At 63.0% G+C, this 57671-nt stretch carries 50 protein-coding genes and 2 pseudogenes; 26 read left to right on the plus strand and 26 right to left on the minus strand.

The genetic code is table 11. From position 1 onward, the window contains the following. Positions 1 to 145 precede the first annotated feature (145 nt). The 3 genes from V1290_RS31280 to V1290_RS31290 all read left to right on the plus strand — a co-directional run bounded on the left by V1290_RS31280 (position 146) and on the right by V1290_RS31290 (position 3858). Positions 146 to 817: a response regulator transcription factor gene (locus tag V1290_RS31280; protein ID WP_028348898.1), complete on the plus strand. Its 672-nt coding sequence runs from the start codon at positions 146 to 148 to the stop codon at positions 815 to 817. A 98-nt stretch (positions 818 to 915) separates the two neighbouring features. Further along, positions 916 to 2289 (plus strand): ATP-binding protein, encoded by a 1374-nt coding sequence (locus V1290_RS31285; RefSeq protein ID WP_334367929.1) that lies wholly within the window; start codon positions 916 to 918, stop codon positions 2287 to 2289. 162 nt (positions 2290 to 2451) lie between these two features. Then, on the plus strand, positions 2452 to 3858 hold the full coding sequence (locus tag V1290_RS31290) for a hypothetical protein (RefSeq protein WP_334367930.1): 1407 nt from the start codon (positions 2452 to 2454) through the stop codon (positions 3856 to 3858). 21 nt (positions 3859 to 3879) lie between these two features. Here V1290_RS31290 and mntR read toward each other — a convergent pair whose 3' ends face one another. Next, positions 3880 to 4368, minus strand: coding sequence for a manganese-binding transcriptional regulator MntR (gene mntR / locus V1290_RS31295; protein ID WP_442893818.1), 489 nt, complete (start codon positions 4366 to 4368; stop codon positions 3880 to 3882). 221 nt (positions 4369 to 4589) lie between these two features. Here mntR and V1290_RS31300 point away from each other — a divergent pair, with 221 nt between their 5' ends. Next, positions 4590 to 7757 (plus strand): TonB-dependent receptor domain-containing protein, encoded by a 3168-nt coding sequence (locus tag V1290_RS31300; protein ID WP_334367932.1) that lies wholly within the window; start codon positions 4590 to 4592, stop codon positions 7755 to 7757. 47 nt (positions 7758 to 7804) lie between these two features. On the opposite strand, the gene V1290_RS31305 is transcribed toward V1290_RS31300, so the two are convergent. The 3 genes from V1290_RS31305 to exbB are packed head-to-tail and all read right to left on the minus strand — an operon-like array spanning position 7805 to position 9854. Next, entirely contained in the window at positions 7805 to 8515 is a 711-nt protein-coding gene (locus V1290_RS31305) for an energy transducer TonB (RefSeq protein WP_334367933.1), read from the minus strand. A 41-nt stretch (positions 8516 to 8556) separates the two neighbouring features. Next, a complete protein-coding gene (gene exbD, locus V1290_RS31310) occupies positions 8557 to 8982 on the minus strand; it encodes a TonB system transport protein ExbD (RefSeq protein WP_334367934.1) in 426 nt (141 codons plus the stop codon). Between the two features lie 5 nt (positions 8983 to 8987). Next, positions 8988 to 9854 (minus strand): tonB-system energizer ExbB, encoded by an 867-nt coding sequence (gene exbB / locus V1290_RS31315; RefSeq protein ID WP_442895028.1) that lies wholly within the window; start codon positions 9852 to 9854, stop codon positions 8988 to 8990. A gap of 325 nt (positions 9855 to 10179) precedes the next feature. Here exbB and ccmI point away from each other — a divergent pair, with 325 nt between their 5' ends. The 5 genes from ccmI to V1290_RS31340 all read left to right on the plus strand — a co-directional run bounded on the left by ccmI (position 10180) and on the right by V1290_RS31340 (position 14896). Beyond that, a complete protein-coding gene (gene ccmI / locus V1290_RS31320; protein ID WP_334367935.1) occupies positions 10180 to 11283 on the plus strand; it encodes a c-type cytochrome biogenesis protein CcmI in 1104 nt (367 codons plus the stop codon). 41 nt (positions 11284 to 11324) lie between these two features. Continuing rightward, entirely contained in the window at positions 11325 to 11816 is a 492-nt protein-coding gene (gene ccmE / locus V1290_RS31325) for a cytochrome c maturation protein CcmE (RefSeq protein ID WP_057848143.1), read from the plus strand. Next, positions 11813 to 13795 (plus strand): heme lyase CcmF/NrfE family subunit, encoded by a 1983-nt coding sequence (locus V1290_RS31330; protein ID WP_334367936.1) that lies wholly within the window; start codon positions 11813 to 11815, stop codon positions 13793 to 13795. Before ccmE ends, V1290_RS31330 begins: the two co-directional genes overlap by 4 nt. Before the next feature lie 4 nt (positions 13796 to 13799). Further along, positions 13800 to 14300 (plus strand): cytochrome c-type biogenesis protein, encoded by a 501-nt coding sequence (locus V1290_RS31335; RefSeq protein WP_334367937.1) that lies wholly within the window; start codon positions 13800 to 13802, stop codon positions 14298 to 14300. A gap of 74 nt (positions 14301 to 14374) precedes the next feature. After that, positions 14375 to 14896 (plus strand): DUF1993 domain-containing protein, encoded by a 522-nt coding sequence (locus V1290_RS31340; protein ID WP_334367938.1) that lies wholly within the window; start codon positions 14375 to 14377, stop codon positions 14894 to 14896. A 41-nt stretch (positions 14897 to 14937) separates the two neighbouring features. Here V1290_RS31340 and V1290_RS31345 read toward each other — a convergent pair whose 3' ends face one another. The 3 genes from V1290_RS31345 to V1290_RS31355 form a co-directional block, all read right to left on the minus strand. After that, the gene (locus tag V1290_RS31345) at positions 14938 to 15453 is read right to left on the minus strand and encodes an MAPEG family protein (protein WP_334367939.1); all 516 of its coding nucleotides are present in this window, start codon (positions 15451 to 15453) and stop codon (positions 14938 to 14940) included. Between the two features lie 12 nt (positions 15454 to 15465). After that, positions 15466 to 15906 carry a hypothetical protein gene (locus V1290_RS31350; RefSeq protein WP_334367940.1) on the minus strand — a complete coding sequence of 147 codons (441 nt, stop codon included), beginning with the start codon at positions 15904 to 15906 and terminating at the stop codon, positions 15466 to 15468. A gap of 94 nt (positions 15907 to 16000) precedes the next feature. Then, the gene (locus V1290_RS31355; RefSeq protein ID WP_334367941.1) at positions 16001 to 16738 is read right to left on the minus strand and encodes a TSUP family transporter; all 738 of its coding nucleotides are present in this window, start codon (positions 16736 to 16738) and stop codon (positions 16001 to 16003) included. Positions 16739 to 16851: 113 nt separating this feature from the next. Between V1290_RS31355 and V1290_RS31360 the strand changes: the two genes are divergently transcribed. The 6 genes from V1290_RS31360 to V1290_RS31385 all read left to right on the plus strand — a co-directional run bounded on the left by V1290_RS31360 (position 16852) and on the right by V1290_RS31385 (position 25180). Beyond that, on the plus strand, positions 16852 to 17730 hold the full coding sequence (locus V1290_RS31360) for a LysR substrate-binding domain-containing protein (protein ID WP_334367942.1): 879 nt from the start codon (positions 16852 to 16854) through the stop codon (positions 17728 to 17730). 171 nt (positions 17731 to 17901) lie between these two features. Further along, the gene (locus tag V1290_RS31365) at positions 17902 to 19497 is read left to right on the plus strand and encodes a Do family serine endopeptidase (protein ID WP_334367943.1); all 1596 of its coding nucleotides are present in this window, start codon (positions 17902 to 17904) and stop codon (positions 19495 to 19497) included. A gap of 291 nt (positions 19498 to 19788) precedes the next feature. Further along, complete coding sequence (locus V1290_RS31370) at positions 19789 to 20469, plus strand: response regulator transcription factor (protein WP_028348885.1); 681 nt, start codon at positions 19789 to 19791, stop codon at positions 20467 to 20469. After that, on the plus strand, positions 20453 to 21919 hold the full coding sequence (locus V1290_RS31375; protein WP_334367944.1) for a sensor histidine kinase: 1467 nt from the start codon (positions 20453 to 20455) through the stop codon (positions 21917 to 21919). The genes V1290_RS31370 and V1290_RS31375 overlap by 17 nt, the downstream gene beginning before the upstream one ends. Next, positions 21916 to 24852: a bifunctional [glutamine synthetase] adenylyltransferase/[glutamine synthetase]-adenylyl-L-tyrosine phosphorylase gene (locus V1290_RS31380; protein WP_334367945.1), complete on the plus strand. Its 2937-nt coding sequence runs from the start codon at positions 21916 to 21918 to the stop codon at positions 24850 to 24852. Before V1290_RS31375 ends, V1290_RS31380 begins: the two co-directional genes overlap by 4 nt. Before the next feature lie 133 nt (positions 24853 to 24985). Further along, positions 24986 to 25180 carry a hypothetical protein gene (locus tag V1290_RS31385; RefSeq protein WP_334367946.1) on the plus strand — a complete coding sequence of 65 codons (195 nt, stop codon included), beginning with the start codon at positions 24986 to 24988 and terminating at the stop codon, positions 25178 to 25180. 34 nt (positions 25181 to 25214) lie between these two features. Here V1290_RS31385 and V1290_RS31390 read toward each other — a convergent pair whose 3' ends face one another. From V1290_RS31390 to V1290_RS31400, 3 genes are all read right to left on the minus strand, one after another. Further along, positions 25215 to 25436: a hypothetical protein gene (locus tag V1290_RS31390; protein WP_334367947.1), complete on the minus strand. Its 222-nt coding sequence runs from the start codon at positions 25434 to 25436 to the stop codon at positions 25215 to 25217. A gap of 608 nt (positions 25437 to 26044) precedes the next feature. Beyond that, complete coding sequence (locus tag V1290_RS31395) at positions 26045 to 26797, minus strand: anti-sigma factor (RefSeq protein WP_334367948.1); 753 nt, start codon at positions 26795 to 26797, stop codon at positions 26045 to 26047. Beyond that, entirely contained in the window at positions 26794 to 27414 is a 621-nt protein-coding gene (locus tag V1290_RS31400; RefSeq protein WP_334367949.1) for a sigma-70 family RNA polymerase sigma factor, read from the minus strand. Before V1290_RS31400 ends, V1290_RS31395 begins: the two co-directional genes overlap by 4 nt. Positions 27415 to 27525: 111 nt before the next feature. Between V1290_RS31400 and V1290_RS31405 the strand changes: the two genes are divergently transcribed. After that, a complete protein-coding gene (locus V1290_RS31405) occupies positions 27526 to 28302 on the plus strand; it encodes a DUF4394 domain-containing protein (RefSeq protein WP_334367950.1) in 777 nt (258 codons plus the stop codon). A gap of 90 nt (positions 28303 to 28392) precedes the next feature. Here the strand turns inward: V1290_RS31405 and V1290_RS31410 are convergent. Further along, positions 28393 to 28606: pseudogene (locus V1290_RS31410) on the minus strand (formate dehydrogenase subunit delta). Continuing rightward, a pseudogene (locus V1290_RS31415) lies at positions 28596 to 29009 on the minus strand (formate dehydrogenase accessory sulfurtransferase FdhD); the annotation flags it as partial. The pseudogenes V1290_RS31415 and V1290_RS31410, both read right to left, overlap by 11 nt. A 120-nt stretch (positions 29010 to 29129) precedes the next feature. Here V1290_RS31415 and V1290_RS31420 point away from each other — a divergent pair. Beyond that, positions 29130 to 30020, plus strand: coding sequence for a LysR family transcriptional regulator (locus V1290_RS31420; protein WP_057847652.1), 891 nt, complete (start codon positions 29130 to 29132; stop codon positions 30018 to 30020). Between the two features lies 1 nt (position 30021). On the opposite strand, the gene V1290_RS31425 is transcribed toward V1290_RS31420, so the two are convergent. The 3 genes from V1290_RS31425 to V1290_RS31435 all read right to left on the minus strand — a co-directional run bounded on the left by V1290_RS31425 (position 30022) and on the right by V1290_RS31435 (position 35634). Then, positions 30022 to 32331 (minus strand): sensor histidine kinase, encoded by a 2310-nt coding sequence (locus V1290_RS31425; protein ID WP_334367951.1) that lies wholly within the window; start codon positions 32329 to 32331, stop codon positions 30022 to 30024. A gap of 189 nt (positions 32332 to 32520) precedes the next feature. Further along, on the minus strand, positions 32521 to 33900 hold the full coding sequence (locus V1290_RS31430) for a cation-efflux pump (protein ID WP_334367952.1): 1380 nt from the start codon (positions 33898 to 33900) through the stop codon (positions 32521 to 32523). A 1050-nt stretch (positions 33901 to 34950) separates the two neighbouring features. After that, on the minus strand, positions 34951 to 35634 hold the full coding sequence (locus tag V1290_RS31435) for an alpha/beta fold hydrolase (RefSeq protein WP_334369232.1): 684 nt from the start codon (positions 35632 to 35634) through the stop codon (positions 34951 to 34953). Positions 35635 to 36438: 804 nt separating this feature from the next. Here V1290_RS31435 and V1290_RS31440 point away from each other — a divergent pair. Then, complete coding sequence (locus V1290_RS31440) at positions 36439 to 36684, plus strand: hypothetical protein (RefSeq protein ID WP_334367953.1); 246 nt, start codon at positions 36439 to 36441, stop codon at positions 36682 to 36684. 232 nt (positions 36685 to 36916) lie between these two features. Here V1290_RS31440 and V1290_RS31445 read toward each other — a convergent pair whose 3' ends face one another. Then, entirely contained in the window at positions 36917 to 37705 is a 789-nt protein-coding gene (locus V1290_RS31445) for a class I SAM-dependent methyltransferase (protein ID WP_334367954.1), read from the minus strand. Between the two features lie 564 nt (positions 37706 to 38269). On the opposite strand from V1290_RS31445, the gene V1290_RS31450 reads away from it, so the two are divergent. Beyond that, positions 38270 to 38806, plus strand: coding sequence for a hypothetical protein (locus V1290_RS31450; protein WP_334367955.1), 537 nt, complete (start codon positions 38270 to 38272; stop codon positions 38804 to 38806). A 196-nt stretch (positions 38807 to 39002) separates the two neighbouring features. Here V1290_RS31450 and V1290_RS31455 read toward each other — a convergent pair whose 3' ends face one another. The 4 genes from V1290_RS31455 to V1290_RS31470 all read right to left on the minus strand — a co-directional run bounded on the left by V1290_RS31455 (position 39003) and on the right by V1290_RS31470 (position 42653). Beyond that, entirely contained in the window at positions 39003 to 39650 is a 648-nt protein-coding gene (locus tag V1290_RS31455) for a hypothetical protein (protein WP_334367956.1), read from the minus strand. Next, positions 39650 to 40186: a c-type cytochrome gene (locus V1290_RS31460; RefSeq protein ID WP_334369233.1), complete on the minus strand. Its 537-nt coding sequence runs from the start codon at positions 40184 to 40186 to the stop codon at positions 39650 to 39652. The genes V1290_RS31455 and V1290_RS31460 overlap by 1 nt, the downstream gene beginning before the upstream one ends. 88 nt (positions 40187 to 40274) lie before the next feature. Continuing rightward, entirely contained in the window at positions 40275 to 42062 is a 1788-nt protein-coding gene (locus V1290_RS31465; protein ID WP_334367957.1) for a PQQ-dependent dehydrogenase, methanol/ethanol family, read from the minus strand. Between the two features lie 105 nt (positions 42063 to 42167). Then, a complete protein-coding gene (locus V1290_RS31470) occupies positions 42168 to 42653 on the minus strand; it encodes a copper chaperone PCu(A)C (RefSeq protein ID WP_334367958.1) in 486 nt (161 codons plus the stop codon). 442 nt (positions 42654 to 43095) lie between these two features. Between V1290_RS31470 and V1290_RS31475 the strand changes: the two genes are divergently transcribed. From V1290_RS31475 to V1290_RS31485, 3 genes are all read left to right on the plus strand, one after another. Further along, positions 43096 to 43938 (plus strand): amidohydrolase family protein, encoded by an 843-nt coding sequence (locus tag V1290_RS31475; protein WP_334367959.1) that lies wholly within the window; start codon positions 43096 to 43098, stop codon positions 43936 to 43938. Between the two features lie 32 nt (positions 43939 to 43970). Next, on the plus strand, positions 43971 to 44969 hold the full coding sequence (locus V1290_RS31480; protein WP_334367960.1) for an aldo/keto reductase: 999 nt from the start codon (positions 43971 to 43973) through the stop codon (positions 44967 to 44969). A 126-nt stretch (positions 44970 to 45095) separates the two neighbouring features. Beyond that, the gene (locus V1290_RS31485) at positions 45096 to 45503 is read left to right on the plus strand and encodes a hypothetical protein (protein WP_334367961.1); all 408 of its coding nucleotides are present in this window, start codon (positions 45096 to 45098) and stop codon (positions 45501 to 45503) included. Between the two features lie 617 nt (positions 45504 to 46120). Here the strand turns inward: V1290_RS31485 and V1290_RS31490 are convergent. Together V1290_RS31490 and V1290_RS31495 are read right to left on the minus strand one after the other, a co-directional pair. Then, the gene (locus V1290_RS31490; RefSeq protein WP_334367962.1) at positions 46121 to 47089 is read right to left on the minus strand and encodes a zinc-binding dehydrogenase; all 969 of its coding nucleotides are present in this window, start codon (positions 47087 to 47089) and stop codon (positions 46121 to 46123) included. Positions 47090 to 47120: 31 nt separating this feature from the next. Next, entirely contained in the window at positions 47121 to 48116 is a 996-nt protein-coding gene (locus tag V1290_RS31495) for an NAD(P)H-dependent flavin oxidoreductase (protein WP_334367963.1), read from the minus strand. A gap of 748 nt (positions 48117 to 48864) precedes the next feature. On the opposite strand from V1290_RS31495, the gene V1290_RS31500 reads away from it, so the two are divergent. From V1290_RS31500 to V1290_RS31515, 4 genes are all read left to right on the plus strand, one after another. Then, complete coding sequence (locus tag V1290_RS31500) at positions 48865 to 49677, plus strand: hypothetical protein (RefSeq protein WP_334367964.1); 813 nt, start codon at positions 48865 to 48867, stop codon at positions 49675 to 49677. A gap of 270 nt (positions 49678 to 49947) precedes the next feature. Further along, on the plus strand, positions 49948 to 50469 hold the full coding sequence (locus V1290_RS31505; RefSeq protein WP_334367965.1) for a hypothetical protein: 522 nt from the start codon (positions 49948 to 49950) through the stop codon (positions 50467 to 50469). Between the two features lie 142 nt (positions 50470 to 50611). Beyond that, positions 50612 to 52315: a type I secretion system permease/ATPase gene (locus V1290_RS31510; RefSeq protein WP_334369234.1), complete on the plus strand. Its 1704-nt coding sequence runs from the start codon at positions 50612 to 50614 to the stop codon at positions 52313 to 52315. Positions 52316 to 52461: 146 nt separating this feature from the next. Continuing rightward, complete coding sequence (locus tag V1290_RS31515) at positions 52462 to 53793, plus strand: HlyD family type I secretion periplasmic adaptor subunit (RefSeq protein ID WP_442895090.1); 1332 nt, start codon at positions 52462 to 52464, stop codon at positions 53791 to 53793. A gap of 183 nt (positions 53794 to 53976) precedes the next feature. On the opposite strand, the gene V1290_RS31520 is transcribed toward V1290_RS31515, so the two are convergent. The 4 genes from V1290_RS31520 to V1290_RS31535 form a co-directional block, all read right to left on the minus strand. Next, positions 53977 to 54789 (minus strand): response regulator transcription factor, encoded by an 813-nt coding sequence (locus V1290_RS31520; RefSeq protein WP_334367967.1) that lies wholly within the window; start codon positions 54787 to 54789, stop codon positions 53977 to 53979. A 141-nt stretch (positions 54790 to 54930) separates the two neighbouring features. Beyond that, entirely contained in the window at positions 54931 to 55536 is a 606-nt protein-coding gene (locus tag V1290_RS31525; RefSeq protein WP_334367968.1) for a hypothetical protein, read from the minus strand. A gap of 286 nt (positions 55537 to 55822) precedes the next feature. Beyond that, positions 55823 to 56911 (minus strand): ketopantoate reductase family protein, encoded by a 1089-nt coding sequence (locus V1290_RS31530; protein ID WP_334367969.1) that lies wholly within the window; start codon positions 56909 to 56911, stop codon positions 55823 to 55825. A gap of 160 nt (positions 56912 to 57071) precedes the next feature. Beyond that, positions 57072 to 57503, minus strand: a complete 432-nt coding sequence (locus V1290_RS31535; RefSeq protein ID WP_065748322.1) for a CBS domain-containing protein — start codon at positions 57501 to 57503, stop codon at positions 57072 to 57074. Positions 57504 to 57671: the final 168 nt, after the last annotated feature.

A 57671-nucleotide genomic window follows, 5' to 3' on the forward strand; every position in this document is an offset into this window, starting at 1 on the left:
TGCGGTTTGCGGGCGTACCCCGGGCCCGCGGAAAGCGTCATGACGAAAAAGTCGCACTGCCCGGTGTACGTCGTTCATGGCCCGTTCACCCCGCTGAGCCTCATCATGAGAACTGATATTGTAGGGCTCACTATTGGAGGCCAGCTTGCGCCTGCTTGTTGTTGAGGACGATCCGGATCTCAACCGTCAGCTTACGACGGCTTTGACTGATGCCGGTTATGTGGTTGATCGCGCGTTCGACGGCGAGGAGGGGCACTATCTGGGCGACAGCGAGCCCTATGACGCCGTCGTGCTCGACATCGGGTTGCCGAAGATGGATGGCATCTCGGTCCTGGAGGCGTGGCGCCGCAACGGCCGCGCCATGCCAGTCCTGATCCTCACCGCGCGCGATCGCTGGAGCGACAAGGTGCAGGGTTTTGATGCTGGCGCCGACGACTATGTCGCAAAGCCGTTTCACCTTGAAGAAGTGCTGGCGCGCATTCGCGCGCTGCTGCGCCGCTCCACCGGCCATGCCCAGTCGGAACTGACCTGCGGCCCGGTCTCGCTGGATACCCGCACCGGGCGGGTCAGCGTCTCGGGCAATCCGGTCAAGATGACCTCGCACGAATACCGGCTGCTGGCCTATCTGATGCATCACACCGGGCGCGTGGTGTCGCGCACCGAACTGGTCGAGCATCTCTACGACCAGGACTTCGACCGCGACTCCAACACCATCGAGGTGTTCGTCGGCCGCATCCGCAAGAAGCTCGACGTCGACATCATCCAGACCGTGCGTGGGCTCGGCTATCTCTTGACGCCGCCGTCGCCGGGCGCCTGATGAGCCTTGCTCTTTTATTCGAGCGTGATCTTATCCGAAGGCCGGTCTCCATCCGCAGGATTGGAGGCTGGGGATACGCTTTTCGGGATCTTGTTCTGATGCGCGGAAGTTCGCTCGCCACGCGGTTGTTCCTGTCGGCGACCGCGTGGGTGGTCGTGATCCTGGTCATCACCGGCGTGATCCTGTCGTCGGTCTACCGGAACGCGACCGAGCGCGCCTTCGATCGCCGCCTCAACCTCTACCTCCGCACCCTGATCGCCGAAGTCGCAACGCCGGACGAGCCGCCTGAGCAACAGTTCCAGTCGCTCGGCGAACCGCTGTTCGAACTGCCCTTGTCCGGCTGGTACTGGCAGATCGTCCGGACCGACGAGAAGGCCGAAATAAAGGCCTCGCGTTCGCTGTGGGACAAGAAGCTGCCGAAGCTCGAGGATATCGGCGCGGAACTGACCCCGGCCGGGATCCGTCTCGGCTACGTCGACGGTCCGGAGGGCCAGGATCTGAGGGTGGTCGAACGGCCGGTCGACCTCGGCGCCGACGGCAAGTTTCTGGTCAGCGTGGCTGGCGACGCATCCGAGATTTTCGACGAAATCCGCGCCTTCGATTATTACCTCGGCGGCACTTTTGCAGCGCTCGGCATCGTGCTGCTCCTGACCACGATCTTCCAGGTCCGCTTCGGGTTGGCCCCGCTCAAGCGCATTTCGGAATCGATCGCCGACATCCGCTCCGGACGCGCCGAACGGCTTGAGGGCCAATTTCCGGTCGAGATCGCGCCGCTGGCGCGCGAGACCAACGCCCTGATCGACGCCAACCGCGAGATCGTCGAGCGCGCCCGCACCCATGTCGGCAACCTTGCCCATGCCATCAAGACGCCGCTGTCCGTGATCGTCAACGAGGCCTCCGCCCACACAGTGGATCCCTTTGCGAACAAGGTTTTGGAGCAGGCTTTTGTGATGCGGGATCAGGTCGCGCATCACCTCGAGCGCGCACGCATCGCCGCGCGCGTCACCATCGTCGGCACTGTCACCGAGGTCGCGCCCGCCATCGAGGCGCTGCGGCGGACCATGGAAAAGATCCACCGGGATCGTGGTGTCACGATCGCGGTCAAGGCGGACCCGCAGGCAAAGTTCCGCGGCGAGCGCCAGGATCTTGAGGAGATGGCCGGCAATCTGGTCGACAATGCCTGCAAATGGGCGGCCTCGCAGGTATTCATCGAGGTGCGCGCGGAATTACCGGTCGTATCAGGCACCGGGCCACGGCTGCGGATCATCGTCGATGACGATGGCCGCGGATTGTCCGCTGCCGAGCGCGCACAGGTGTCCCGGCGCGGCCAGCGCCTGGACGAATCCAAGCCGGGCTCCGGGCTCGGGCTTTCGATCGTGATCGATCTCGCCAGCCTCTATGGCGGTAGCCTCGTCCTGGGCGACGCCCCGATCGGCGGGCTGCGGGCAGAACTGGTGTTGCCGGGGATATGAACGTCCTATCGGGCTGAATTGCCTGGGATTGAAGGGGCGCTATCCGGCACGGCCCAGGGCGATTTCGTTATTCCTAAACGGCTTCTTAACGCGCACACTTCTAAAATCGGCGGTGGACGCGCTTTGCCGTCCGCGTGACACAAATATATCCACACCAGGCGAATGAGCCAGACATCGACAGAGCGGCTGAGGGACTATCTCGCCCAGCTCCCGCCTCAATCGCAGGCGCTGCTGATGCGGGAGTTCGAGCGCGCCATCGAGCGCGGGGAAGACCTCGCCGTCGCCAATTTCGTGCTCGAGCAATTGCGCAAGGTCGTGCGCGGGACCGAGGAAGACGACGAGGCGCGTCCGCGCACCGACGATCCGGCGCGGCTGTTGTACGGTCCACTCGAGCCATTTCTCGTCGAGGGCAATTTTCCGGTGCGCGCCGGGCAGATCCGGCGCGCGTCGCTGCTGGCGGTTTGGCAATGGCTGGGCCGCGACGGCGCGCCCGAGGCCGTGCGCGCATTCGAAACGACACTCGGCGAGATCAGGCTGAGCGGCTCCACCGCAGGTCTCGAAGCCGCGACCCGTAAATTCCAGCTCGCTGCAGCCGAGGCGATCGTCAAGATCGCCACTCCGGTGCAGGGAGACGACAGGCATCGCGCGCTCTCGCGCATCGGCCCGCCGAACGTTGTCGAGGATTTATTGTCGATCGGCGCGGTGCTGCGGGCTCGTGAGGCGATGGAGACGCTCGGCAGTCGGCTTCCCGGCCAGATTCGGGCGCTGACGCCCTCCCAGCTCGAGACGGCGACGTCCGCGCTCAACGTGCCCTCGTTGCAGACGCCGCAATTGCTGCCGTTCGCGCTGTCGCTGATCATGCAGCGGCTGGTGGCGCCGTGGCAGATCATCCGTCTCGCGGTCAGGATGGCGGCCTCCGACGACGAGATTCGCGTGGCGGCCACGCCCTACGGCATCGCCGTTACGATCGCGCTGCACGATCTCTCGTTTCTCACGGCCTGCCTGCGCACGGACATCAGGCGCGGCCATTTCGACAATGTCGGCGATCAACTGAAAATCCTGCACGATGGCGTGCGGGGCTTGCGCACCGAGCTCGATCTGCGCAACGATTCCGCGTGGGGCCGCCAGCTCACGTCGATCCGCGCCGATATTTCCAATTCGCTGCAGTCGGAGATCGAGAGCGTGCCCGGCCGGGTCCGCCGCATCCTGCGTCAGCGCGCCGACAAGGATATCGCTTCGGCGCCGAAGATCGACGCCGCGGAGGTCGAAGAGATCGCCGCCCTGATCGACTTCGTGGCGGTGTGCCGCACCTATGCCAGCGAACTCGCCATCAACGAGGTCACTCTGCGGACCTATTCCGACCTGCAGCATTACGTCGAGCATTCAACCGAGAGCCTGGTGCAGGCGCTGCGCGGCGCCGACACCAGAGCGCGCGCCTACCGGCAGATGCAGGCCAAGGCGGCGATCCGCTTCTGCGAAATCCTGTTCGGCCATGACTATGCGTCGCTGATGAGCCGGGCGGCCGAAAATGCCATGACCGGCGAGCGTAAGACGACCAAGGCCGGCTAGCGCCGCCTCTGATCTATCGCGTCATGCCTTGCGTCGATCCTTGGCGCCGCGAAGAAATTCGGCGAAGGCCTTCAGCGTCACATCGGAAACATGATGTTCGATGCCCTCGGCATCAGCCTCCGCGGCTTCCTGCGGAACGCCGAGCGCCAGCAAGACGTCGACCACCAGACGGTGACGGGCGCGGACGCGCTTGGCGAGGGTCTCACCCTTTTCGGTCAGGAACACCCCGCGATAGGGGCGGGCCGTAACCAGGTCTTCGCGCTTCAACCGCGCAATGGTGTCGATCGCCGTCGGGTGCGATACGCCCAGCCTGCGCGCGATGTCGGTCGGGCGCGCCTCGCCGGTCGTGCCAAGCAGATCGGAGATCAATTCGACATAGTCTTCCAGAACCGCGGTCGATCGCGCCGATCGTGCCTTTCCGAACCGGCGCGCCTGCGTTTGTTCCGCGGGCAGCGGCGTCATCGGTTTGGCCCGATTTGTCGAGGGCTTGCGCACCACTGCACCTTCCAGGCGAATCCATACAGACGAGGCGCGACCATGGCGTGCTGCCGACCACATTGCAAGTTGGCGGCTTGTCGCCGATCTGCAACAGGCCGGCGCCTGGCATTTGCGACTCGTTCGCAGCATCTTGACAGTTAACGGCTCAGCATTAACATGTAGCCTTACCTACGTTTTGGTGTTGCGGCTTATCAAACAGGCTGTTGCTGAAGCGCGATCGGTTGGGGATGAATATGCGCGCGACGCGAATGGCCCTTGCGGGCACATCGGCACTGGCCGTGGTTTGGTTGAGCCACGCCGCGGCGCTCGCGCAAACCGCAGCGCCCGCGTCACCGACGCCCCAGGCCGCGCCGTCTGCCGAACCAGCCGCTCCGGCGCCGCTGGCAGCGGGGCAAGCCCCGGCGGAGCAGGCTCCGTCGCAGACCGCGCCGGCCCCGGCGGCCGGACCGCAAGCCACGCCGAGCGCGCCGGCGGAAATCGACATGCCGCAAGTGACCGTCGAGGGGCGTCAGCCTAAACCCGCGCGGCGGGCCGCGCGCAGCGAGTCCGGTCGGCGTTCGACGACCGTGGCGGCACCGCTGCCGGGCCCAACGCCCGCGCCCGTGCCCACGTCGCCCTTCAATCCGCCATTCGCGCCGCTGTCGACGATCGGGAGCAACCAGATCCAGACCGGCAGCAGCAACGGTGGGTTCGGCAGCCTGTTCACCAATATGCCCGGCGCAACATCGGCGGGGCTTGCCACCGAATCGTCGCGCCCGATCTTGCGTGGCCTGTCGGACGCAAAGGTCCGCATTCAGGAGAACGGCGTCGGTGCGGTCGACGTGTCGGACATCGCGCAGGACCACGCGGTGCCGATCGACCCTCTCGCCATCCAGAAGGTCGACGTCATTCGCGGACCGGGTGCGCTCCGCTTCGGCTCGCAAGCCGTTGGCGGCGTCGTCGATGTCAACAACAACCGGATTCCGACCGCTGCGCCGCTCGGGGGAGTGGCTGCGGAACTGAGGTCGGGTGTGACGAGCGTCAACAAGGGATGGGAGAGCGGCCTGTTGCTGGATGCCGGCGGCCGCAACGCCGCCGTTCATGCCGACATCTACGGGCGCTCCTCCGGCGATTACAGCGTCCCGAGTTACCCGTATCTGGTCCCGCCAATCCCTGCGCCTGCCTTTAACGGCAAGCAGCCGAATTCCGCTTCGCAAAGCGCAGGCGCGGCGGTCGGCGGCTCCTGGCTTTTCGACGGCGGTTATGCCGGCATCGCCGTCTCCCGTTTCACCAGCGACTACTACGTCCCCGGTATTGCGACCGCGGAAGCCCGCCAGCACAACGACCTCGAGCAAACCAAGATCAGCTCCAAGGGCGAGTATCGCCCGGACGCAAGCGCGCTTGCCGCGATCAGGTACTGGACCGGTTATTCGGAGTACCGGCACGACGAGACCGTGCTAGCCACAACCGGCTTCCAGGAGATTACCGCCACCTTCAAGAACCGGCAGACCGAAGGCAAGCTCGAGTTCGAACTTGCGCCGTTCGCCACGCCAATCGGTGCGCTGACCAGCATTTTTGGCGCGCAAGGCGCCTACCAGCAACTCGATACGGCAGGGCAGGCGATCTTGCTTCCGGCCCAGACCAGAACAGCGGCGGCGTACTTTCTCAATGAGGTCAGGCACACGGACACGCTGCGCACGCAACTGGCGGGTCGCATCGAGGGGGTCAATGTCGCGGGAACGGCATTCACTTTCCCGCCGAATTTTCTCCCACCACCGGATGAGCCGGGCAGGGCCGCCGCCAAGCTCGACTTCATGCCGAAGAGCGTCAGCTTCGGCATCATCAAGGATCTTCCATCTTCGCTGGTCGCCAGCCTGACGCTGCAACGGATCGAACGTGCGCCGCGCGCTCTCGAACTGTTCGCCCAAGGTCCCGACGGTTCGGAGAAGACGTTCAAGATCGGCAACCCGAACCTCGGAATCGAAACCGCGCAGACCGCGGAAATCGGCTTGAAACGTACGGATGGCGATTTCAGATTCGCCGCGAATGCCTACTACACGTCGTACGACAAGTTCATTTTCTCGCGCGCCACCGGCATCTTTTGTCAGGAAACGTTTGCTTCATGCGGCGCCGGCACCGATTACATCCAGGTCAACTACGATCAGCGTGACGCGACTTTCCGCGGCGGCGAACTGGCGTGGCAGTGGGACGCCGCGCAACTTGGCAATGGCACCCTTGGCCTCGATGGCCAATATGATGTGGTGCGGGCGACCTTCACTGACGGCAGCAACGTGCCGCGCATTCCTCCGATGCGACTTGGCGGCGGCGTCTACTGGCGCAACGACAATTGGTTCGCGCGCGTCGGCGTGTTGCACGCGTTTGCGCAGAACGACATTCCGCAATTCGACACGCCGACCGCCGGATATGATTTGGTGAAAGTACAACTCGAGCACCGGAAATTCTGGAAGGATTCGCCGTGGGGCGCGGTTGAGGTCGCGACCGGGGTAGTTGGCGACAATCTGCTCAACGCCAACATTCGCAACTCCGTTCAATTCCACAAGGACGAGATCCTGCAGCCGGGTCGTGGCTTCAAGCTGTTTCTCAACGTCAAATACGGTGTCGACCGGCCAAGCGGCCCGCCCGGCACCTGGATTGGCACGGCGAGACGGCCGGCCGGCAACGGCTACTACAAGAGCCCCGCGCTCGAAGCGGCGGCCTGGAACTGGGCGGGCATCTATGCCGGCGGCAATGTTGGATATTTGAGGGGTGAGGGCGTTACCAACGCTGCGTTCAACGACGTTGCAACCGGTGCCTCGCTTGCCGGAGCCCGCCTGTCGTCCACGCACGACAGCGCCAGTATTGGCGGACAGGCTGGCTATAACTGGACGTCGGGCCGGATGCTGGCAGGCATTGAAGGCGATTTTGAATACCGCAATCAGCGCGGAAGCAGCGCCACCGCTTGCCCCGGCAACATCTGCAACCCGGCGCTCGCTCCGCTCGATGCCACCGTGACGGCGAGTCTGGACTATCGCTTGGGGTGGGTGGCTTCGGTTCGCGGCCGCGTCGGAACGCTTGTGACGCCGGACCTGCTTGCCTACGCCACCGCGGGCGTTCCGTTCGGCAAGATAACGACGTCAACGGCTATTGCAGGTTTCGACGACGCGGGCGTCGCAACCACCGCGTCTCTGGATCGGCACTTGTATCGGTTCGGCTGGACTGTCGGCGCCGGTTTCGAGACGCGGCTGACAGGCAACTGGACCGCAAAGCTCGAATATCTCCACATGGATTTCGGCTCGGTGCGTTCGACGCCACCTGTGGCGGTCAATACGGCGGTTGCGTTTGACGCCAACACGCGGGTGACCAGTGATGGTGTGAGGATCGGGGCGAACTACAAGTTCGGCGGCGCGATCGTCGCGGACTAACGAACTGATGTTGTGATCAGACGGTCGGATGCCGCTTGCTATCTGCCCTATTTGACCGTGAAGCGGATCGGCTGCCTCACGACAACGAATTCGCCGGGAAACATTGCGGGCGGCGAAGGGAAGGGCTGCGCGCGCTTGAGGAGCGCGAGCGCTTCCTCGTCAAGGGCGCCGGATCCCGAACTTTGAGTTACACGCGCGCTGACAACCATTCCCTTGCGATCAAGCGTAAACGACACCTGCGCCGTCCCTTGCTCGCGCCGCGACCGCGCTGCTTCCGGATACCGCTTGTTCTTTTCAACCAAAGCAAGGACCTGGGTTCGCCATGTCACGACGGCCTCCGAATTCTTGTCATTCGGCGCACCCTGGGTCGGCGCAACGGCGACCGGTGCGATCCGTTCGTTGATCGCGGGTGGTGCTGATGTCGTGGCGGCCGCCGCCTGCTGCTGCGGCGTCACGTCAGGCTGCGGCTTGCTCTGCAAAGCCACAGCCGCGTCCGGATTGGGAGCGGGCGGCAACTCGGGCGTTTCATCGGGCGGCGTCTCCTCGGGCTTCGCCACCGGCTGCGCCTCCGACATCGCCTGCTCCGGGCCGGGCGCAATGTCGGTCGGCGTCGTCGCTGGTGCTGCGGCCAACGGTGCCAGGTCGACCACGATCGCGCCCGAAGGTTCGGCAGCCACCGTGTCATCCACATCGCGCCAGATGGCGAGCGTGGCAGTCAATCCGGCATAGACGCACAGCACCGCGAGGCTGCTGAACATCCATCGTCGAAGGTCAGAACGATCTTCGGCCGCAAGCTGCATCATGGCGATGAGGCTTGCTCCATTCCGACCAGGGCTACCTTGAGGTAGCCGGCGGCCCGCAACATGTTCATGACCTGCATCACCTCGCCATAGGGGACGAGCTTGTCGGCGCGCAGGAAAATGCGGGTGTCCTTCTGGCCGCTGGTGCTCGCATCGAGCGCGCCGGGCAGTGCGCTCCTCTCCACGGTATCGTTCCCGACGGAAAGCGACAGGTCCGGCTTCACCGTCAGATAGACCGGCTTGTCCGGCCGCGGCTGCGGCTGCGCGTTCGACGCCGGAAGATCGACGGCGATATCGACGGTCGCAAGCGGGGCAGCAACCATGAAGATGATAAGCAGAACGAGGATGACGTCGATGAACGGCGTCACGTTGATCTCATGGACTTCGGCAAGATCGCCGTTGCCTTGGTTCAGGCTGGCGGCCATGGCTGCTACTCCGCCGCTGCGAGGTGCCGCCGCACCAGCATGGTGCCGCTATCGAGGTCGCGGCCGACCAGTCGCGTAATCTCTGCGGATCCGTCCCCGAGCAGCGCCCGGTAGGAAGCGATCTGGCGTGCAAAGAGATTGTAGATCATGACGGCGGGAATCGCCGCCACCAGCCCGAGCGCCGTCGCCAGCAGTGCCTCGGCAATTCCAGGCGCGACCACGGCGAGGTTGGTGGTTTGCGACTTCGATATTCCGATGAAGCTGTTCATAATTCCCCAGACCGTGCCGAACAGTCCGACGAAGGGGCCGGTCGATCCGATGGTCGCAAGCACGCCGGTGCCTAGTCCGATGCGCCGGCTTGCCGCCGCCTCGATCTGCTGCAGCCGGGAGGCGATCCTTGCCTTGATCCCCTCCTTGTCCATTCGATCGGTGCTCAATCTCAATTCTGCCAGGGCACCCTCGAGCAGCTGGGCAACTGCGCCCTCGGGGACCTGCCGCACGGCGTCTTCCACGTTCCGGACGTCGGCGAGCTCGCGCAGGGCGTGCCGGGCGTTCCGTCGCGCCTTGATCAGCTCGATCGTCTTTGCGAGCCATACCGTCCAGGTGACCGCGGTCGCAAAGGCCAGACCGATCATCACCGCTTTGACGACGACGTCGGCCTGCATGAACATGCCCCAGGGGCTGAGATCGCGAGGCAGCGCTGCAGCCGCGATCACTGTCCTTTCCGTTGCGTCCTGGGCGGCGGTCGGAAATGACAGCAACAGCAGCGGAAGTGACAGAAGCGGAACGCTGCGGCGAAGTTTCGGGTCAACTGGAGTTTTGACAGGGGTGGAGGGAACAGCGCCACGTCGAAATGCTTTCCAGGATCGCATCAATCTGCCTCTGCACGCAATTAATGTCTCAGCCCCATTGTGTAGCATCGCCTACGTCTTGGTGCAAACGCTATAGGCCGAGGTATGAGGTCTCGACGGTGCATGCAGGATCCGCTGCAATTTCCCATTGATGGATTTGCGAGCCGCGGTCCGGCGGAGAAGCCAGGGCGAACTGTGCCGAGGAACTCCGGATCGCTGGCTGTGGCAAGCCGGTCTCCCGGCTTTTCTGCCGCAATTGTCAATTGCCGGGCTTGCCGCCGGTGGTGTAAAGCGGCGCATCGGCGCTGGCTTGGGAAGGCGCCGTTCCGCCCCCGGGAACTACTTGATGACGCTGTGGTTTGTGTTCGCGCTGATGACGGTCGCGGCGATTTTTGCCGTGCTCTGGCCATTGAGCCGCGGCTCGTCTGTGCAGGCCGGCGGCAGCGAGGCGGTCGTCTACAAGGATCAGCTCGCCGAGATCGACCGCGATGTCGCAGCCGGGTTGATCGGCTTGTCCGAAGCCGAGGCGGCGCGTGTCGAAATCGGCCGCCGCCTGCTCGCCGCCGCGGACGCGGAGCGCAACCTGCCGGCGCGCGCCAATCTTGGCCTGCGCCGTGCCTCGGCTGTCGTGGCGCTGGTGGGTTTGCCGATCGCGGCAGTGACGTTCTACCTCGCGCTTGGATCGCCGCGTCTCGGTGATTTCCCGCTCGCCTCGCGCAGCCGTATGGCGGACGCCAGCCAGCCGCTCGAAAACATGGTGGCGCAGGTCGAAGCGCATCTGGAGAAGAATCCGACCGATGGTCGCGGCTGGACCGTGCTGGCGCCCGTGCTGGCGCGGCTCGGTCGGTTCGATGACTCGATCCGGGCCTACCGCAACGCGATTCAACACGCCGGCGACAGCGCCGAACGCCGCTCCGATCTCGGTGAGGCGCTGGTTGGCAGCGCGGGCGGCGTCGTCACGGCGGAGGCCAAGGGCGAATTCGAGCGCGCGGTCGCGCAAGACGCCGACGATCCCAAGGCCAGCTATTTCCTCGGGCTCGCTGCCGAACAGGACGGCCGGAAGGCCGATGCTGCGGCGATCTGGCGGGCGATGCTGTCAAAGGCGCCGGCCGACGCGCCGTGGCGGGCGTTGATCGAGGCGGCGCTGACCCGGGTCGGCGCCCCCGCCGCGCCGGCGCTCTCCGATGATGCGATGGCCGCGGCCAGGGACATGAACGAGGCGGACCGCGGGACGATGGTCCGCGGCATGGTCGATCGGCTGGCGGCGCGGCTGAAGCAGGACGGCAGCGATGTCGAGGGTTGGTTGCGGCTGGTGCGGGCCTATATGGTGATGGGCGAACGCGACAAGGCGACGAGCGCGCGCACCGAAGCGCGTCAGGCGGTCGCGGGCGATGCCGAACGCTTGCGCCAGCTCAATGAAGGCCTGAAAAATCTCGGGCTTGATGGATAGAGCCGGATGGCGGAACCCAAAGACGAAGGCAGGGGATATTGATGACGCGCAAGCAGCGGCGTTTGACCATGATCGGCGGTTCGCTCGCGGTGCTTGCGGTTGCGGCGGCGCTGGTGCTGAACGCGATGCGCGATTCCATCGTGTTCTTTTCCACGCCGACCATGGCGGCGGAAAAGCATATCCCGCCCGGCAAGCGGTTCCGCCTCGGCGGCCTGGTGCAGCCGGGCTCGCTGGTGCGCGGCGACAACCTTGCCGTGAACTTCAGCATCGCCGACGGCAGCGCCACGCTGCCCGTCGCCTATAAGGGAATGTTGCCGGACCTGTTCCGCGAAGGGCAGGGCGTCGTCGCCGAGGGCGCGCTCGATGCGTCAGGCGTGTTCAAGGCCGATACCGTGCTGGCCAAGCATGACGAGACCTATATGCCCAGGGACGTCGCCGACGCCCTGAAGAAGCAGGGGCACTGGAAGGACGACTACGGCGCGAAGCCCGGCGCCACGGCCGCATCTGCGCCGGTGCAGGGGACCGCGAAGTGATCGCGGAAGCGGGGCATTACGCGCTGGTGCTGGCGCTCGCACTTGCGCTGATCCAGTCCACGGTTCCGATGCTGGGCGCGCGCTGGGGCGATCCTGCGCTGATGAACGTCGGTCGCTCCACGGCGCTGGCGCAATTGCTGTTCGTGGCGGCCTCGTTCACGGCCCTGGTGATGCTGCACGTCAACTCGGATTTTTCCGTCGTCAACGTGTTCGAGAATTCGCACTCGATGAAGCCGTTGCTCTACAAGATCACCGGCGTGTGGGGCAATCACGAAGGATCGATGCTGCTGTGGGTGTCGATCCTGGCGCTGTTCGGCGGCCTGGTTGCCGCCTTCGGCAGCAATTTGCCGCTGTCGCTGCGCGCCCATGTGCTGGCCGTGCAGGGCTGGATCGCGGCTGCGTTCTATCTGTTCATCCTGGTCACGTCGAACCCGTTCCTGCGCATCGCGAGCCCGCCGATCGAGGGCCGTGACCTCAATCCGGTGCTGCAGGACATTGGGCTGGCCGTGCATCCGCCGATGCTCTATCTCGGCTATGTCGGATTTTCGATCTCGTTCTCGTTCGCGATCGCCGCCTTGATCGAAGGCCGGATCGACGCGGCCTGGGCGCGCTGGGTGCGACCGTGGACGCTCGTGGCGTGGATATTCCTCACGCTCGGCATCGCCATGGGTTCGTACTGGGCCTATTACGAGCTGGGCTGGGGCGGCTGGTGGTTCTGGGACCCGGTCGAGAATGCTTCCCTGATGCCCTGGCTCGCCGGCACCGCGCTGCTGCATTCCGCCGTCGTGATGGAAAAGCGCAACGCGCTGAAGGTCTGGACGATCCTGCTGTCGATCCTGACGTTTTCGCTGTCGCTGCTTGGCACCTTCCTGGTGCGCTCGGGCGTGCTGACCTCGGTGCACGCGTTCGCGACCGATCCCTCGCGCGGCGTGTTCATCCTGCTGATCCTGTGCCTGTTCATCGGCGGCAGTCTTACGCTGTATGCCTGGCGCGCCTCGGCACTGAAGCAGGGCGGGCTGTTCGCGCCGGTCTCGCGCGAGGGCGCGCTGGTGCTCAACAATCTCTTTCTCACCTCCGCCTGCGCCACCGTGTTCATCGGAACGCTGTATCCGCTGGCGCTGGAAGTGCTGACCGGCGACAAGATTTCGGTCGGCGCACCGTTTTTCAACCTGACCTTTGGGCCGCTGTTTGTGCCGCTCCTTGTCGCCATGCCGTTTGCGCCGCTGCTGGCCTGGAAGCGCGGCGATCTCCTCGGCGCAGCGCAGCGGCTGACCGCGGCCGGCATCGCGGCGCTGGTCGCGATTGCGGTGCTGTTTGCATGGACCCATGGCGGAGCCACGCTCGCCCCGCTGGCGATTGGGCTCGCGATATTCGTGATTGGCGGCGCCTTGAGTGATCTTGCCGAACGCATGGCGCTGTTCCGCGTCCCCTTGGCCACCGCGATGGCCCGTGCGCGTGGGCTACCGCGCGCGACCTGGGGCACGGCGTTCGCGCATGCCGGCATTGGCGTCGCGCTGATCGGCATCGTCTGCGAGACCACCTGGAATAGCGAATATATCGGCACGATGAAGCCGCGCGATGTCGCAAGCGTCGCCGGCTATCAGTTGAAGCTCGACGAGATCACGCAACGGCAGGGACCGAACTTCCGTGAGATGATCGCGCAGTTCACGGTTGCACTCGACGGCGAAACGCTCCAGGTGATGATGCCGTCGAAGCGCAACTTCACCACGCGGAGCTCGTCGACGACCGAGGCCGCGCTGCTGACCCGCGGCGCCAGCCAGCTCTACGTATCGCTCGGCGACACCAATGCGGAGGGCGCCATCGCGGTGCGCATCTATCACAAGCCGCTGGTGCTCCTGATCTGGTGGGGCCCTGTCCTGATGGCGTTCGGCGGTCTGCTGTCGCTCTCGGACCGCCGCCTGCGCGTCGGCGCGCCCAAGCCGGCCAAGGCCGCCCGCGCGCTGCAGCCGGCGGAGTAGGGCCTTGAAGCGCCTCATTGCAGCATGTGTGCTGGTTGTCGCCGCGACGCTCTGCGGGCCGGCTCACGCCGTGCAGCCCGACGAGATCATGGCCGATCCGGCAAAGGAGGCGCGAGCTCGCGACCTGTCGCGCGAGCTGCGCTGCATGGTGTGCCAGAACCAGTCGATCGACGATTCCGACGCCCCGCTGGCGCGCGACCTGCGCCTGTTGGTGCGCGAGCGGATCGCCTCCGGCGACAGCGACAGCCAGGTGATCGATTTTCTGGTCGCGCGCTATGGCGAGTTCGTGCTGCTGAAGCCGCGCTTCACGCCGCATACGCTGCTGCTCTGGCTGCTGCCGCCGCTCGCGTTGGCCGGAGGCGGGCTGGCGCTCTGGTTCTACAGCCGCCGCCGTTCGAATACCGGCAGCGCGACCGATCCTTCGCTGTTGCATCTGACGGAAGAGGAAGAGGCGAGGCTGGAGCGCTTGCTCGCAGCCGATGCGCCGGACAACAAGAAGCCTTAAGCCCACCGTTGCAAGCGGGCAGGCTTCAGCTATGACTTCCCTGTCAAAATAAACATAACGAGGGGAAACCGGACATGGCCTTTTCACTCTACGACGCCAGCGTGGCGAACTATCTGCAGACCCTTGGCGCGGTCAGCGGTTTCCTCGACCGCGGCCTCGTTCATTTCCGCGAAAAGAACATCGATCCGGATAGCATGGTCGAGGCGCGTCTGACACCCGACATGCTGCCGCTGCGTTTCCAGATCATCTCCGTCGCGCAGCATTCGCGTGGCGCTATCGAGGGCGTGCAAAGCGGAGAGTTTCGTCCGCCCGCGTCCAGCAAGCCGTACGATTATGCGGGATTGCGGGGATTGGTCGCGCAAACCCGCGAGGCTCTGGAGGGCTGGACTCCGGAGGCAGTCAACGCGCTCGGCGGCCGCGACGTCGTCTTTCACATCGGTGATCACAAGCTGCCCTTCACCGCAGAGGGCTTCCTGATGTCGTTCTCGCTGCCGAATTTCTATTTCCACGCCACCACCGCCTACGACATCCTGCGCACCAACGGCGTGCCGCTCGGCAAAAGGGATTTCATGGGGCGGCTGAAGATGAAGAAGTGAGCGCGGCACCCGCCGGCTGCGGAAAATTCAGTTGATGCAATTCAGCTCCGCAGGATGTTCCAGCCCGCCCAGGCGAGAATGCCGATATTGAGATACATCGTGGCCGCCATGCCGAACGCCCGATAGAGCGGGTGGATCCGGTAGCCGATCCAGAATGCAAATCGGGCAACGATGAAGACAATTGTGGCCGCTGCAATGACCTTGATCTGGCTCGGCGGTAGACTGACGCTCAGAGCCAATGTGCCGATCACGAACAGCACATATTGCTGCAGCGTGTTGTCGAGCACACGTCCGTTGACCAGCGTCGCCTGATCCTCCTTGTGCAGTGTCGGATCGATCGCTTCGCTGAGGAAGCGGTTGTTGGCAACTGTGATAGTGCCGACCATCAGCGGAATCGCGGCAAGGGCGTTTGCCTTCAGGGCGTAGGCAAGCCGACTGGCGACATCGGCCAGGGCCGAGGTATCCGCCCAGATCAGCGAGATACCGGCGATTGCAGCCACCATGGTCAGCGCGCCGCTGGCGGCGCCGATCGCAACGGTTTTCTGTTCATGGGTCATGGGGCGTCTCCACTATCGATAGCCGCACGAAATCGGACCGGCGTGAAGCGCAGCGCTGTCCGGCATCCGGGCCGAGATCGCGGCAGACATCTGCAGCACGACGAACAGGCCATGCAGCGCCGTGGTGACGTAACCGACCAGCAGCATGTCGGACACAATGAAGAGCTGCCAGAATATCAGATTGGCGGTCCCCAGCAGAACATGAATGGCTGCAGCCGCGAGGTGCCAGCCGCGCGCTGGCTGAGCGCGCCACATCAGGATGCCCAGGATGAAGGCTAGGCCGTGCGCCTCGATAAAGCCAAGTCCGGCATAGGGCGCCTCGGCCACAACACGCGCGACCGGCCCAAGGCCGAAGAAGATTCCGCGCACGTCGCTTGCAAAGCCGCCCGCGGACGCTGCGAGGAGAAACGTTGCATTGGCGCTCAGGATGATGTGTCGGATGGCGATAGTCATTGGAGACCTCCATTGTGACGGTGCGTATGACATGAAGACCTGAGGTGAATTGGCAGGGAGGACACCGGTTTTCTGTCAATCTGCACAGCGCAGGTCACAGCAGCACCACGCCTTGAATCAGATAGACGGTGGATACCGCGCCGATCACGTAGCGCGACCAGGTCCGGAATCGTGTCTCGCTGATCGCCTCGATCACGAACCGGGAAAGGTATCCTCCGGTGATCGCAAGCGGAATCGCCACGATGACGGCGAACGGCGACAGGGTCTCGCCGCCGGCAAGCAGGTGGCCGAAATAGGCGGCCTTCAGGAAGTGCCCGATCACTTGCGCGGCGGCCTTGGTGGCGATCAGTTGCCGGCTGTTGAGCGGCGAGCGCACGAAGAACACGTCGAGGATGGGACCGGAAACCCCGGCCAGGAGCTGCAGCACGGTGCACAGGGCGCCGCAGCCGTGACCATGGCTGGGCTTTCCAATGTCGGGCGCGAGCCGGCCGGGAAGCAGAAGTCCCAGGAAGGGGCTCACGCCAACGATAATTAGGGCTATCGCCTTGCTCGCCTCAAGCGCCATGGCGCCGACCGCGGCTGCTGCGACGACGGCGCCGGCGGCATAATGGGCAACGATCCGCCAATCGATATGCGCGCGCCATTGCCAGGCCCGCCAGCCATTCGAGGCCACCTGCACCAGGCCGTGCAAAATCATGGCCGGCGCAAGAGGCATGAAAATCAGCAAAATTCCCATCAGTATCATACCACCGGCCATCCCGAAGATGCCGGAGATGAAGGAGGTCGATACGATGGCTGCGGCGAATCCCGCCGCGAGCGGGAGGCTGAGCATGGGCGTCGTCCGGTTGAATCCGATGCCGTTCAATGCGCGTTTGACAGGAGCTTCGCAAACGCGTTTAGTTCAGCCATAGGCTAAGGAAAAGTTAGTCTAAGGATTGGCTTCCCATGCGCCGTCTGCCTTCGCTGAATGGTTTGCGTGCCTTCGAGGCCGCGGCGCGCCATGGAAGCTTCGTGGGTGCGAGCCAGGAACTGAATGTCACCCAAGCGGCGGTGAGCCGCATGGTGCGGTTGCTCGAGGCCCGGCTCGGTCTCGAGCTGTTCCAGCGGCTTCCCAACGGCCTTGCGCTCACCGCGCAAGCAAAGGCGCTGCAGCCGAGCCTCACTGCGGCGTTCGATTCGATCGCTGCCAGCGTCGAGCAGGTTGCAGCGATGCGGACCACGCCGGTCTTGACGATCGGCGTCGGACCTTCCTTCGCGGTGCGCTGGATGATTCCGCGCCTTGCGAGCTTTTACGGCACGCATCCCGACATCGAGGTGCGGCTCGCGACCGGTGGCGCGATCAATCCCTTCAAGGACGACTGGACCTGCGGAATCCTGCTCGGCAATGGCGATTGGCCCGGACTGGCGGCCGAGCCGTTGTTTTCGGCTGACCTCTTTCCCGTATGCACCGCCGCGACGGCACGGCGGCTTGGCAAGCCGTCGGATCTGGCCAACGAGAACTTGCTGCAGGTCGTGCATTCGCCGGAAGACTGGCCGTTATGGCTGGCCGCAGCGGGTGTCAAACTGCGCCGCAAAGCGCTCGGCCCAAGCTTTGCCAATTACGGAATGGCCTTGCAGGCTGCGCTCGATGGCGTCGGGGTTGCCATCGGCTTGCGACCGTATGTGGAAGATGACCTCGCCATGAGGCGCCTGGTTGCGCCATTTGCGATTTCTGTTCCCAAGGGACAGGCTTGGTACCTGGTGTATCGTCCGTTCCGCGAAACCGATCCGGGTCTCATCGCCTTTCGCGACTGGTTGCGAAGAAGCTTCCAGGCGTCGTCTTAACCGGCTGATTTACCTGCGATATTCTGCCGCATCCACAAGTCCCCGCATTACCAAAGTTTAATTCCCTAGCCAGCGCGCGGTAAGGCGGCAGGCCCCATCTTCCGATGTGACAGGTGCCAACCCCCGCACCGTAGAAGAATGAAGAATTCACGCTCTGGAGATTTTACAGACATGACCGAACGTCCCGTCGATCTTTCCTCGCTACCGTCAAACGGCGCAGCCCGCCGTTCGCTGTTCTCCGCCCGCAAATTCGCGCTGATGGCCTCCGTCGTCGCCGGCCTTGGCGCTGCCGTGTATGGCTTCTCGCCGCAGCAGGGCCCGGCTGATATCTTTGCCAGCGCGGCGCAAGCGCAGGTCAATACAGAGGTTCGCAAGGTCGAGCGGCCGATCGGTTTCGCCGACATTGTTGAGCGCGTGAAGCCGTCGGTGATTTCGGTCAAGATCAACATCGCCGACAAGAGTTCCAAGGACGACAGCGCCAACAAGGACGAGGACTCGCCGTTCCCGCCGGGCTCGCCGATGGAGCGCTTCTTCCGCCGCTTCGGCGGTCCGGATGGCTTGCCGCCCGGCCTGCGTGGCGGACCACGTGGCCCCCGTGGCCCGGTCACGGGTCAGGGTTCCGGCTTCTTCATCTCGCCTGACGGCTATGCCGTGACCAACAACCACGTGGTTGACGGCGCCGACAAGGTCGAAATCACGATGGAAGACGGCAAGACCTACACCGCGAAGGTGATCGGCACCGATCAGCGCACTGATCTGGCGCTGATCAAGGTCGAGGGCCGCTCCGATTTCCCGTTCGCCAAGCTGTCCGATAGCAAGCCGCGGATCGGCGACTGGGTGCTCGCGGTCGGCAACCCGTTCGGCCTCGGCGGCACCGTGACCGCCGGCATCGTCTCGGCCTCCGGCCGCGACATCGGCAACGGTCCGTATGACGACTTCATCCAGATCGATGCGCCCGTGAACAAGGGTAATTCCGGCGGTCCGGCGTTCGACACCAATGGCGAGGTGATGGGCGTCAACACCGCGATCTACTCGCCGTCCGGCGGCAGCGTCGGCATCGCGTTCTCGATCCCTGCCTCGACGGTGAAGTCGGTAGTCGCCCAGCTCAAGGACAAGGGCTCGGTCAGCCGCGGGTGGATCGGCGTCCAGATCCAGCCGGTGACCTCCGAAATCGCCGACAGTCTCGGCATGAAGAAGGCCCAAGGCGCGCTGGTGGCGGAACCGCAGCAGAATGGCCCGGCGGCCAAGGCCGGCATCCAGTCCGGTGACGTTATCACCGCCGTCAATGGCGAACCGGTCAAGGATGCCAGGGAACTCGCCCGCACCATCGGCGGTCTCGCACCCGGCACCGCGGTCAAGCTCAACGTGCTGCAAAAGGGCCAGGACAAGGTCGTCAACCTCACGCTCGGCCAGTTGCCGAACACGGTCGAGACCAAGGCCGACATCGGCAAGGAAGACAAGGGCGGCGCGACCAAGGGAACTGACGTGCCGAAGCTCGGCCTGACGGTGGCACCCGCCAACAGCGTGGCCGGCGCCGGCAGGGAGGGCGTCGTGGTTACCGAGGTGGACCCGAAGAGTGCGGCGGCCGAGCGCGGCTTCAAGGAAGGCGACGTCATTCTTGAGGTCGCCGGCAAGACCGTCGGCAGCCCGAGCGAAGTCCGTGAGGCAATCGACGCCGCGCGTACCGAGAACAAGAACAGCGTTCTCATGCGCGTGAAGAGCGGCGGTTCGTCGCGCTTCGTCGCGGTGCCGCTGGCGAAGGGCTAAACGAGGACTAGATACGAGATGGAGGGTCACGCCGGCATTCGTCGCCCCCGCCGACGTCTCCTTCCGGGGAGCGGGTCCAAAACTCGCTCCCTCTGGCAACCTTCCTTCGGAATACGCCCCCCTCCGTCGGAAGGGCCTAAGGGCGGTGAGGTCCCCCAGCCTCATCGCCCGCTCTTTTCACTTGATTGCGATACTGCGCGGTCGCCTTGCATGTGCAGGGCGGCCGCGCCATGGTGAGAGGAACCAAATCCTGTGAGCGCCCCCGCAGCAATCCCCACACCCGTCACTCAGATGCGCCTATTGATCATCGAAGACGACCGCGAGTCCGCCGACTATCTGGTCAAGGCGTTCCGTGAAGTCGGCTATGTCGCCGATCTCGCCAGCGATGGCGAGGAGGGACTATCGATGGCCGAGAGCGGCGATTACGACGTGCTGGTGGTCGACCGCATGTTGCCCAAGCGCGACGGACTGTCGGTGATCGGGAGCTTGCGCGATAAGGGCATTCGCACGCCGGTTCTGATCCTCTCCGCGCTCGGCCAGGTCGACGACCGCATCAAGGGTCTGCGCGCCGGCGGCGACGACTATCTGCCAAAGCCCTATTCATTCGCCGAATTGCAGGCCCGCGTCGAAGTGCTGTCGCGCCGCAATGTCGGCCCGGCCGAGGAGACCACCTACCGCGTCGGCGATCTCGAGCTCGACCGTCTTTCTCATCGTGTCGCCCGCGGCAAGGACGAACTGACGCTGCAGCCGCGCGAGTTTCGCCTGCTCGAATATCTGATGAAGCATGCCGGCCAGGTGGTGACCCGCACCATGCTTCTGGAAAACGTCTGGGATTATCATTTCGATCCGCAGACCAATGTCATCGACGTGCACATTTCGCGGCTGCGCTCCAAGATCGACAAGGGCTTTGATCGGCCCTTGCTGCACACGATCCGCGGCGCCGGATACATGATCCGTGACGGCCTTCGGTAAACTGGTCCGCACGACGGCGTTTCGGCTGACGCTGGTCTATCTGTTTTTGTTCGCGCTGTTTGCGGCGTCGCTGCTCGGCTATTTCGCCTGGAATACGCGACGGCTGATCAACGAGCAGATCACCGCTACGGTGAATGCCGAAACCGCGGAGATTACCGACATCTACACGCGTCGCGGCCTGCGCGGCCTCGTCTTCACGCTCGGCAATCGGGCGCTGCGGCCGGGCGCCAACCTCTATCTCGTCACCACGCCGGAGGGAAAAGCGATCGGCGGCAATGTCGGCGCGCTGGCGCCGGGTGTGATGGCCTCAACCGGCTGGTCGGAGACCGGCTATCGCCGGCTCGACGAGCAGGACACCGCGGATCACCGCGCGCTGGTGCGCGTCACCGAACTCACCAACGGTTTTCGTCTCTTGGTCGGCCGCGACCTGGAGGAGCGCCGCCGGCTATTCGGCATCGTCGCCAACGCCGCGCAATGGTCACTGCTGGTCGTCATCGTGCTCGGCATCGGCGGTGGCATCTTCGTGGCGCGGCGGGTGCTGCAGCGGATCGATGCCATGACCGGCACCACAAGGCGCATCATGGCGGGCGATCTCTCGGGGCGGCTGCCAGTCGGGCGCTCCGGAGACGAGCTCGACCGTCTCGCGGAAAACCTCAACGCCATGTTGGAGCGCATCGAGACCCTGATGATGGGGCTGAAGGAAGTCTCCGACAACATTGCCCATGACCTCAAGACGCCGCTAACGCGCTTGCGCAACCGCGCCGAGGAGGCGCTGGCGAGTTCGGGCAGCGAGGCCGAATACCGCGCAGCGCTGGAGCGGACCATCGAGGAATCCGACGGGTTAATCCGCACCTTCAACGCGCTGTTGATGATCGCGCGCGCCGAGTCCGGGCAGGCGCGCGGCAACATGGATGATTTCGACGCGGCCGACGTCGCCAGGGGCATCCACGAATTGTATGAGCCGCTGGCCGAAGACGACGGCATGACGCTCCGCGTCAGAACCACGACCGCGCGGCTGCATGGCAACCGCGAACTGATCAGCCAGGCGCTTGCCAATCTGGTCGAGAACGCCATCAAGTACGGCAAGCCCTCGCCGGTGGTGCAGCCGCTGGACCCTGCCGCCGCGGCGCGCACCCGGGAGATACTGATCGAGGCGCGGCGCGAAGGCGACCACGTGCTGCTCAGCGTCACCGATCATGGACCGGGCATTCCCGAAGGCGATCGCAAGCACGCGGTCGAGCGATTCGTGCGGCTTGAGGCGAGCCGCACGCTGCCGGGTTCCGGCCTCGGGCTCAGCCTGGCGTCCGCAGTGGCGACCTTGCATGGTGGCGAACTCAGGCTCGGCGATTCCCGGCCCGGCCTGACCGCGACGCTGGTAGTCCCGGCGCTATCTGCCGCGGCCAACAGGCTTGCGGCTCAAACGCAGGATGTGCCACAGAAGGTGGCATGAATTCCTCCGCCTTGGCCGCGCGGTTCGTCAGCGGGCCGCATGTCGCAGCCAGCAGTAACGCCGAACAACGCCTGGGAGACTGGCTCGCCGAACTGGAGCCGGAGCAATCGGCTGAGATCATGGCGTGGCTGGATCGCCCGCTCGCCAGGACCATCCTGCTTGGCATCGCCGAGTTCTCGCCATACCTGTTCGACTTGATCCGGGCTGACGCCGCTCGGCTGCTGCGTTTGCTGGCATGCGACCCGGAACCACATCTCAACTCGCTGATCGAGAAAGGCACGCGCGACGTACTCGCTGCCGCGGGCGAGGCCGACGTGATGCATCTGCTTCGCCGCATGAAGTCGGAGGCCGCGTTGTTGATCGCGCTGTGCGATATCGGCGGGGTCTGGCCGGTGATGCGGGTGACGGCGGCGCTGACCGATCTTGCAACCGTGTCCGTGCAGACGGCGCTGCGCTTCCTGCTACGTCAGGAGGTCACGCGCGGTCGCATGACCGCGCTCAATCATGACCGGCCGGAGGAGGACAGCGGATTGATCGTGCTCGCGATGGGCAAGATGGGCGCGGGCGAATTGAACTACTCCAGCGACATCGACCTGATCGTGTTTTTCGATCCCGCCCGCACCTCGCTGGTAGCAGACATCGAGCCGGCGCCGTTCTTCGTGCGGGTGACGCAGGCGCTCGCCCGCCTGCTGCAGCAACGCTCCGGCGAGGGTTACGTGTTTCGCGTCGATCTGCGCCTGCGGCCCGATCCAGCCTCGACGCAGGTGGCGATTTCGACCGAGGCGGCGCTGCACTATTACGAGCGGGAAGGTCGGACCTGGGAACGCGCCGCGATGATCAAGGCGCGTGTTTGCGCCGGCGACGCCAAAGCGGGCGAGGCGCTGATCGCGGAACTGTCGCCGTTCGTCTGGCGCAAGCATCTGGATTTTGCCGCGCTCGCCGACGTCCACGACATGAAGCGGCAGATGCAGACCTATCGCGGCCAGAGCGAGATCGCGGTCGAAGGTCATAACGTCAAGGTCGGCCGCGGCGGCATCCGTGAGATCGAGTTCTTCGCACAAACGCAGCAGCTCATTGCCGGCGGCCGCCATCCGGAACTGCGGGTGCGCCCCACGCTCCATGCGTTGCAGGTGCTGGCGACCAGCAACTGGATCAGCTTTCAGGCCCACGACGAGTTGACCGCGGCCTATGAGTTCCTGCGCCGCGTCGAGCACCGGCTGCAGATGATCTCGGACGAGCAGACCCATGCACTGCCCGAAGATGCCGAGGCTGTGGAGCGTTTTGCGAACTTCTTCGGCTATGAGAGCCGGGCGGCCTTTGCGAAGGACTTGCTCGGCCATCTCAACGTCGTGCAGGGGCATTACGGCAAGCTGTTCGAGGGCGATCCGACCGGCACGGTGAAGCTGCCGCAGCTCAATTATGCCGGCGGGCCTGAGGATGCGCGTCTGCTCGATCACCTGACGATGCTCGGCTTCAAGAAGCCCGTCGCGGTGGCTGGCACCCTGCAGCACTGGATGCAGGGCAACTATCGCGCGCTCCGCAACGAGGCGACCAAGGCTGCCTTCATCGAATTCGTGCCCGGCCTGATCCTCGGTCTCGCGCATGCCGAAGATCCCGACGACGCCGTGACCACGTTCGATCGTTTTCTCGGCGCATTGCAGCGCGGCGGCCGGCTGATTTCACTGTTGAGCCAGAACCGCGACCTGGTCGCGCTGGTGGCCTTGATCCTCGGCGCGGCGCCGAGGCTCGGCGACATGCTGGCGCGCCAGCCGCAGATCATGGACGGCTTGATCGATCCTCGTTTCTTCGGCGCGATGCCGGACCGGAAGGAATTGTCGGCGCGGCTGGCGGCGACGCTGAAGGACGCGGACTCTTACGAAGACTTCCTCGATCGCCTGCGGCTGTTCGGGCAGGAGAGCCTGTTTTTGATCGGCACGCGGATCCTGTCCGGCACGGTTTCCGCCCAGCACGCTGGCGTCGCCTTTGCCGACGTCGCCGAAGGCATTGTGCACACCGTGCATGGCCTGGTGAGAGACCAGTTCGCGACCCAGTACGGCCGCATCAAGGGACAGGAGACCGCGATCCTCGCGATGGGCCGGCTCGGCAGCCGCGAGATGACGGCATCTTCCGATCTCGACCTGATCCTGTTGTATGATTTCGACACGGACAATCCCGATTCCGACGGCGAGCGATCGCTGCACGGCGCGCAATATTTTACGCGGCTGACCCAGCGGCTGATCTCGGCGTTCACGACGCGGACCAATTACGGCGTACTCTATGAAGTCGATATGCGGCTGCGGCCGTCGGGCCGCGCCGGGCCGCTGGCGTCGCGGATCGATTCCTTTTCCGATTATCAGGAACGCGAAGCCTGGACCTGGGAGCACATGGCGCTGACGCGGGCGCGAGTGATCTCGGCTTCGCCGGCGTTTCGGAAGGAGATCGAGGACGCGATCCGCAGTGTGCTGACGCGGCCGCGCGATGCGGCCTCGACCGCCGGCGACGTCGCGGACATGCGCCGGGCGATTGCGCTGGAGAAGGGCGAGGACGACATCTGGAACCTCAAGCAGGCCGCCGGCGGCCTGGTCGACATCGATTTCATCGCGCAGTATTTGCAGCTCGTTCACGCCTCGGAAAAGCCCGAGATCCTCAGCGTTTCCACGCTGCAGGTGCTTGACAACGCCGCACGCCTTGGCGTGCTGCCGCCATCCGACGCCGAGATTTTGCGTTCGGCGGCGCGGCTCTATCACGACCTGACGCAGATCCTCAGGCTTTGCGTCACCGGCAAATTCAAGCCGGAGACGTCGGGAGAGAACCTTTTGCGCGTCATGGCGCGCGCCGGCGACACGCCGGATTTCTCGACGCTGGAAGCGCGCCTGCGCGAGACGCAAGGCGAGGTACGGCGGGTGTTTCAGGCGCTTGTCGGCGGCGGTTGACGTTTCCGTTCGATTTGCGTTGCGATGACATTTGTGTCCGAAGCTTGAAGCCGTTCCCGGTCGCTCCCAAGTGTAGAGGTACGATCGTCGCCGCCGGTGAGATCGCCCGGAACCACCGTCATTCGGAGGCTGGATGCATACCGAGATCAACATTTTCGACAGGCCCATCGAGCGCATCAGGAAAACCTGCGAGTTGACGGGCTTTGGTGCCGATTTCGACCGCAAGCTGCCGGAACTCGAAACCTACCTTGAAAGGCTGGTGGCCGAAGGCGAAACCAGCGAGGAACGGCTGACCGTGAGCGGCCTGGCCTTTGTCAAGCAGGCATAGCAGGGACTTTGCGTGAAGCCCTGGCAAGGCGGCGTCAGGAAATTTCGTCCGGAAGCCTCCAGGCCGGATCCGGCGCGCAATACTCTTCCCTGATTTCTTTCACGTGATAGCGGGTCAACAGAATCGCCCCGCCGGCTTCGTCGGCAACGGAAAGATCGGAAATCAGGGAAGCGTCGAGGGCTTGCTTCCAGACCTCTGCCTCAGTCGGCAGGCCAGGACCGATTTGCCTGTCGTCGGCAAACAGCGCGTAGGGCACGAGCCTCTCCCCAATCAAAACCCCGCCAGCTATCTAAGATAACTGACGGGGCTTTTGAGCTGATAATTCCGGTGGATTTCTCCTTTTCCTGAACTACCTGCTCCCTCCTGCAACGCCGGACGATGGATATCGTTCCCAACCTTTTCGGTTGCGGGTGAAAAATGGCGCCCTGCCGATCGACCGTCGTTCCTGATTTTTCTGATGGGAACGGTGCACCAATGGCGGCTTTCGGACGTTCGCCTCAATCGCGTGGAACTATTGCCGCTTTTTCCTGCTTGAGAGCGGCGTCTTCAACCCTTGGAGCGGGACGGCCCATGCGCAAACTACTATTTGGAATCGCACTCACACTACCAATCGCTTTCATGTCCCCGGCAACGGCGATGCCCCGCGGCTACCCGCTGATCCACGACTCTCTGGTCAAGGGAGATCTGATCGAAGTAAAGGGCGGGCACGGCCGCGGGCATGGTTGGGGCCGCGGCCACGGTTACCGTCCGTTTGGTTGGAGCCGCGGCCGAAAAGTCGGTTGGCGCGGCCGTGGCTGCCCGCCGGGTCACTGGAAGAAGGGCTGGTGCTGAAACCGGACGGCCGGCCACTTCCCTCTAGGGCGGCTACAAGGCCCGTGCCGCGTTGCCCTTGAACAGGATTGGGCCGGTCGGTCGTCCGATGGGTGAGCCGCCTTCGGGCTCCAGCGTGATCTCGAACAGTTGATCTTGCGCGGTTTCCGGCAGCGACTCCAGGTCGAGCTGCAGCGTGCGCGACTGACCGGTGAGGCCGATCGACTTCGGGCCAATCGCGCGATCCCACAAGGTCCAAACCTGCAGCGTTCGGCCGGGAGGAACCTCGATCGGCCGCAACGGTATCAACTCGACCCGGCCGTTCGAAAAGGCGTTGACGATGGCGCCGGCCTCTTTCGTCGTGTCGTTCACCAGCACGGCGACGTAAATCGGCTTGCGCTGGGCGAGCGCGATCATGTCATGACGAAGCTGGCGCGACGTCGCCAACGCACCGATCATGATTGTCGCAAAAAGCAGTGCGGCGAAGGCTCCGCCGATACCGAGGCCGCGCCAGAACCGGATGTTGTCCCACAGTGTGGCGCCGCGCAGCGCGGCGCGTGCGGAGGGCAGGGCGTCGATCGGCGCGATTCTGGTTGCATCCACGATGCGCTGCCAAAGCGCCGGGCTCGGTGGAGTTTCCTCGGCAGTGAGATCGAGGTCCGCAAGCCGTTCCCGCCACGCGCTGACAGCCTGAGCAAACGATTGGTCGGTTGCGATGCGCTGTTCGGCGGCGGCGTGCTCTGCACCGTCAAGGAGGCCCATCACGTAATCGGCGGCCATGGCGTTATCGGCTTCGTGCGGGTTCATCCCATGCACTCCTGCAACGCAAAGAGGCTACGCCGTACCCAGCTCTTGACCGTGCCGAGCGGAACCTTGAGCCGTCCCGCCAATTCGCCGTGGCTCATACCGTGAACATAGGCGAGCACCACGACGTCGCGACGGGGGCGATCGATCTGCTCGAGACACCGGCGCAGCGCGCTGGTCTCCGGCATCCGTGACAGAGTGGTCTCGCAGTCGACATCCGCGATGCTTTCATCGGATGCTTCGTAGCGGTGCTCATCGCGATGAATACTGAGGGCACGGTTGCGCACCACCGCATAGAGCCACCCCCGCGCGCTGCCGCGGCGCGGATCGAAGCCGGCCGCGCCGCGCCAGATCCGGATAAAGGCGTCGTGCACCGCTTCTTCCGCTAGGTCCTGCCGAAACAGGATGCGGCGCGCGATGCCGACCATGCGCGGCGCCTCGCTGTCGTAGATCACGCGCAATGCGGTGCGGTCGCCGGCCGCGCAGCGCGCCAGGGCCGCGGTAAGCTGCGCCTCGCGCTCCCCATCGAACAGGGCAGGAGCCTGCAGGTTGGCGGTGATGGTGCCATTTCCAGTCATGTCTATGCCCTTGCATAGTTGTTCTACCTTGAGATGCGGCATTTGGATGCATGTGTCGAAAATAATTTTCAGTGTGCTGCATCCGTTTCGCCGCGCCGCCGGTACCCGCTGTGTTGGTCCCGAGAGGATCATAGCAACACAGGGAGCTCACCAATGAATTATCGTTCGATTTTCGCCGCTTCGGCCGCACTATTGCTGTCATCCGCAGCCGCCAACGCCGCGCAGGTCGCAGCCCTGATCGGCGGCGACACCATTGCGATGGTCGATACCGCGCAGAAGAAGGCGACCGGGTCGGTCAAGGTCACCGGCATTTCCGGTGCGCTGGTCGGCATCGACGTACGTCCGGCTGACGGCATGCTCTATGGACTGGTCGACGATGGCACCATTGTGACCATTGCGATGGACGGCAAGGCCACGACGAAATCCAAACTTGACACCATGCTCGCCAAGGGCGTAGCCGCGACGGTCGATTTCAACCCGGTGGCGGATCGCCTGCGCGTGATGGGCGCGGACGGGATGAACCTGCGGGCGAATGTCGATGACGGCAAGGTGACCAAGGACGGCGATCACAAGTTTGCCGATAGCGACATGCACAAGGGCGAAAAGCCGAACATCGTCGCCGGCGCCTATATCAATTCGGTGAAGGGCGCAAAGGAAACGGCATTGTTCAACATCGACGGCACCATCGGCGGATTGATCAAGCAGGCGCCGCCGAATGACGGCGTGCTCGGCGCGATCGGCAAGCTCGGGATCAAGGCGGATACCGTCGCGTTTGACATCTGGTCCGACGGTAACGGCAAGAACGAAGCCTGGCTGATGGCGGGCGGCACGCTCTACAGCATCGACCTCGCGACCGGAAAGGCGACCGAGGCTGCAAAGATCGCCGGCGTCAGCGGCACGGTCAAGGACATCGCCATCATGGGAATGTAGCCGACCGCTGCCATCTCCGGACGCCGGGATTCTGCCGGTTGCTTGCGCGACCGGCAGAACTTTCCGGTGAATTCGGGCTCAGCCAGGTGCTTACGCCTTCTTCAACGTCTCGAGCGCGTTGCGGACATTGGGATCGAGCCCGGTCCCGCCATTGTCCAGATGGGCGAAGATCGCCTTGCGCATCCGCGGGTCCCAGAACTTTCTGATGTGCTCGGCTATGCCGGGGCACGGCCTTATCTTGTCCCTGGCTCTGAAAGAATTTGCCGAGTTGATTGGCCATGTAGATCAAACGGTCAGGCGACATGGGCGGCTCCGGCAGCGCCAGTATGTTGTGCAACCGCAATCCGCTGTGGATGCGTGAAGATCTCAAATCCATCCGCATGTGCGATGGCCGCGAGCGTGATACCGGCGGCACCCGCGATGCGAACGGCAAGCGCGGTCGGTGCTGACACCGCGACCATCAGCGGGGCGCCGATCGCGGCGGTCTTCTGCACCATCTCGACTGAGACGCGGCTGGTCAGCAGCACTATGCCGGCGGCGGCCGGAATGGCAGCCTGCGCCAGCGCGCCGGCGATCTTGTCGAGCGCGTTGTGGCGGCCGACGTCCTCCCGCAACGCCACGAGGCCGTGCGCAGGCGTCCAGAATGCCGCCGCATGCACCGCGCGGGTCTGGATGTTGATCTGCTGCAATGGGATAAAAAATTGGACAATATGAATGTCGAATTTCCGTCCCTCGGACGCCGTTTTGAAGTATTGGCGCCTTCGCGCCCGTGCTATTTGTGGCACTTGGGCGACCGCCCATACGGCCAAATTTCGTGGGATTTCTCGGTGATCGACAAGCTTGAACTTCTGCTGGCGCTGGCAAAGGAGCGGCATTTTGGGCGGGCGGCGGAAGCCTGCGGCGTCACCCAGCCGACCATGTCGACCAGCCTCAAGCAGCTTGAGGAAATTCTCGGCGTCATGCTGGTGCAGCGCGGCTCCCGGTTCCAGGGCTTTACGCCGGAGGGCGAGCGCACGCTCGACTGGGCGCGGCGCATCGTCGGCGACGCCCGCGCGATGCGGCAGGAGATCAACAGCCTCAAGGACAAGCTCTCCGGCGAAATCAGGATCGCCGCGATCCCGACCGTGCTCGGCATGGTGGCGCAGCTCACCACGCCGTACCGCGCGCGATACCCGGACGTGCGCTTTCGCATCCAGTCCTGCACGTCGGCCGATGTGCTGGGCCTTCTCGAAAATCTCGAGGTGGATGCCGGGCTGACCTATATCGAGAACGAGCCGATCGGCAAGGTTCGCACCATTCCGCTCTATAACGAAAGCTATCGCCTGCTGACGGCGCCCGACGCCATGTTCGGCGACCGCAAGCAGGTCACCTGGAAGGAGGTCGGGCAGGTGCCGTTGTGCCTGTTAACGCCGGACATGCAGAACCGCCGCATCATCGATCGCGCGCTGGCCTCCGTCGGAGCCGAGGCCACGCCGACGCTGACCTCGAACTCGCTGCTGGTGCTCTACACGCACGTGAAGACCGGGCGCTGGGCGAGCGTGATGCCGGCCAAGCTTGCGGAGACACTGGGGTTGGCTGACTCCGTCCGCAGCATTCCGATCGTCGATCCCGTCGTCGACTACAGCATCGGCATGGTGATCCCGCAGCGCGATCCGATGACGCCGCTGATCGCAGCGCTGGTGCAGGTCGCCCGCGAGGTGGCGCCGACCCTGGCGTAGATCAGGCCGCCTCGGCCTCGGCCCTTGCTTTCGGCTTCGGCTGTTGCGGTTCGCGCGGCAGCACGATGCGGACGACGGTGCCGGTGCCGAGCTTGGAGCGCAGCCGCATCGTGCCGCCATGCAGGCTGGTCAGCGACCGCGCGATAGCTAATCCGAGGCCCGATCCCTGGTAGGTCTTGGTGAGCTGGCTTTCGACCTGCTCGAACGGCTTGCCCAGCCGCCGCAGCGAAGCGGGCGCGATGCCGATGCCGGTATCGGCGATCATCAGCACGATCGAGTTGGGTAGCACATGGCTGCGCACCGTGACCTTGCCGTCGTCGGGGGTGAATTTTACGGCATTGGACAGGAGGTTGACGAAGATCTGCTTGACCGCACGGCGGTCGGCCATCACGGAAATGGTGCTTTCGATATCGGCGTCCAGCGTCAGGTGCTTGTCCTCGGCACGCCCGGACACCACGCGCAGCGACTCTGCCAGGATCTTCGACAGATCGAGCTGCTCCATGTCGAGCTTCATGCGGCCGGCCTCGATCTTCGACATGTCGAGGATGTCGTTGATGACTTCGAGCAGGTATTTGCCGCTGGTGAGGATGTCGTGGCAGTACTCTTGATATTTGTCGGAGCCGAGCACGCCGAACATGCCGCTGCCCATGATCTCGGAGAAGCCGATGATGGCGTTCAGCGGGGTGCGCAGCTCATGGCTCATATTGGCGAGGAATTTCGACTTCGCCTGGTTGGCTTCCTCGGCGCGGTTCTTCTCCTGCGAATATTTTTCCGCCAGATCGGCCAGCTCGGCCTGCGAGCGCTTCAGATCGAGCACGTTGGCGCGCAGGCGGGCGTCGTTTTCGATCAGCTTCTGCTCGTGCTCCTTGATCCGGGTGATGTCGGTGCCGACCGAGACGTAGCCGCCGTCCTTGGTGCGGCGCTCGCTGATATGCAGCCAGCTTCCGTCGTCGAGCTGCGCCTCGAATGTGCGGGCTCCCGGCGCTTGCGCGCCGGTCTCCTGCAGTCTGGTGCGAACCTCCGGCATGCTGCCGACCTCGATTACGGTCTCGTACGACGTGCCGGGGGTCACCGCCGTATCGGGCAATTTGTGCAGGCGCTGAAAATGCGAGTTGCAGAGCACGAGGCGATCTTCCGCGTCCCACAGCACGAAGGCTTCCGGAATGGTTTCGATCGCGTCGCGCAGCCTGAGGTCGGCTTCCACGGTCTTCTCGGCGAGGCTCTTCTGCTCGGTGATGTCGACCGCGATGCCGATCAAATGCAGCCCGCCATCGGCCGAGGTGTGACTGAGCTCGCAGCGCACGCGCAGCCAGATCCAGTGGCCGCCGGTGTGCTGCATGCGGAAGCTCTGGTCGATGTGGGTGATCTTGCCGGCGATCATCTGGTCGGCGATCGCGAACAGGTCGATGTCGTCGGATTTCACCAGCGCGTTGACTTCGCCGAAGGTGAGGAGATCGTTGCGGGAGTCGAGGCCGAGCATCGTGAACATCGATGCCGACCAGAAGATGCGGCCGCGCGAGAGGTCCCAGTCCCACAATCCGCAGCGGCCGCGGTTTAGCGCGGTATCGATCCGGCCGCGCACTGCGTCGTTGATCAGATCGCCCTCGCGGGCGCGGGTCGATTGCCAGTGGAAGGCGAAGCCGAGGATCAGCACGACGAAGCCGGTGGTGGCCGACAGCGTCACCGACAGAGCGGCATCCGAACCCCACAGCGGCTCGTTCCGTTCCTGGATGACGATGACCATGCCCGGCAGTGATTTGACCAACCGCGAGATCGCCATGGCGCCGTTGCCGTTCGGCAGCGTCATGTCGCTGACGACGCCCTGCTGGCCGGGCGTGGCGAGCAGTTGCGCCGTGCTGATGACGTCGAGGATGCGATCGCCGCCAAGGCTGCCTTCGACGGGAACGCGGGCCAGAATCCGGTGGTCCGAGCCGGTGATGATGACGTGGCGGCCGCTCGCAGCGCCCCAGGCCGGGATCAGGTCCGGCAGCAGGCTCTGCAGCCGTTCGATATTGGCGGCGCGATCCTGCCGGACCGACGCGAAGCGGTCGAGCCGTTCGGCTAGGAGCTCGGTGAGCGCGGAGAGATCGCGCTTCATGGCGGCGCGCTTCTGCCGGCTCTGGTCGATCACCTGCACGAAGGCGCCGAGGCAGATCGTGATCAGGAAGGCGATGATGAGCGTGGGCACGGCGCGGCGAAGCGCCGGCTCTGCGGTGAGCAGCCGGTGGTAGGCAGGTTTTGCGATCGATTGCGCCAATCCTTTGATCGAATCGGATTGGACACACGCGTTCGCCGCATGCGCGCGCGCCATGCTTTAGACCCCCGCCGAAGGCTCTTTTGCACATTGTCCGGAAGCACCCCGTAGCTTCCGAATCATGCCGATTTGAATCCACTTTTTTCGGGCTGTCGAGAGTCAACGATTCGTTAATTCGAAATAAATCTTGTCCAACACGAATTAAGGCACGCTCGATGCGAGTCCGAAACGGGAACGGGCGCAAACCTACGCGCGCGGCGGTTCGGCATGGCTGATGACGCGCTTGATCGACGGGAACGCGTGGCGCAGCGCGCGCTCGATCTCGTCGACGTTCTCATGCACCTTGATCACGCTCATCGACGGTGCGGCGCGGCAATGGAAGTTGACGATTTCGCCCGCATCGGTGTCGCGGACCCGCACATTGTGAATGTCATGGATCGCGCCGTTGCCGCCGGCAAAGCGCGACAGCGCGGCCTTGATGGTTTCGACGCGCTCAGGCGCAGCGTCGGTGCCGTGCGGCAATTCCGGCCCGAGCGGCTCGATGTGGGTGTCGACCTCGACGTCCTCGCCAAATTCCTCGCGGATGCTGCGCTCCAGGTCGTGGGCGATGGCGTGCGCGGCGGTGAGTTCCATGTCGCCGTCGACTTCGAGGTCGATGCCGACAATCAGCCGGGCGCCGAGATCGTGCACCGTGACGTGGTGGACGGCGAGGCCGGAATTGCGGGCGATCACCATGATGCGCTCGCGCACGCTCTCATTGTCGCGCGCGACCGGCACCGCGGTGAAGGTGAGGTCGGCGTCGCCGAGCGCTTGCGTGACCGCGACTTGCGCGGTCTTCTTGATCGCCTCGACCCGGTCGATCGGGTAGGTGCGCGGCACTTTGACGATAGCGTCGATGAAATGCGTCGGCCCGACCATGCGCACGCGCACGCGTTCGACACCGACCACGCCGGGCACCGCGCGGATCGCCGCGGTCGCTTTTTCCGACGCGCCCGCCGGCGCGCGGTCGAGCAGGGTTTCGACGGTGGAGCGCCCGAGCCTCAGGCCGAGGATCGATATCATGACGGCAACGGCGATGGCGGCAACCGAGTCGCCCCAGGCATAGCCGAGCCCGGTCAGCGCCAGGCCGGCGATGACGGCGACGGATCCCAGCACGTCGGAAGCGAAATGCAGCGCGTCCGCCGCCAGCGCCTGGCTCCGCGTCTGCCGCGCCGTGCGATGCAGCGCCCGCGCGCGCCAGAAATTGACCGCGATATCGATCACCAGCACGACGAAGGGGACAGCCGATATCGTCGGCGGCGGCGCACCTTCGCGCAGCCGGCTCCAGGATTCGACCAGGATGCCGCCGGCCAGCACGTAGAGCAGTGCGATGACGAACAGCGCCGACAGGCTCTCGAACTTGCCGTGGCCGTAATGATGTTCCTCGTCGGCTGGCTGGTCGGATACCCGCACCACGAGCCACGTGATGACGGTCGCGATCACGTCGACGGAGGAATGCAGCGCCTCCGAGATCAGCGCGAGCGAGCCGATCGCGATACCCACCGCGAACTTCGCCGCAGCCATGCCGGCGCTGGCGAAGATCGAGATCGCCGCGACGTTGGTTTTTATGGTGGGGATAGTGGTCATGGCCAGCGGTTTAGCAGGGCGCTGTGTGGGATTAAAGCTGACAGTTGGATGCGCAATCGCCACTCACTTGCAGGAGCGATTTGTTGCGAATTGTTCCGAGTTGATTTTCGCGTCGTCCCTGCGAAAGCAGGGACCCATAGCCACCGATGCCTGTTGTAGGCGAAGCTGTAGCTCCAGCGTCGCGCAACATGGACATCTGTGGTTGACGATAGGCTTGCGCGCATTGGACACGCCTCCGCATTCTCGCGGCGCGATCCGCCCGAGCTTTGCAAATTCATCCGCCCTACTGGAAGAGGGCGCAGGGAATGCCGGGTGCTTGCTGCACCCGCGGTCTCGTGTGCAAGTAGCGCAAAAGAAACGCACACGAGCATACAGGTACAGCCGAGGCACTCCGGCATTCCCTGCGCAGTGGTTTTACGGCTTATACCGCGCTCTCCCTGGAGACGAATTCCTCTTGCCTCCATCGCTGCCGGATTAAAGGCTTGTCGAACCCGGTTGGGCTCGACGCACCTCCGTCAGCTTGACACCAGCCACGGGTGCCAGGACCACACGGTTTTGCTGTACGCTTCAGCGCCGTACGTCCTGCGCGCCGTGTCCGCTCACGGCCGAAGAGCCGCCCTGCGAACAACTTCTCGCGCCGACGCTGCCGCGTCCACCGCATCCCGCCCCACGTTCGTGACGATGGCCAACGCCCCTCTTGTCGGGACGGGACGGCGGGATTTGTAAGCGTGATTTGGGTCTGCGGCGAAGCTGAATATTTTTGATGCGACGACTGGACGGGGCAAATCACGTTGAAAATTGATTATTCGAGAAAAATCGATTTTTCGTGCACGCCGGTTATTTGCCCAACCAGCAGGACAGAGCCGCACTGCCATTGCTAGCTTCTGAACCGATAGAACCAAGGCGGCGCACTGAAAAACATCGGCCAAGCAGGGGACTAATGCCGACTAAAACCTGTGCTGCATGAGTCGGTAGCTGGGCTATAGCAGACACCACATTGGTCTTGCCTGTGTCGGCTTTTGAGCCGACGGCTTGTCGAGCTCGCATGCCCTATTTCACGAGGTAGGCAAGCAGGAGTTCGGCGAGCTCGCGTGGATGGGAGAGCGCAACCAAGTGGCCGCCTGGGATTTCGTCGACGGTCTTGCCGAGCCGCTCGTGCGCCACGCGTGCCTGAAAGTCGCGCGGAAAGAACCGATCGTCTTGACCGGCCACGACGTGAATCGGAACGTCAGGCCACGCTTGGAAGTTCGCGGGCTCGCTAAAGGCGATCTCGGACTCCCGGCGCTCGTGCGCGGCTCCTTCTTCGGCGATATCCTTTGGCACATCATGAAGGAAATACGTAGCGAGATCGAACTCGACGCTGTAGCCACCACGCTTGGCTGCAGCCTGCCGCGCTTCGAGCCACCCAGTATGGCCCCACCACTCACCGGCCGTTTCGCCGGGAAGAGGGATCATCGCGTTCACGAAGGTGAGCATGCGAATCGGCGTCCGAGCGCGAGCGCACACGAGCGCTGCCGTGAATGCGCCCATCGATTGAGCAACGATCACCACGTCTTTTCGCTTTCCGATCAAGGCGACGACGAGGTCGGCGTAGGCGTGTAGCCCTGCGTGAGCGTCGTCACCGGGTAGATCGACGGCGAGCGCCTCGTGACCGGCTTGCCGGAGCAATGGTAGGACGCGATGCCAATACCATGCGGCACCGCCAGCTCCAGGGATTAGAACGAAGGTGGTCATCAATGCCAAGCGAGTTTGCTGCGAAATAAGTAGGGCTTCGGCACGTCCCGCCGGACACTATGGTACTGCACGGTCGCGGGGCGCGGAAGGGGTGCATGTCGCCTTCGGTACATCCGTATCCATCCGGTGAAGGCCCCCGGGCCTCCAACCGCACTATCATTCCCATCTCGAACACCAGAGCTGCTGACATGACGTTGTCAGCAGCCGGCGACTACAGTGCCGACCGCGGGGGATCGATGAATGGCTTATCGGCTGCAGTGCGTCGGCGCTTCGGGCAATTCGTTCAAGGTCGCATTATTCCTCAATTGTGCCTACGGGCTTCGCGACAGGTATCGTCCGCTTGTTTGGCCCCAGCGGACATGCCAACCCTCCGATTGGTGTGTCTGCTTCCGGGGGAGGCCGGACATGGCGAAGTAAACCGCCACGTCCGCCAACTGACCACAGCCTGAAATTTTCGATCCCAGCCGGCTCCGCTGACGTTCGAAAAATTACTAGCGCGCAACAAATCCCGCACCTCGTGCGCATAAAACATTGACGGGCTGAATTTTCTCTGCGTTTAGATCATGACATTCGTCGCGGGTGAAATTGCCTGCACTCTTAGAGGACCGTAATGCGCAACGCACGCACACACATCGCAGAGACTGCCGCCCGCGTCCGGCCGCTTATTCGGCTGGCCGATTGGTCGTGCATGTCCGTGATGGCGTGGGGCCCGAACTTTCAGCTCGAAGCGGGGCTGATCCGCAAAGCAAGAGTGTAACTCTCGGCGCAGGGCCGCTCCCTCCGCCGAACCGGCAGGAGGGCAAGATGAACGCCCGCAACGACGTCAAGAGACCATCCGATCAGAGCTTGGGCGCGAGGCCTTTGCTGGCAGCGGCTCGACGGCGATTTGCCGCGCGGGTTGATTTTCTCGTGGCTCGCTGGCTCGAGCGCTGCGCCACGAACGCCGAGGCCGCACAATGGTTGTTCAAGACCGATCGGAAGCCCACACGTGAGTTCGGGATGGGCGTGAGCCTTGTCGTTTCATCTCCACGTTGGGATGAGTCGCCATGACGGGGGCAGGGGGGTGGGGATAGCTTCAAGGTATGGAGAGAGGCTGCCCAGATGGCAGCCTCCCTTAATCTGTTGCAGATCACCAGTGGTGACCTGATGCGTCCTCAAAGCAAGGCTCTCCCTGTTCAATGTCGACTCTTCACGAACCGGATCTGACGATGTCTGCTTACGCGGGCAAGGCAGATCTCCCGGTTGCATCTCCGGACTTCCGAGTTTGACCGAGGCTGCTCAGCTACTTGGGCCGGCGCCCCCTTATCGCATGCGCGCGTGCATCACATGTTATGTGGTCATCGGCGCCTGCTGGTAGGCGAGCACGCACCCGTAACCTGAGCGTATCAACGTCCCTCGATTGCATAGCGGCAACCGTAGGCCCAAGCGAAGGGGACTTGAGATTTGTCATCCAGAAATCGTCAAAATTTGCAAAGGTCCGGCTTACGGTGATCTCCCGCGTTTGCACGTCCTCGAGGCCTGCACCGATCCACAAGTCGCGTAACGCTTCCATTCGAGACGCGTCCATCCGTGGTGGGCGCGGAGGCGCAATGCCCATTGCCTGTATCTCAAGGAGGATTGGATCTAGCGGAAACCCGCCACCCAGCATGTCCCACATGTAGGTCGCGACTGCACCGCCCGGGCGAACTACTCGAACCATCTCGCTAACGCCCTTCGCGGGGTCCGGAACGAACACAAGTACCAAGGCCATCACGCCTGCATCGAAACTGCCATCGCCGAAGGGAAGCGCCATAGCATCGCCCTTACAATACTGTGCCAGGCGCGACGCAGTTCGTGTGCGTGCAAAAGCGAGCTGCGCGTCAGATGGATCAATACCTTGGACCTCCACGGGGCTACATCGCTCGACCAATAGCTCAGTGAAGGCCCCGTTGCCGCAGCCGACGTCGATCCACCGCAAACCCGGGGATGGCGCCAACCAATCAAGGAAGATTTGACCAGCGAGTCGGCTCCAGACTCCCATCATCTGCTCATAGGCGGCACCGTCATCGAATCGAATTTCTTGTTCGACCATTGCTGAAGCTCCTGCCGCGGCCCCCAATTGCACCGCTCAACGGTACCATTACCCTAGTCGTGTTGCCACAGCCGCGCGGACGCGCGCTTGGCCTGAAATTGGCTTATTGCAGACGTGGCTGGCGGCGCGGCCCATGTCAGCGCGCAGCGCGCAGGGCGGATTAGCCGCAGGCGTAATCCGCCGCTGCATCTGCAGCAAGATGGCGGGTTACGCTGCGCTAATCCGCCTACGACTGTTGTTACGCGTCAATCAAGAATCAGGGCGACCAACACGTCGCTCCTGCTCCCGCTTCCTGCGTGTAACGCAGTCCACACTCCTCGTCCGGATTGCTGGTATGCCGGTAAGCCACGAGCCAGTCGGCAAAGACAGCTTGCGGGGCTTGGTGGTCGACGGTCGGGTCGTTGAGGAGGCCGAGCGGTTCGCATGTGATTGCCAATCAACAAACGAAGGGGTTTGTTCAAGTAGATGGGCAACCAAAGGGGCGAGGTAAGAGTTCTGAGAGGGCAATCATGGAGGTATTGGCTCCGACAAAATCGTAACCTGCAACCCATCTGGGAGGAAACCATGAGGTATCATCTCAATTCATCGTGGATGTGCGGTTGTGTTGTGCTTGCCTTGGCAGCCCCGGCGGCCTCTGTGTCGGCCGTGGCGGAAGAATCAGGCCAATGGTTCGGTCGAGCCGTTCTGGTCACCCTATCGAGCAAGAGCGTGAAGCTGGAACACCGGGCTGACCATACGGTGTCAGTCACTGAATACGACGGTGCCGTGTTCAATGCCGACGGCAAGCCCTTTCTCGACAAAGCCCGCTATCAGGTGGTTGATCAAACGGATGCTGGCATGTCCAGCGGCGGCTACAAGACCTTCACGGAGGCCGATGGATCCAAGGTCTTTGCCAAGTACGTCCTGAAAGACGCGAAGCCGCGGGAGTTCCGCGGGACATTCCAGTTCACCGGCGGCACGGGTAAGTATGCGGGGATCACAGGCAGCGGCGATTACCATGTCGTCCTGATCAGTGACACGGCCTTGTGGGATGAACTCCGTGGCGAGTACAAGATTCCGGGTGACAAGCCGACCACGGGGAGCGCAGCGCCTCCGCGGTGAACTGCTGAAATTCGGCATTTGATTTCCGCTGCTGGCACATTTGAGACGTGCCACGGAGCCCACGACAATCATTGCCGGTCGACATTCCGCGGATGACGCCTTGTCGAGTACGCCATCCGCACCTGCAATCGGTCTTCTACGAAGAAACGAGCCTTAAGCCTTCAGGTCCGTGATCCGCATGATCGCGACCGAGCTGCTAATTCTTGGCTCGCAGGATGCTGATGCGAGATTCGTCGACAAAATTCTTGCTGTCCTGATCGGACCGGCGGAAGAGGTTGCGTTCGACAACGAGTGAACGGCCACTGATCGTCTTGGTGCAGCGCTCCTTGAGATAGATGCCTCCCACTGGCTGGTCTCCTGCACCCGGCTGGCCCTCGGTACATGCCCAGCCGTCCGAGCCGTAGCGCGACTTGGCCTGCAGCCCCAGGAGAAACGCCTTCTTTCGGATATAGAGACGCGCCTTCGGATCGGTCTCGATCTGCAAGCCGGCAACGTGCGCAGTATCGTCGATCAGCAGGGTGAGGATCGCCGGATGACCCGCCACCATCGTGCCGTCGCGGCTGGTCGACGGATCGTAACCAAATCGGATCGCCCGTGTTCCATTCGCGTCGGCAGGGCAGTCACGCCAGTTTTGCCAGCCAGCCAATGTGCGCTTCGGGTCCGCCGCGCAGTAGAAGTCGACGTAACCGGTCTCCGCCAACTCGGCCGCAGCCATTCCGAGGCGAATGTCACGCAGATCGTTGCCGCTGAATTCTTCCGCACCAGCCGGAGAGCTCGGGAGCACGACGGCCTGCCAGGCAAGCAGGCCCGCAGCAAGAACGCCCGGCAGCTTCAGTCTGCGCATCACTGGCCCTTCCCGGTGCTGGCGGTCGCATCATCTGGCTTCTGAGCTTGGTTCTTGTAGACGTCGCATACCCGCGAGGTGCTTGAGAAGAAGGCGGCGCATTGCGCGTAAGTGGGTTCGCCGGCTCCCTTGATGTGGGCGATTACGTAGTCGGCGACGGCTTCAATATCCTTCGGCCGCAGAAACGTTCCGCCCTCGGGCGGCATCTGTCCCCCCGCGTCCTGGCGGTTCATGCCGTGGCATTTCACCTCGTCGTAGGCGCCGCGTATAAAGAACGGCATCCCGGTGCCCGGCCGCCCGCAGCCGACGATTTCAATGATCTGATCCCGCGTCAGCTCGGTCTTGCGCAGCGACAGCGCATCACCGCCGTAGCCGCCGCCGCCATTGCCGTGCCATTTGTGGCAGCCCACGCAATTGGCCTTACTGAAAACGGCCTTGCCGGCATTGGTCGGATCCGAAGCTGGCGCTTGCGCCGACTGACCGAAAGCTGTGGTACCAATCGAGAAATTCAGGGCGACGACGCTCACGATCAGCATGCCTGCCGCCGGGAATCTGCTGAAGATCATCATTGCGTCTCTTGTCGAAGGAGGGCCCGCGATTGGCGGACCCTCCGTTTTTTGGATGTCAGAGTGCGAATACGTAGAGCATCGATCCCGGCTGTATCTTCTTCAGTTCGGGCGTCGAATCGATGAACCACTTGTCCCAGGCGCCGCCCAGGCCGACCAGGATGGCAACGTACTGTTTGCCATCGACCGTAAAGGTCATCGGCGGTGCGTTGACGCCGCCGCCCGTGTTGAACTCCCAGAGCTTCTGCAATGACTTGGCGTCAAGCGCCATCACTTCGCCGGACGGCTGACCGGTGAAGACGAGGTCGGGAGTTGCAAGCATGCCGCCCAAATTGGGGAACGGCGTTTCCATTTTTTGGGCGATCTTGCCGGTCGTCACATCGATCGCAGTCACGCTGCCGGTGATCCTGAATGGCTGGCTCGGGCCGCCGCCGGTCCAGAACTCCCGAGGCTTCAGCTTGTCCGGCGTCATCACCTCGACTTTGATGCGATTGCAGCTCTCGATCACCGGGATGTACCAGAGCCTCAGATCCGGATTGTAGGCCGTCGGCGGCCAGTTCTTGCCGCCCATGTTGCCGGGGCAGATGTCGGTTTCCAAGTTGGTGCGGCTTGGTGTCACCGACGCGATATAGGTCTGCACGGCCTTGTTCGGGTCATACTCGATCGGCTTGCCGGTCTCCGCATCGAGCCCTTTGGTCCATGTGACTTTCTTGACGAACGGGAGGCCCCAGACGAACTTGCCGGTGGTGCGATCGATCGCATAGGCGAAGCCGTTGCGGTCGGCTTCGAGCGCGAGCTTCCGCGGACCACTGGGCCCGGGGACGTCGACCAGCACGTTTTCCGCCACGCTGTCGTAGTCGTAGGGGTCGTTTGGCGTGTGCTGATAATGCCACTTGATCTTGCCAGTCGTGGCATCAAGGGCCAGCGAACTATCGGTGTAAAGGTTGTCGCCTGGCCGATATTCATTATCCCAGTCCGGCCCGGGGTTGCCGATGCCCCAGATGATGGTGTCCGTTGCTGGATCGTAGGTGCCTGTTACCCAGGTCGAACCGCCGCCGGCGGCGGCGGCGTTGTTGCTGTCTTTCCAGGTCTCGCTGCCGGGCTCGCCCTTGCCCGGGATTGTGTGGGTGCGCCAGACCTCCTTCTGGGTCGTCAGGTCGGTGGCGGCGATCCAGCCACGGATGCCGTATTCCGCGCCCGCCACGCCGGTGATCGCCATGTTCTTGACGATCAGCGGCGCGCCGGTGATCACCTCGCCCTTGTCCGGATCGGCCACCGTGCGCTGCCAGGCAACCTGACCGGTTTCCTTGTTGGTCGCGATCAGCCGGCCATCAAGCGTATGGGAAATGACGAGATCACCCCACAATGCGACGCCGCGGTTGTCGACGCCGCAGCACGCCACGGCGCCAGCCCAGTCACGGTCGGTCTTGGGGTCCATCTTCCAGAGCAACACGCCGCGGCCACCATGCGCATCGATCTTGTAGACTGAACCCCATCCATCGGTGACGTAGAGAAAGCCGTTTTCGGCAATCGGAGTGCCTTCCAGCCCGCCATGGCTCCAAATGCCGCCGCCTTCGATGCCGCCGAGATGCATGGTCCAGGCGACCTTCAGGTTCTTCACGTTATCGCGGTTGATCTCCTTCAGAGTGGAGAACCGGTGAGCCGAGTAATTCTGATGATGATGAAGCCAGTTGCCCGGCTCCTTCTCGACGTTGAGCAGCCGTTCCTGATTGACCTCGTCGGCGGCGGACGCGGGCAGTGCGGCCGTGATGCCCGCGGCAGTGACTGCAATAGCGAGCAGGCGCGCTCGCGTGGAGATTCTTGTGTGACCTGAAAATCGCTCCATGAGAAATGCCCTCCTTTTGGCGGTCCACGTTAAATCGAGCGTCCGGCACATCCGGGCGTTTAGCTGAGAAGCCTCGTTCAGCGGCTCACCGGGCCGCTGTCGCGATCAGGGCGTTCGTGAAACCCGCACCTCCGTTTCTTTGGTTCCGCCTTTCTGGAAAACGATGGCGCATGTAAACGTCTCGCCGTCGACAAGTTGCTGCCGCGTCTGCAGCAGCATCACGTGATGTCCGTCGTGCTTGAGTTCGGTCGTCTTGCCCTCCGGGATTGGAATGGACTTGATCTCGCGCATGGCTGGGGCGCCTTCACCGCGATCGACCGTGTGCCTTACGGCGAAGTTCGCGAACGGACAGCGGACGCGCAACAGGGCGTCGGCTTCGGCCGCATCGTTCCTGATCGTCATCACAAGCGGGAGATCGATACCGATCTGATCGGACGCATGCACCCGGGCGTTCGTCACTTGCAACGCTTCACCTGCCGCGGCGAACCCGCGCGTCAGCCAAAGAACAGCAACCAGTCCGAACACAAGAAATGCAATCCGGCCGCGATCAAGCCGTGCGCCATCAGCACCTGATGTCGCTGTCGCGGTCATCGGCTATGTCTCGGCCGAAGGGTAATCCTGTAAATGCGCGGTCAGTCGAGGTACACAAGCGAGGGATGCCCAAACGAAACTCTTCGTTCTGCACATTGGCGTGCCTCCCAAGATCGATTTTTTCTTGTTTCTTGGCGTCTCAAGTTACGCCTCAAAATAAGGCGCTCAAAGGGCGCTGCGCTTTTTTCCCGACAAAAAATGCGCCACCACGTTTTGCGGCGCGGGCTGAACCGGCTGCTGCATTGGGCGGGCAGTTGGTCCAGGTGCCTGCGGCGCTCGCGCCACACTGGATGTCCACAGCCATACCAAATTCTGTGTCTCCACGCTGGTGATCGGGTGATCGAACAGGCCGCCTCAGTTCCGCTGTTGGGCCTCGCTTTTGCGCTCTGGACACGAGCATGCGGCATTGTCCAAAATCTCTCGGTACAGAGGAACCGCCCCGATGCCCATCATCGATTCCCAGGTCCATGCCTACGAGGCGAACAGTCCGAAGCGGCCTTGGCACAGTGTGCCGAACTGGCCCGATCACGTCACGGGTGACGAGATGGTGGCAGCGATGGACGAGGTTGGCGTCGACGGCGCGATCTTCATCTCGGCTTTTTCGTTGTATCGCTATGACGCCAGCTATGCCGTGGAAGTGCAGCGAGCGCATCCCGGCCGGTTCGCGATCGTCAAGCCGGTCGACCCGGATGACCCTGATGTGGCCGACGTCGTCGCGGAGTGGAGGAAGACGCCGGGCGCGGTCGGAATCCGCATCATGCTGACCAAGGAGGCCAAGCGTGCGCCTGACCATCCCGGCCTCGACCGGATTGCGCGTGCGGCGGTTCGCCATGATTTTCCGGTCAACCTCCACTGCTGGGACAATCTGGATGCGGGCAGGGCGCTGATCGATCGCCATCCCGACACGCGGTTCATCATCGATCATCTCGGCCTCCTGCAGCCACGTGTTCCGCCGGCGCCGCCAGAGCCTTGGGCGGAGCTGCCGAAGGTGCTGGAACTCGCTGCGCGGCCGAACGCCGTGATCAAGGTCAGCGGCGCCTGCACGCTGTCGCGCGAGCCGTATCCTTATCCGGATATCTGGGACCCGCTCGCCCGCGTGTTCGATGCCTGGGGTTTCGAGCGCTGCCTGTGGGGCACGGACTGGACGCGCGCATTCGCCGTCGTCAACTACGAGCAGGCGGTCGAGCCGTTCCTCAGGACCAGCCGCCTGAACGAGAGCGAGCGCGCCATGCTGATGGGCGGGGCCTGCGCCAAGGCTTATGGCTGGTCGCCGAAAAAAGGCTAGCGCGCAGGTCATCCACCTTGGGAGGAAACGCGATGGAATTTCGAACCTTTGGCCGCACCGGGATGCGGCTCTCGATCCTCGGCTTCGGCTGCGGCGCCGTCGGCGGGTTGATGGTGCGTGGCGATGCTGCCGACCAGGAGCGAGCCATCGCGCGCGCAATTGCCGCTGGCGTCAACTACTTCGACACCGCGGTGCAGTATGGCGACGGGGAATCGGAAAGGAACCTTGGCCGGGTTTTGCAGAAGCTGAAGCCGGTCGACGTGGTTGTCGCCACCAAGGTCCGGTTGCCGCCTGGCGATCGTGATCGCATTGATGAGGCGGTGCGGCTATCGCTCGAAGGCAGCCTGGCGCGGCTGCGGCTCGAGCGGGTCGATATTTTTCATCTGCACAATCCCATCACCGAGCAAGGCGGCCGGTCGGCGCTGAGCGTGCGGCAGGTGCTGGACGAGGTGGTGCCGGTGTTCGAGCGGCTGCGGCGAGAGGGGAAGATCCGGTTTCTCGGCATCACGGCGCTGGGCGATACGGCGGCGCTGCATCAGGTGATCAATGCGCGCGTGTTCGACAGCGCGCAGGTCGTCTACAACATGCTCAATCCGTCTGCGGCCGGCGAATTGCCGGCGCGCTATCCGGCGCAGGATTATGGACGGCTGTTCGATCACACGGAAACCGCCGGTGTTGGCGTCGTGGGCATCCGCGTGCTGGCCGGCGGGGCGCTGTCGGGTTCGGCGGAGCGTCATCCGATTGCGGGCGCTGCGCCGGAGCCGATCGGCTCTGCCATGAGCTACGATGCCGATGTCGATCGCGCGCGCCGGCTGATGCCGCTGGTGGAGGAGGGATTTGCCGCCAGCCTGACCGAGGCCGCCACGCGGTTTGCGATCTCGCATCCGGCGATGGGCACGATCCTGGTCGGCATGGCGACGCCGCAACAGTTTGAGGATGCGCTCGCCGCGGTGGAGAAGGGCCCGCTGCCGCAGGCGGCGCTCGACCGGCTGTCGGAACTGCGGCTGGCGTTTGCTGGCGAGGCGCGATGATCGAAAAACGACGGTCTCGGCTTCCCCTTACCGAATTATTAACCAATCTGCATCAGCCTTAACGGATTATTAACCAATCTGGTTCGGGATTGGCGTCGCGACCAACCGGCACCAAGGGAGCACCTGATGGATACCCGAACGTCTGCCGCACCCGACGAAAAAACGCCTCCGTCGGAATTGGCTTCGGCGACACAACTCAGCAAATCGGAAACGCAAGAGAAGTCGCAGCCCTCCAGCGAACTGGAGATCAGCGCCGAACGAATCAACTCTTCCGTCGCCCGGCTGACCTCAAACTCGATAGGCGAACTTCAGGGGTTGGCTTCCGAACTCCAAAAAATGCAGGACTTCCTGCAGGCCGAAGTCAACAACGTGCAGCGCCAAATCGACAGCGCGTTGGCCGGAATCAATATCATCGTCGAAACGATTAGTCCGTGGAAAAGTATCGCGGGCTCACAAACACTGCCATCCGGTACTCGCAATGTCCGCGCGGGGGGACCGGCGGCCAATATTGAGCAACGCAGTCGCGTCGGGTAGCAGCGTCGCGCGCGTCGCCCGGCCGATATGCAGACTCCCCGACCGAACTGGCGTCGGTGCGGATGCTCGGCTTCATCTCTGCGAGCGCTTCGGTCGAAGTGTACGCTGCGCGGAAGAGAGTGAACGCCGGATCGCCACCACCGCGTCACCAAATCGCCTAACGACTCAACGACACTATTGCAGCGGGGCGCGGGCGATGCGCATGGGTGCATGCAATGGTGCGCTATGGGTCCAATCTATGTCTAACGCCGGCCCTGAGTGGGCTGATTATGGTCGCGCTGCTTGTGCTTGGCGCGATCGTCGTCCGAAGTCTCGGACCGGCTGAGAAAGGTGACCGAGTCATTGCCGTGTCCGAACACAGTAAGGTGAGCACGCGCACTACTCCCGAGAACGGTGGCCGAGCAACCCTCGATCTTGGTGTCGCAGACCTGAGAGGGTCGCTGCCGTAAGATAACTTGCGGTTTACGCTGTCTGGAAAGAGCGGCGGTCTGCGTTCCCCGGATGCTGTGCAGCACGCCGCTTGCGGCGTGATGCACTGCTGATCCGGGGTCCACCGATGCGTGGGTCCGGCTCTGCGGAGCAGCGCTCACGCGATGCACCGCGTCCGGGACACGCAGCTAGAACGCCACCACGATTTTGCCGAGGTGCTTGTTGGCTTCCATGTGCTCGAACGCTTTGCCGATCTCGGCGAAGGGATAGACCTTGTCGATCGGCAGTTGCAGTTTTCGCGATTCTACGGCCGGCCAGATGTCTTTGCGGACCTCGTCAAAAATCTCGCGGATTTCTTCGATACTGCGGGTGCGGAAGGTGACGCCGATATAGTTGATGCGGCGGGCGGCGTGGAGGTCGAAATTGAAATCGGCGTGGGTGCCGCCGAGCCGGCCGACATTGACGATGCGGCCCTTGACCTTGGTGGCGGCGAGATTCTGGTTGGCGACCTTGCCGGAAACCTGGTCGACGATCAGGTCGACGCCTTCGCCGTTGGTGGCGTTGAGCACCTGATCGACCCAGCCGGGGTCGCTGGAATCGATCGCGAGATCGGCGCCGAATTCCTTCAGGCGGCCGCGGCGCATCGCGTCCGTCGAGGAGCCGATCACGAGCTTGGCGCCCTTCAGCTTGGCGATCTGCATCGCCATCAGGCCGACGCCGGAGCTGGCGCCCTGGATCAGGACGCTCTGGCCCGGCTGAAGCGCGCCGTTGGTCACGACGGCGTTGTGCATGGTGGCGAGCGCGACGGGGAGGGTGGCGGCTTCCTCGAAGTTCATGTTCGAGGGTGCACGGAACAGCCGGCCGTGGTCGGCGAGCGTATATTCGGCAAACGCGGCTGCGCCCGAGCCCATGATCTTGTCGCCGACCTCAACACCTTCTGCGTCAGGCCCGAGCTCGGCGACTTCGCCCGCCCATTCCATGCCGAGTACGGTGCCGACGCCACCGGCCGCGCCATGCACGTGGCCCTTGGTCATGCCGAGGTCGGCGCGATTGAGGCCGCAGGCATGCACCTTGACCAGCACCTGCGTGCCCTTCGGCGAGGGCTTTGCGACCTCTGATATTTCGGCGCCGTTGGCGCCGTAGACATAGGCTTTCATGGGCTCTTCTCGTTGTTGGCGGAGACTGTTTTTATTCTGCTGCCTGACGCTGCGCGCCCGACAGCATGCCTTCGAACCGGCTGCGGATGATCGCTTCCGCATCGCGCACGATGCGCGAGATCAGTTCGGCGCAGGTCGGGATGTCGTGGATTAGGCCCTGGACCTGGCCGGCCGACCAGATGCCCTCATCGGCGTCGCCGGTGGCGTAGACCATCTTGCCGCGGGCGCCGGCGACGAGTTCGCGCACGTCCTCGAATTTCGCGCCTTCCCTTTCCATCGCCACCACCTTGGTCGAGATCGTGTTCCTGGCGACGCGCGAGGTGTTGCGCATGGTGCGGAAGATCAGTTCGGTCTCGCGCTCGTCATTGGCGACGATGCGCTCCTTGACGAGCTGGTGAATCGGGCTTTCCTTGGTGCACATGAAGCGCGTGCCCATGTTGATACCCTCGGCTCCGAGCGCGAGGGCTGCGACCAGGCCGCGGCCGTCGCCGAAACCGCCGGAGGCGATCATCGGTATCTTCACCTTGTCGGCGGCGGCCGGGATCAGGATCAGGCCGGGCGTGTCGTCCTCGCCGGGATGGCCGGCGCATTCGAAGCCGTCGATCGAGAGCGCATCGACGCCCATCCGCTCCGCCGACAGTGCGTGGCGGACGCTGGTGCATTTGTGGATGATCTTGATGCCGTGCTTCTTGAATTCGGTGACGTGTTCCTGCGGCTTGTTGCCGGCGGTCTCGACGATTTTGATGCCGGCCTCGATGATGGCCTGGCGATACTCGGCGTAAGGCGGCGGCTTGATCGCGGGCAGAATGGTGAGGTTGACGCCGAATGGCTTGTCGGTCATGTCGCGGCAGCGCGCGATTTCCCTGGCGAGATCCTCCGGCGTCGGCTGCGTCAGCGCGGTGATCAGTCCGAGCGCGCCGGCATTGGCTACGGCCGCAACCAGCTCGGCGCGGCCGACCCATTGCATGCCACCCTGGACGATCGGGTGCTCGACGCCGACGAGCTCGGTGAATCGCGTCTTGATCATGTCTGCCCTCTGTCGTGAGATTTCGATGGGCAGGATGCCGCCACCTCCTGCAAAAGTCTACGGGGTGCGGGGTGGTGGTCAGGACAACGCCATCATGCAAAAGCAGGGGCTGGTTTCCGCAGGGCGGAACAAGTCAGCGTGGGGTCCGGTATTTCCGAGATCACCCGCTAACCGAACATGCTGCCTACGTCCAGATTCACGCAAGGTACCACCCACACCCGAACGGGTGTAACTGATATCGTGTCTATCGCCCGAACGTTTGCGATCCGAATTGACGACTCGGCTTTTGGCTTGCCGAGGTGACATCCTCTCTTGAGTGCGGGAGGCGTCCGTCCGGTCGGCGCGAAACAATTTCGGTAGGGCAACAGTCATGGATCATCGGAGTGTACCGGACCCTGTTCACGGCGTTCCCCTCGACCGCAAGCCTCAGCTCGGAAACGATCTGCCAGACTCGTGGTGGATGTCCGCGGATTCATGGCCACGCTTCCTGACCCACACGGGAGATAACAGCGCCGGCAATGGCGGCAAAGGTCATTTTGCCGGGAGCCTGATCCATAGCAGCTACGCTGGTTTCGAGCCGCTCAACGTGGCGTGGCCGGGCGCCCATGCGCCAGCCCTCGCCAATCAGACGAACATCGCCTATTTTGATCAGTCCGCAAGCCAGATCGCGGGAGTTGGCGGTGATGGCGGCAATTGGAACGCCGCATCGGGTGGAAGCGTCGGCGCGCTCGGGCCTGCCGGCCCTGGCGTGATCGCCACCGGTGACAACAGTGCCGGCAATGGTGGCGATGGCTACTTCTCCGGAGCAATGGTGCATGCTCCTGTCGCGGTCTATAACCCGATCAATATTGCGGTGGCGGGTGCCCATGCGACGGCCGACGCTCATCAGACGAACAACGTGGAGTTCGATCAATCCGCGACCCAGATCGCTGGAGTTGGCGGCGATGGCGGTAACGGAAATGCCGCATCGGGTGGAAATGTCAGCGCGATCGGGTCTACCGGCTCCGACGCGCTCGGTACCGGCGACAACAACGCCGGCAATGGTGGCGACGGGTACGCCTACGGGGGTATCGTTCACGCGACCTTTGCGTTCTACTATCCGATCAACATCGCCGTGGCGGGATATAATTCCACCGCAAACGCCGATCAGACAAACAATGTGGTGTTCGATCAATCCGCTTTTCAGATGGCCGGCGTGGGGGGTGATGGCGGGAACGGTAATCACGCGGTTGGCGGAACTGCAGATATCTTCTCTTCCATCTTCGAGTTAATTGGCTCTGATGTAATAGCGACCGGTAACAACAACGCCGGCAACGGCGGCAACGGCCACTTCTCGGGAAGCATGATCGACATCGACGTGGCGATCTACGCCCCGATCAACATTGCGGTCGCCGGCTACAATTCAACAGCCGAGGCTCATCAGAGCAACAATGTCGTGTTCGACCAGAGCGTGATCCAGATTGCCGGAATCGGTGGCGACGGCGGCCACGGCAATGCTGCGCTTGGCGGCGATTTCGCCATGCATCTGTTGTCGGACCTTCACCTGCTGGATCATGCCTAGAGCCTGTTCCGTTTCGATAGAATCGAAACGCGATTCCAGGTTTTGATTTGACGCGTCTTCCTGGCGCGAACCTCTTCGCTTCACTCGAAAACGCTCGAGCAGCACTGGAGCTGCGCAGATCTCCGCGGCGCGACGCTAGCATTTCGGGCGTACACCGTTGCCACTGGGTGGCATCAGCTTTGGCGGCTAGACCGCGCCAGTCTCCAAATCCAAAATCGTTGCTGTCCACATTGGGACGCACAGTGCGCAAACCAAGTCAGGGAGTCTCACATGGCAAAGGCATCATTTCCTTCCGACACGATCGTGTTCAAGGCGTCGACCGGCGGCAACAGCGCAGGGAACGGTGGAGACGGTTACAACGAGGGTAACATCATCAGCAACCCGAGTATCCACTTCAACCCGACCAACAAGGCCGAAGGCGCCGACGTCCACGTCAAGAACGGCGATGACGTTTATCAGAAGGCATACTGGGACGCCGGGGGCGCGAATGCGAAGGCGGAGAAGCATTCCAAGGCAGAGGGCGGCAAGGCCGTCTCGAATGGCGACCAGGAATCGGAGAGCGGCCATAACAAGTCCGACGTGGATGCCAACACGAAGGCCTATCAGGAAAACTGGCTCGCTGCGGACCAGAGCCAGACCGTGATGGCCGGTGTCGGCGGCGACGGCGGAGACGAAAACAAGGCGGAAGGTGGAGATATCTACTTCAAGGCCAGCATCGAATCCGCGAACCTGAACGACGTGCTCAACGATTCCAAGTACTTCCATATCGACGATTCAGGCATGTTTAGCTGATCCATGCCTGTGTGGGGTGAGGCCGGCGGCGCAATGCCGCCGGTTCTCAATTCGTCGCGGAGTCGACGGGGAACGGGCGGAAGGTTCGGATTTCAGATCTGGCGGGACCGCAATGCTGATGCCACCGCTCCGGCTGCAGACGATGTCACCACCGCGGACGCCGTTGAAGTCGGCGTTGCGGGCCTGCGCGGGGTCGTTCGGACTCGTTTTCGCATATAGCTGCAGCTATAATCTCCTTCTTCTCGCGCCTTCCATCTATCTGCTTCAGATCTATGATCGCGTGCTGTCGAGCCGCAGCGGCGATACGCTCCTGATGCTGACGCTCATCGTCGCGTTTACCGTCGTGGTCGGCGGAGTGCTGGATGCGCTGCGCCGCGCCGCATTGGGCCGGATGGGTGAGTGGCTTGAAGAAGAACTCCATCCGGCAGCGCTCTCCGCCTGCCTCAAATGCGCCCATGTCGATCGGGCGCGGGCATCGGAAGCCTATCGCGACCTTGCGGTCCTGCGTCAGTTCGCCCAGTCCGGAGCCTGCTCTACGCTGTTTGACGCGCTCTGGACGCCGCTCTTCCTCGGGGTTCTCTTCCTCGTGCATCCCTTGCTCGGGGTGATAGGTGTGCTCAGCGTGCTCTTCCTGCTTGGGCTCGGGCTTGCCGAAGACCGGTTCACGGAAGCAGCGCGGGCGCGGTCGGCTGCCGCGGCGACGAGGAGCCAGGGATGGTTCGGCATGGCCGTCGGAAACCTCCACGTGATCAGGGCTATGGGAATGCTCGACGGCACCGCGCGCCTGATCCGCCAGACTGCGCAGGATGCGAGGAGCGAGCAAGAGGTGGTCCAGCGCCGCCATGAAACCATCATGCTGATTTCCAAACCCGCGCGGGCGCTGGCGCAGGTCCTGATCATGGGTACTGCCGCCTGGCTCGTCCTGGAACAAAGCCGAAGTCCCGGCATCATCTTTGCCACGACCTTGTTGTTCGGACGCGCGCTCGCGCCCGTTGAAGGGGCGGTTGCAGGCTGGAAGGCTTTCGCGATGGCCTTGGCCGCCTACCGCCGGCTCAACGACGTCATGTCCGGCGTCACCACGGTTGCGAACGTCAGAGACCTGCCGGAGAGGCCGAAGGGCAATCTCATTGTCAACAATGTTGGCGTCGCCGTCTCAGGATCGGACTGTTGGATGCTGAAGGACGTCTCATTCAGTCTCGCACCCGGTGAATGCCTGGGCATCATTGGTCCATCTGGCTCCGGCAAATCCACGCTCGGCAGGATCATCACCGGAATCTCCGCGCCGACGGCAGGTTCGGTCCTGCTCGACGGCATCGATATTCTAGCCCTGCACGATTCGCGCGGCGGCGGGCGCCTCGGATATCTGCCGCAGGATATCGATCTGGTCGGAGAAACAGTAAAGGACATCATTGCACGGCTGGACGACGCCGATCTGCAGAAGATCATCGAAGCAGCGAAGCTGGCCGGCCTTCATGAGACGATCATTCGTCTCCCGCAGGCATACGATACGGTCGTCAATGGCGCAGCGGCCAATCTCCCACGTGGATTTCGCCAGCGCCTCGGCCTTGCACGGGCGTTCTTTGGCGACCCGCACCTCGTGGTCCTCGACGAGCCGAACTCCAGCCTGGACAGTCTCGGCGAGCGCATGCTCTTCGACGCCATCGAACGGATGAAGGCGGCCAATACAACGGTGATCATCATCACCCACCGGATAGGGATCCTCGGCGCAACGAACAAGCTTGCCATCATGCAGGGCGGCGCGATCAGCGCATTCGGTGAGAGCAGGGAAATTTTCGAAAGGTGTTTGGCAAGACCCCAAGTTACTTCGCGTGACCCGGTCTCATGAAGATTTCATTCACTCACGTCGATGTTCGGGAGAATCCACGCTGGCTGAGATCGGCGGCGCTGGCGCTGCGCGGTGTCACCTGGATCCGCATCAAACGTCTTCACCGTCTCTGGGCTCGCCCAAAAATTGCATTCGCTCACGTTGAGATCTGGGAGGTCCCTCGGTGGCTGAGGTCGGCGCCGCCGGCGCTCCGCGACCGGCTGCGCGGCGTGACCTGGACAGGAAATCTGCTGGTTTGCGGCTTCGTCATCGGTCTCGGTACCTGGTCGACCTATGCCCCCCTCGAGAGTGCCGCGATTGCTGTCGGCACCGTCGAGTCCGAATCGAGCCGCAAGACGATTCAGCACCTTGAGGGCGGCATCATCAGGGAAATTCTGGTCGCGGACGGCGACGTTGTCCGTGCTGGACAAACGCTGATCTCGTTGGAGGACACCAAGGCCCGTGCCGAAGTCCAGAGCCTGCAAGGCCAGTTGTGGGAGGCGACGGCGCGAGAGGCACGGCTGCAGGCGGAACAGCGCGGAGACGAGCGGGTATCATTTCCGGGCAGGTTGGAGATGGCGCAGATGGCGAGTCCTTCAGTCGCGGATGTCCTTGCGGGTCAGCAAGCCATCTTCGAAACGCGCCGGCAGGTCTTTCTATCGCAAGCGGCCGTAAATCGGGAGAAGCGGTCGCAGGTGGAAAAGGAGATCGAGGGCCTCAGGGCGCAGGAAAGCGCCGCCGCAAGGCGCATCGACATCGTCCGCGAGGAAGCGGCGACGGTGGCCACGCTCGTCAGCAAGGGGCTTGAGCGGCGACCGCGGCTTCTGAACCTCGAGCGAGAGATAGCTGACATCGAAGGACGGCGGGGAGAGATTGTCGCGCAGATATCGCGCGCGGGGCAGGCCATCAACGAATCCGAGGCTGTTCTCCTCAAACTGGAGCATGACCGTCAAAACGAGATCGCGCAGTCGCTGCGCGAAGTACAGAACCAGATCTTTCAGATATGGGAACGACTGCGGGCGGCCGACGACCAACTCTCGCGAACGATGGTCAAGGCGCCCGAGGACGGCGTGGTAACCGACCTGAAGATCCATACGCCAGGCGGCGTTATCGGCGCCGGGGCACCTCTCATGGATCTGGTTCCCCGGCAGGATCGGCTCATCGTGATTGCGCGCGTCAGGCCCGAAGACATCGATGTGGTCCGTCTCGGACTGAGCGCCGAAGTGAATCTCCTGCCCTACAATCAGCGCCGCGTACCACGGCTCCATGGGACTGTGACGCACGTTTCTGCCGACCGTCTAGTCGATAAGCGCACTGATCAGCCGTACTACGCGGCGAAGATTCGGGTTCAGAATCTGGTCGGCGCCGGGATCGATAGTGTGCAGATTATTCCGGGAATGCCGGCGCAGGTATTCATCAAGACGGGTCACGGCACCGTGGCGCTCTACGCTCTCAGGCCTCTGCTCGACAGCTTCCACGGCGCGTTCCGGGAGGATTAAGCTGCGACCCGAACGGCGAGCTCGGGCAGCTCTCAAGATGATCGCACGCGTGAGGGTAGAGCGCGATGACCTTTCTTCGGATCGTCATCTCGCTCTATCTCTTTGATTTGAGCATGATCTCCGCGCAAACGCGTTCGCGTTTGTCGCGATGGAAAACCGGTTTCCACTTTTCCGGATCATGCTCTAGGCATGACCGTTGGCTCGCCGGCTCCAGCGAACGACCGCCTCGGTACGGTTATGTGCGGAGCATTTTCGCATGATACGTTGAATATGCATTTTTACAGTGTTTTCCGATAGGTTGAGCCTGACGGCAATCAACTTGTTCGGAAGGCCAAGCTGCAGCGCCTCGAGCACATGTTGTTCGCGCGGCGTAAGATCGACCATCGCCTTCTCCGGCACAATCCTGGTGTTGCCGTTATCCTCGTTAGTTCCGAACAGCTCGGACGTATCTGGGCATCCCGATATCGTCTTGTGGCTTGTCCCTCCATTTTGCCCAACGATCGGTAACGGTCGGTAGACCCCACCGGCAAGGACCAGGCGTAATCCGGCAATAGCGAGTTCAACCGGGATCGATGTCGGAAAGAAACCGCGCACTCCGCGTTGCATCGCGGCCGAAGCCGTCGCATCGTCGTCGCGGTTTGACAACACAGCAACGGACGCTTTCGGGCAGGTTTCTGCAAGGAAGGCGAGGCTCTCTTCGATCGAAGGATCAGTGATCTGCTTGTGCCCGATATTCAGCGCGATCAAGCGGATGTCTCTGCCGGATAGCCAGTTCAGGCCACTAGTCGTTGCCATCTCGACGATCTCGAATCCAGTGAGTTCTCTCTTGAGGATATTGAGGATGCACGTACGCGCCAGGACATGTTGCTCGATGATCACGAGCACCGGCGAATTTTGTGATACCAAGGCCAGTTCCGCGGGATTAGAAAAATCGTCCATGATGTCCCCGAATTCAGAAATTAGCTGTCTCCACAAGTTTTGATTTCCATTTTCCATGGAGCAAATCTGCCCCACACACTCTGCAGCGAATTGCTGCTGATCGCGACGTTGCTTCCGAGCTTCGAGTTCGTTCGCAACGTCGTCACGGACCTTCTGGTCCGTCGCAATAGATCTTGGCAGCGGTCTTATTTTTCCATGTTAGCTGCAAATATTGCGGTACGCGCTCGCCGCAGCCGACTTGGCGGGGCCATCGACGACGTATGCTTCATCTTCCGTTACGAGATATAGAAACGGCCTGTCTCCGGTATCTTCGCCCGACGCCATTTTTCCTTTGACACGGCCGCAAATGGTGTCGACGGACTGCCCGAGCGTATTCTTGCGGATGGCCCGTTTCATCTCACCGAACTCGGCGGACGCCGGCTCCTCCAACTTTGCAGCAATCGTGGTCTTCGCCTTGATAATGACCGGATCGGACGTCTCAGCGGGCCGACCAGATGCCGGAGCCTCGACTTTCGCTTCGATCGCGATGGACTTCGCCTTTTTCTCAGCGGGTTGAGGCCTGTCGCGGACGTCGGCAACCGACGGCTTTTCCGTCTTCGTCGCGATCGTGGACTTGGCTTTTGTTGTCGCGGAATTGGTCTTGGATGACGTAGGCGCCGGTTCAATCGGCCGACTGGCCGCCATCCCGTTAAGACAGCCGGACCCGCTCGCGTCCGTGCACGCTTCCATGCTTGCTTGCGGCGGTAAAAGGCAGCTACAGCCAACCAGGGTCGCAGCCAGAACACCAATGAGAAGCGTTCTCATGCTAATCCCTCATAAAAGGGCCTGAGGTCCGCTCGCAATTCTTGCGGCGATCTAGAATGTTGCGCTGGTTGTCTATCATTTGCGCAAAAGTCTTAACTGTTGCTAAACGCCCATCCCGCGCCGCGGCGGTGGGCCCGGGCGCAATGCGGGGGGATGGGCTCGAATTGGCCTGTCGGCGGCCAATGATCGAGCGGGTTTTTTAGCGAAGCAGGGACCGTTCGCGTAAAGAAGCGCGTTGAAACAAGAGACTAGAGCCGCTTTTAGCTCAATCAGAACCGATAGGGCTCTACTTTGCTGAGACTGGAACGCCTCGCGGCGCATCGGATACTTCCGCCACGATGCTCTCATTCAGTTTCTGATTGACGATCTGGACCGTACGGTCGATGTCGGCGTTGGGTACGCCAAGCTGATGCGAGATCAGCTTCACCAGCAGGTCGACGCGCTCGATGGAAGGTGCGCCACCAGCGACCGCCCGGGCCGCCGACGAGGGCTTGAGAAGGCTTTCGGCTGCTTTGGCGTATTTCTCGAAAGGGACCTGATCGGTGGGATCGGCGCCCAGGCGCTGAGCGATGGCATCGACATGGTCGTAGATCGACTGCGAGAGATTGATATCGCCGTGCACCGCGTCGCGGATCGATTGCGGCTCCTGAAGTGTGATGCAGCGGTAATTCCCCGTCAACAGCATCGACCATTTGGCCAGTGGGACGAACATCGAATCGAACACTTTGAGTTTCACCGGAACGTCCTGGCCATCCAGCTTCACCGCATCGACGTCGGCTTCCAGCTCCCGAAGCAGCAAGTTATGTTTCTCATCCGCAAATGACGCTGCCTTGAAGTTTGTCGGCAGGCCGACATGAAGAACATTCGCCGCCTCTTCCGGTGGACGGAAGGCCTGCGGATCAGGGGAGCAGAGCGACACCAGATCCGGCTCGAACCGTTCCCATACCGCGGCGTTGGTATAGGCCTCCTCCAGCTCCATTTTCGCAAGCGCCGGGATCCGTTTGAGGTAGGGCAAGGGCGGCATGTTCATGACCGAAAGGCAAGGCAGCTTCGCCTCGGCGATTTTGATCATCAGAGCCTGGATCGCATGGTTGGTGTATTGCGGCTCCTGCATGGCAAGACCGACCAGATCATAACGGGAAGGATCGACGTCGGCGGGCTCGACCGCGTCCAGGATCCCGGGCAGGTCGCGCGAGAAGATCGGCCGGTGCGCCGCCTCGTCGCGCAGCTTGATGCGAACTTCGGTGCCGTCGCGATTGATGAGTTCTGCCGTCTGCTTCCGGCAAACCAGCGTCACGTTGTGACCCGCCATCAAAAGCTTTGTCGCCAGCAATGAGCCATACGAGGCTCCAAGGATCAGAATGTTGCGCGCCATGCGCCCTCCCACAGATAATGCTTTCCGGCGCGCCACTACTCCGGCGCAAATTTGCGAGCGCCTGCTTTGCGACAGGAGTTAAGCCGAATTGTTCGGTGCGATACCGCCGGCTTCCCTGGGAGTGCGCCCAGGAAATGCCAGCGGAGTTCGAGGCGACCGGTCAGGCCGACGCGACCAGCTTGTATGGCGTTGCTTCGTCGTCGAACGCGGTCGTGATGTCACGAATGCTGATGACGCCGATCAGGCTGTAATTGTCGATCACCGGCACGTGGCGGATGTGATGCTTGCTCATGAGGTGACGGACATGCTCGAGCGTATCCGCCGAGGTGCAGGAGACGAGCTGCTGCACCGAAATGAATTGCGAGACGCGCATGTTCACGCCGGCTGCGCCATGTTCGGCAATCGCGCGAACCACGTCGCGCTCGGTGAACATGCCGACCGCCGTGTTGCCTTCGGTGCGGACGACATCCTTGACGACAAGCGCGCTGATATTGCCGGAGCGCATCAATTGCGCGGCAATGGCGACGGTCTCGTTCATACGGACCGTTGCGACACGGGCGGCTTTCTTGCGCAGGATATCTCCGACTTGCATGGCAACCTCCTTGGGTGAACTATTGGTCTCAAGTCTGGTATACATAATGCCAATTGTCAACACGCAGAGCGTGGAATTCTCGCAGCCAAGATCGAGATAAATAGGCAGTATTATTGACGTTTTTGGAGCGTGCCGTGACATTCCAGGGGGAGGGGCCTCGGGTTTTAT

Origin of the sequence: Bradyrhizobium sp. AZCC 1578 (genome assembly GCF_036924675.1) — a bacterium.
Lineage (GTDB): Bacteria > Pseudomonadota > Alphaproteobacteria > Rhizobiales > Xanthobacteraceae > Bradyrhizobium.

What these genes read in the sequence shown, in the direction of transcription:
- V1290_RS31480 (WP_334367960.1), top strand. Translation starts at nt 43,971, where the DNA reads ATGGAATTTCGAACCTTTGGCCGCACCGGGATGCGGCTCTCGATCCTC.
- V1290_RS31445 (WP_334367954.1), bottom strand. Translation starts at nt 37,705, where the DNA reads ATGGTCGAACAAGAAATTCGATTCGATGACGGTGCCGCCTATGAGCAG.
- V1290_RS31535 (WP_065748322.1), bottom strand. Translation starts at nt 57,503, where the DNA reads ATGCAAGTCGGAGATATCCTGCGCAAGAAAGCCGCCCGTGTCGCAACG.
- V1290_RS31475 (WP_334367959.1), top strand. Translation starts at nt 43,096, where the DNA reads ATGCCCATCATCGATTCCCAGGTCCATGCCTACGAGGCGAACAGTCCG.
- exbD (WP_334367934.1), bottom strand. Translation starts at nt 8,982, where the DNA reads ATGGCCGCCAGCCTGAACCAAGGCAACGGCGATCTTGCCGAAGTCCAT.
- V1290_RS31385 (WP_334367946.1), top strand. Translation starts at nt 24,986, where the DNA reads ATGCATACCGAGATCAACATTTTCGACAGGCCCATCGAGCGCATCAGG.
- V1290_RS31430 (WP_334367952.1), bottom strand. Translation starts at nt 33,900, where the DNA reads ATGACCACTATCCCCACCATAAAAACCAACGTCGCGGCGATCTCGATC.
- V1290_RS31380 (WP_334367945.1), top strand. Translation starts at nt 21,916, where the DNA reads ATGAATTCCTCCGCCTTGGCCGCGCGGTTCGTCAGCGGGCCGCATGTC.
- V1290_RS31460 (WP_334369233.1), bottom strand. Translation starts at nt 40,186, where the DNA reads ATGCTGATCGTGAGCGTCGTCGCCCTGAATTTCTCGATTGGTACCACA.
- V1290_RS31510 (WP_334369234.1), top strand. Translation starts at nt 50,612, where the DNA reads ATGTCACCACCGCGGACGCCGTTGAAGTCGGCGTTGCGGGCCTGCGCG.
- V1290_RS31345 (WP_334367939.1), bottom strand. Translation starts at nt 15,453, where the DNA reads ATGACCCATGAACAGAAAACCGTTGCGATCGGCGCCGCCAGCGGCGCG.
- V1290_RS31365 (WP_334367943.1), top strand. Translation starts at nt 17,902, where the DNA reads ATGACCGAACGTCCCGTCGATCTTTCCTCGCTACCGTCAAACGGCGCA.
- V1290_RS31485 (WP_334367961.1), top strand. Translation starts at nt 45,096, where the DNA reads ATGGATACCCGAACGTCTGCCGCACCCGACGAAAAAACGCCTCCGTCG.
- V1290_RS31285 (WP_334367929.1), top strand. Translation starts at nt 916, where the DNA reads ATGCGCGGAAGTTCGCTCGCCACGCGGTTGTTCCTGTCGGCGACCGCG.
- V1290_RS31530 (WP_334367969.1), bottom strand. Translation starts at nt 56,911, where the DNA reads ATGGCGCGCAACATTCTGATCCTTGGAGCCTCGTATGGCTCATTGCTG.
- V1290_RS31350 (WP_334367940.1), bottom strand. Translation starts at nt 15,906, where the DNA reads ATGACTATCGCCATCCGACACATCATCCTGAGCGCCAATGCAACGTTT.
- V1290_RS31495 (WP_334367963.1), bottom strand. Translation starts at nt 48,116, where the DNA reads ATGATCAAGACGCGATTCACCGAGCTCGTCGGCGTCGAGCACCCGATC.
- V1290_RS31450 (WP_334367955.1), top strand. Translation starts at nt 38,270, where the DNA reads ATGAGGTATCATCTCAATTCATCGTGGATGTGCGGTTGTGTTGTGCTT.
- V1290_RS31470 (WP_334367958.1), bottom strand. Translation starts at nt 42,653, where the DNA reads ATGACCGCGACAGCGACATCAGGTGCTGATGGCGCACGGCTTGATCGC.
- V1290_RS31440 (WP_334367953.1), top strand. Translation starts at nt 36,439, where the DNA reads ATGAACGCCCGCAACGACGTCAAGAGACCATCCGATCAGAGCTTGGGC.
- V1290_RS31505 (WP_334367965.1), top strand. Translation starts at nt 49,948, where the DNA reads ATGGCAAAGGCATCATTTCCTTCCGACACGATCGTGTTCAAGGCGTCG.
- V1290_RS31465 (WP_334367957.1), bottom strand. Translation starts at nt 42,062, where the DNA reads ATGGAGCGATTTTCAGGTCACACAAGAATCTCCACGCGAGCGCGCCTG.
- ccmE (WP_057848143.1), top strand. Translation starts at nt 11,325, where the DNA reads ATGACGCGCAAGCAGCGGCGTTTGACCATGATCGGCGGTTCGCTCGCG.
- exbB (WP_442895028.1), bottom strand. Translation starts at nt 9,854, where the DNA reads ATGCGATCCTGGAAAGCATTTCGACGTGGCGCTGTTCCCTCCACCCCT.
- ccmI (WP_334367935.1), top strand. Translation starts at nt 10,180, where the DNA reads ATGACGCTGTGGTTTGTGTTCGCGCTGATGACGGTCGCGGCGATTTTT.
- V1290_RS31355 (WP_334367941.1), bottom strand. Translation starts at nt 16,738, where the DNA reads ATGCTCAGCCTCCCGCTCGCGGCGGGATTCGCCGCAGCCATCGTATCG.
- V1290_RS31290 (WP_334367930.1), top strand. Translation starts at nt 2,452, where the DNA reads ATGAGCCAGACATCGACAGAGCGGCTGAGGGACTATCTCGCCCAGCTC.
- V1290_RS31360 (WP_334367942.1), top strand. Translation starts at nt 16,852, where the DNA reads ATGCGCCGTCTGCCTTCGCTGAATGGTTTGCGTGCCTTCGAGGCCGCG.
- V1290_RS31520 (WP_334367967.1), bottom strand. Translation starts at nt 54,789, where the DNA reads ATGGAAAATGGAAATCAAAACTTGTGGAGACAGCTAATTTCTGAATTC.
- V1290_RS31395 (WP_334367948.1), bottom strand. Translation starts at nt 26,797, where the DNA reads ATGAACCCGCACGAAGCCGATAACGCCATGGCCGCCGATTACGTGATG.
- V1290_RS31425 (WP_334367951.1), bottom strand. Translation starts at nt 32,331, where the DNA reads ATGGCGCGCGCGCATGCGGCGAACGCGTGTGTCCAATCCGATTCGATC.
- V1290_RS31525 (WP_334367968.1), bottom strand. Translation starts at nt 55,536, where the DNA reads ATGAGAACGCTTCTCATTGGTGTTCTGGCTGCGACCCTGGTTGGCTGT.
- V1290_RS31370 (WP_028348885.1), top strand. Translation starts at nt 19,789, where the DNA reads ATGCGCCTATTGATCATCGAAGACGACCGCGAGTCCGCCGACTATCTG.
- V1290_RS31435 (WP_334369232.1), bottom strand. Translation starts at nt 35,634, where the DNA reads ATGACCACCTTCGTTCTAATCCCTGGAGCTGGCGGTGCCGCATGGTAT.
- V1290_RS31455 (WP_334367956.1), bottom strand. Translation starts at nt 39,650, where the DNA reads ATGCGCAGACTGAAGCTGCCGGGCGTTCTTGCTGCGGGCCTGCTTGCC.
- V1290_RS31400 (WP_334367949.1), bottom strand. Translation starts at nt 27,414, where the DNA reads ATGCCGCATCTCAAGGTAGAACAACTATGCAAGGGCATAGACATGACT.
- V1290_RS31305 (WP_334367933.1), bottom strand. Translation starts at nt 8,515, where the DNA reads ATGTTCAGCAGCCTCGCGGTGCTGTGCGTCTATGCCGGATTGACTGCC.
- V1290_RS31490 (WP_334367962.1), bottom strand. Translation starts at nt 47,089, where the DNA reads ATGAAAGCCTATGTCTACGGCGCCAACGGCGCCGAAATATCAGAGGTC.
- V1290_RS31300 (WP_334367932.1), top strand. Translation starts at nt 4,590, where the DNA reads ATGCGCGCGACGCGAATGGCCCTTGCGGGCACATCGGCACTGGCCGTG.
- V1290_RS31340 (WP_334367938.1), top strand. Translation starts at nt 14,375, where the DNA reads ATGGCCTTTTCACTCTACGACGCCAGCGTGGCGAACTATCTGCAGACC.
- V1290_RS31405 (WP_334367950.1), top strand. Translation starts at nt 27,526, where the DNA reads ATGAATTATCGTTCGATTTTCGCCGCTTCGGCCGCACTATTGCTGTCA.